Source organism: Phenylobacterium glaciei, from assembly GCF_016772415.1.
Taxonomy (GTDB): domain Bacteria; phylum Pseudomonadota; class Alphaproteobacteria; order Caulobacterales; family Caulobacteraceae; genus Phenylobacterium; species Phenylobacterium glaciei.
The window spans coordinates 3,740,079-3,797,450 of the sequence record NZ_JAGSGD010000001.1 but is presented as its reverse complement, the minus strand read 5'-3'; the positions used below and the strand labels follow the sequence as shown (position 1 = coordinate 3,797,450).

Annotated in this window: 50 protein-coding genes (2 of these 50 running past the window's edge); 34 read left to right on the top strand and 16 right to left on the bottom strand. The window is 68.3% G+C overall.

Features of this window, described 5'->3' with window-relative positions:
* Positions 1-1,402, bottom strand: partial view of a TonB-dependent receptor gene (locus JKL49_RS18680; RefSeq protein ID WP_215342583.1) — the 5' portion only. Its footprint begins 938 nt before the window's first position; 1,402 of the gene's 2,340 nt are visible here — the first part of the coding sequence; its start codon is at positions 1,400-1,402; the stop codon falls past the left edge of the window.
* A gap of 138 nt (positions 1,403-1,540) precedes the next feature.
* Positions 1,541-3,505, bottom strand: coding sequence for a tetratricopeptide repeat-containing sulfotransferase family protein (locus tag JKL49_RS18675; protein ID WP_215342882.1), 1,965 nt, complete (start codon positions 3,503-3,505; stop codon positions 1,541-1,543).
* Between the two features lie 164 nt (positions 3,506-3,669).
* Between JKL49_RS18675 and JKL49_RS18670 the strand changes: the two genes are divergently transcribed.
* From JKL49_RS18670 to JKL49_RS18650, 5 genes are read left to right on the top strand one after another with little or no spacing between them, the layout of a single operon-like run.
* A complete protein-coding gene (locus JKL49_RS18670; protein WP_215342581.1) occupies positions 3,670-4,479 on the top strand; it encodes a class I SAM-dependent methyltransferase in 810 nt (269 codons plus the stop codon).
* Positions 4,479-6,602, top strand: coding sequence for an alpha-galactosidase (locus tag JKL49_RS18665; protein ID WP_215342579.1), 2,124 nt, complete (start codon positions 4,479-4,481; stop codon positions 6,600-6,602). Before JKL49_RS18670 ends, JKL49_RS18665 begins: the two co-directional genes overlap by 1 nt.
* A complete protein-coding gene (gene galK / locus JKL49_RS18660; RefSeq protein ID WP_215342577.1) occupies positions 6,599-7,726 on the top strand; it encodes a galactokinase in 1,128 nt (375 codons plus the stop codon). Before JKL49_RS18665 ends, galK begins: the two co-directional genes overlap by 4 nt.
* The gene (locus JKL49_RS18655) at positions 7,723-8,727 is read left to right on the top strand and encodes a UDP-glucose--hexose-1-phosphate uridylyltransferase (protein ID WP_215342575.1); all 1,005 of its coding nucleotides are present in this window, start codon (positions 7,723-7,725) and stop codon (positions 8,725-8,727) included. Before galK ends, JKL49_RS18655 begins: the two co-directional genes overlap by 4 nt.
* Positions 8,724-9,695: an aldose epimerase family protein gene (locus tag JKL49_RS18650; RefSeq protein ID WP_215342573.1), complete on the top strand. Its 972-nt coding sequence runs from the start codon at positions 8,724-8,726 to the stop codon at positions 9,693-9,695. Before JKL49_RS18655 ends, JKL49_RS18650 begins: the two co-directional genes overlap by 4 nt.
* Here JKL49_RS18650 and JKL49_RS18645 read toward each other — a convergent pair.
* Positions 9,692-10,939 (bottom strand): MFS transporter, encoded by a 1,248-nt coding sequence (locus JKL49_RS18645; protein WP_215342571.1) that lies wholly within the window; start codon positions 10,937-10,939, stop codon positions 9,692-9,694. The two genes, JKL49_RS18650 and JKL49_RS18645, sit on opposite strands and share 4 nt — an antisense overlap.
* Positions 10,940-11,082: 143 nt before the next feature.
* On the opposite strand from JKL49_RS18645, the gene JKL49_RS18640 reads away from it, so the two are divergent.
* The 14 genes from JKL49_RS18640 to JKL49_RS18580 all read left to right on the top strand — a co-directional run bounded on the left by JKL49_RS18640 (position 11,083) and on the right by JKL49_RS18580 (position 26,661).
* On the top strand, positions 11,083-11,976 hold the full coding sequence (locus JKL49_RS18640; RefSeq protein ID WP_215342569.1) for an aldo/keto reductase: 894 nt from the start codon (positions 11,083-11,085) through the stop codon (positions 11,974-11,976).
* Positions 11,973-13,040 (top strand): LLM class flavin-dependent oxidoreductase, encoded by a 1,068-nt coding sequence (locus JKL49_RS18635; RefSeq protein ID WP_215342567.1) that lies wholly within the window; start codon positions 11,973-11,975, stop codon positions 13,038-13,040. The genes JKL49_RS18640 and JKL49_RS18635 overlap by 4 nt, the downstream gene beginning before the upstream one ends.
* Positions 13,037-14,140 (top strand): YeiH family protein, encoded by a 1,104-nt coding sequence (locus tag JKL49_RS18630; protein WP_215342565.1) that lies wholly within the window; start codon positions 13,037-13,039, stop codon positions 14,138-14,140. Before JKL49_RS18635 ends, JKL49_RS18630 begins: the two co-directional genes overlap by 4 nt.
* 206 nt (positions 14,141-14,346) lie before the next feature.
* Positions 14,347-15,024: a LemA family protein gene (locus JKL49_RS18625; RefSeq protein WP_215342562.1), complete on the top strand. Its 678-nt coding sequence runs from the start codon at positions 14,347-14,349 to the stop codon at positions 15,022-15,024.
* Entirely contained in the window at positions 15,021-15,812 is a 792-nt protein-coding gene (locus JKL49_RS21275) for a TPM domain-containing protein (protein ID WP_215342560.1), read from the top strand. Before JKL49_RS18625 ends, JKL49_RS21275 begins: the two co-directional genes overlap by 4 nt.
* Positions 15,812-16,507, top strand: a complete 696-nt coding sequence (locus JKL49_RS18615; RefSeq protein WP_215342559.1) for a TPM domain-containing protein — start codon at positions 15,812-15,814, stop codon at positions 16,505-16,507. Before JKL49_RS21275 ends, JKL49_RS18615 begins: the two co-directional genes overlap by 1 nt.
* 313 nt (positions 16,508-16,820) lie before the next feature.
* Positions 16,821-18,137 carry a CitMHS family transporter gene (locus tag JKL49_RS18610; RefSeq protein ID WP_215342558.1) on the top strand — a complete coding sequence of 439 codons (1,317 nt, stop codon included), beginning with the start codon at positions 16,821-16,823 and terminating at the stop codon, positions 18,135-18,137.
* A 57-nt stretch (positions 18,138-18,194) separates the two neighbouring features.
* Entirely contained in the window at positions 18,195-18,662 is a 468-nt protein-coding gene (locus tag JKL49_RS18605; protein ID WP_215342557.1) for a (2Fe-2S)-binding protein, read from the top strand.
* Position 18,663: 1 nt separating this feature from the next.
* Positions 18,664-20,853: a xanthine dehydrogenase family protein molybdopterin-binding subunit gene (locus JKL49_RS18600; RefSeq protein ID WP_215342556.1), complete on the top strand. Its 2,190-nt coding sequence runs from the start codon at positions 18,664-18,666 to the stop codon at positions 20,851-20,853.
* A 95-nt stretch (positions 20,854-20,948) separates the two neighbouring features.
* Positions 20,949-22,196, top strand: a complete 1,248-nt coding sequence (locus JKL49_RS18595; protein WP_215342555.1) for a TetR/AcrR family transcriptional regulator — start codon at positions 20,949-20,951, stop codon at positions 22,194-22,196.
* Positions 22,197-22,246: 50 nt separating this feature from the next.
* A complete protein-coding gene (locus JKL49_RS21095; protein WP_347340410.1) occupies positions 22,247-23,227 on the top strand; it encodes an ATP-binding protein in 981 nt (326 codons plus the stop codon).
* Between the two features lie 29 nt (positions 23,228-23,256).
* Positions 23,257-25,602, top strand: coding sequence for a carboxyl transferase domain-containing protein (locus JKL49_RS18590; protein WP_347340409.1), 2,346 nt, complete (start codon positions 23,257-23,259; stop codon positions 25,600-25,602).
* Positions 25,603-25,672: 70 nt separating this feature from the next.
* Positions 25,673-26,242, top strand: a complete 570-nt coding sequence (locus tag JKL49_RS18585) for a hypothetical protein (RefSeq protein WP_215342553.1) — start codon at positions 25,673-25,675, stop codon at positions 26,240-26,242.
* An 8-nt stretch (positions 26,243-26,250) separates the two neighbouring features.
* Entirely contained in the window at positions 26,251-26,661 is a 411-nt protein-coding gene (locus JKL49_RS18580; protein ID WP_215342551.1) for a hypothetical protein, read from the top strand.
* 67 nt (positions 26,662-26,728) lie between these two features.
* Here JKL49_RS18580 and JKL49_RS18575 read toward each other — a convergent pair whose 3' ends face one another.
* Positions 26,729-28,075, bottom strand: coding sequence for a vWA domain-containing protein (locus JKL49_RS18575; protein ID WP_215342549.1), 1,347 nt, complete (start codon positions 28,073-28,075; stop codon positions 26,729-26,731).
* 22 nt (positions 28,076-28,097) lie between these two features.
* Positions 28,098-29,063, bottom strand: a complete 966-nt coding sequence (locus tag JKL49_RS18570; RefSeq protein WP_249778114.1) for an AAA family ATPase — start codon at positions 29,061-29,063, stop codon at positions 28,098-28,100.
* Positions 29,064-29,222: 159 nt separating this feature from the next.
* Here JKL49_RS18570 and JKL49_RS18565 point away from each other — a divergent pair, with 159 nt between their 5' ends.
* The 3 genes from JKL49_RS18565 to JKL49_RS18555 are packed head-to-tail and all read left to right on the top strand — an operon-like array spanning position 29,223 to position 33,452.
* On the top strand, positions 29,223-29,852 hold the full coding sequence (locus JKL49_RS18565; protein WP_215342546.1) for a cupredoxin domain-containing protein: 630 nt from the start codon (positions 29,223-29,225) through the stop codon (positions 29,850-29,852).
* A gap of 1 nt (position 29,853) precedes the next feature.
* Positions 29,854-32,205 carry a putative bifunctional diguanylate cyclase/phosphodiesterase gene (locus tag JKL49_RS18560; RefSeq protein ID WP_215342544.1) on the top strand — a complete coding sequence of 784 codons (2,352 nt, stop codon included), beginning with the start codon at positions 29,854-29,856 and terminating at the stop codon, positions 32,203-32,205.
* A gap of 11 nt (positions 32,206-32,216) precedes the next feature.
* A complete protein-coding gene (locus tag JKL49_RS18555; RefSeq protein ID WP_215342543.1) occupies positions 32,217-33,452 on the top strand; it encodes a hypothetical protein in 1,236 nt (411 codons plus the stop codon).
* A gap of 156 nt (positions 33,453-33,608) precedes the next feature.
* Here the strand turns inward: JKL49_RS18555 and JKL49_RS18550 are convergent, their stop codons facing one another.
* Entirely contained in the window at positions 33,609-34,244 is a 636-nt protein-coding gene (locus JKL49_RS18550; RefSeq protein ID WP_215342541.1) for a methylamine utilization protein, read from the bottom strand.
* A 173-nt stretch (positions 34,245-34,417) separates the two neighbouring features.
* On the opposite strand from JKL49_RS18550, the gene JKL49_RS18545 reads away from it, so the two are divergent.
* Both JKL49_RS18545 and JKL49_RS18540 read left to right on the top strand, forming a co-directional pair.
* Positions 34,418-35,296, top strand: coding sequence for a DUF3034 family protein (locus JKL49_RS18545; protein WP_215342539.1), 879 nt, complete (start codon positions 34,418-34,420; stop codon positions 35,294-35,296).
* Positions 35,296-35,781 carry a group I truncated hemoglobin gene (locus JKL49_RS18540; RefSeq protein ID WP_215342537.1) on the top strand — a complete coding sequence of 162 codons (486 nt, stop codon included), beginning with the start codon at positions 35,296-35,298 and terminating at the stop codon, positions 35,779-35,781. The genes JKL49_RS18545 and JKL49_RS18540 overlap by 1 nt, the downstream gene beginning before the upstream one ends.
* Before the next feature lie 70 nt (positions 35,782-35,851).
* On the opposite strand, the gene JKL49_RS18535 is transcribed toward JKL49_RS18540, so the two are convergent.
* Positions 35,852-38,095, bottom strand: a complete 2,244-nt coding sequence (locus JKL49_RS18535; protein WP_215342535.1) for a TonB-dependent receptor — start codon at positions 38,093-38,095, stop codon at positions 35,852-35,854.
* A 153-nt stretch (positions 38,096-38,248) separates the two neighbouring features.
* A complete protein-coding gene (locus tag JKL49_RS18530; protein ID WP_215342533.1) occupies positions 38,249-39,127 on the bottom strand; it encodes an alpha/beta fold hydrolase in 879 nt (292 codons plus the stop codon).
* A 170-nt stretch (positions 39,128-39,297) separates the two neighbouring features.
* On the opposite strand from JKL49_RS18530, the gene JKL49_RS18525 reads away from it, so the two are divergent.
* Positions 39,298-39,975 (top strand): TetR/AcrR family transcriptional regulator, encoded by a 678-nt coding sequence (locus JKL49_RS18525; protein ID WP_215342531.1) that lies wholly within the window; start codon positions 39,298-39,300, stop codon positions 39,973-39,975.
* A 3-nt stretch (positions 39,976-39,978) separates the two neighbouring features.
* On the opposite strand, the gene JKL49_RS18520 is transcribed toward JKL49_RS18525, so the two are convergent.
* The gene (locus tag JKL49_RS18520) at positions 39,979-41,061 is read right to left on the bottom strand and encodes an Rv3169 family protein (RefSeq protein WP_215342528.1); all 1,083 of its coding nucleotides are present in this window, start codon (positions 41,059-41,061) and stop codon (positions 39,979-39,981) included.
* Between the two features lie 152 nt (positions 41,062-41,213).
* On the opposite strand from JKL49_RS18520, the gene JKL49_RS18515 reads away from it, so the two are divergent.
* The 4 genes from JKL49_RS18515 (at position 41,214) to JKL49_RS18500 (ending at position 46,582) form a co-directional block, all read left to right on the top strand.
* A complete protein-coding gene (locus JKL49_RS18515; protein ID WP_215342526.1) occupies positions 41,214-42,497 on the top strand; it encodes a cytochrome P450 in 1,284 nt (427 codons plus the stop codon).
* On the top strand, positions 42,498-43,523 hold the full coding sequence (locus tag JKL49_RS18510; RefSeq protein ID WP_215342524.1) for a phosphotransferase family protein: 1,026 nt from the start codon (positions 42,498-42,500) through the stop codon (positions 43,521-43,523).
* Entirely contained in the window at positions 43,520-43,927 is a 408-nt protein-coding gene (locus JKL49_RS18505; RefSeq protein ID WP_215342523.1) for a hypothetical protein, read from the top strand. The genes JKL49_RS18510 and JKL49_RS18505 overlap by 4 nt, the downstream gene beginning before the upstream one ends.
* Before the next feature lie 303 nt (positions 43,928-44,230).
* Positions 44,231-46,582, top strand: coding sequence for a PAS domain-containing hybrid sensor histidine kinase/response regulator (locus tag JKL49_RS18500; protein WP_215342521.1), 2,352 nt, complete (start codon positions 44,231-44,233; stop codon positions 46,580-46,582).
* Here the strand turns inward: JKL49_RS18500 and JKL49_RS18495 are convergent.
* Positions 46,558-48,096, bottom strand: coding sequence for an acyl-CoA synthetase (locus JKL49_RS18495; RefSeq protein ID WP_215342519.1), 1,539 nt, complete (start codon positions 48,094-48,096; stop codon positions 46,558-46,560). The two genes, JKL49_RS18500 and JKL49_RS18495, sit on opposite strands and share 25 nt — an antisense overlap.
* A gap of 157 nt (positions 48,097-48,253) precedes the next feature.
* Between JKL49_RS18495 and JKL49_RS21270 the strand changes: the two genes are divergently transcribed.
* Positions 48,254-49,378: an alpha/beta fold hydrolase gene (locus JKL49_RS21270; RefSeq protein ID WP_215342517.1), complete on the top strand. Its 1,125-nt coding sequence runs from the start codon at positions 48,254-48,256 to the stop codon at positions 49,376-49,378.
* On the opposite strand, the gene JKL49_RS21265 is transcribed toward JKL49_RS21270, so the two are convergent.
* Both JKL49_RS21265 and JKL49_RS18480 read right to left on the bottom strand, forming a co-directional pair.
* Entirely contained in the window at positions 49,329-49,667 is a 339-nt protein-coding gene (locus tag JKL49_RS21265; protein ID WP_215342515.1) for an antibiotic biosynthesis monooxygenase family protein, read from the bottom strand. The two genes, JKL49_RS21270 and JKL49_RS21265, sit on opposite strands and share 50 nt — an antisense overlap.
* Positions 49,664-49,972, bottom strand: coding sequence for an NIPSNAP family protein (locus JKL49_RS18480; protein WP_215342513.1), 309 nt, complete (start codon positions 49,970-49,972; stop codon positions 49,664-49,666). Before JKL49_RS18480 ends, JKL49_RS21265 begins: the two co-directional genes overlap by 4 nt.
* Positions 49,973-50,095: 123 nt before the next feature.
* On the opposite strand from JKL49_RS18480, the gene JKL49_RS18475 reads away from it, so the two are divergent.
* Complete coding sequence (locus JKL49_RS18475; protein WP_215342511.1) at positions 50,096-50,809, top strand: ArsR/SmtB family transcription factor; 714 nt, start codon at positions 50,096-50,098, stop codon at positions 50,807-50,809.
* Between the two features lie 482 nt (positions 50,810-51,291).
* Here JKL49_RS18475 and JKL49_RS18470 read toward each other — a convergent pair whose 3' ends face one another.
* Positions 51,292-51,753, bottom strand: coding sequence for a chemotaxis protein CheW (locus JKL49_RS18470; protein WP_215342509.1), 462 nt, complete (start codon positions 51,751-51,753; stop codon positions 51,292-51,294).
* 1 nt (position 51,754) lies between these two features.
* Positions 51,755-53,254: a methyl-accepting chemotaxis protein gene (locus JKL49_RS18465; protein WP_215342507.1), complete on the bottom strand. Its 1,500-nt coding sequence runs from the start codon at positions 53,252-53,254 to the stop codon at positions 51,755-51,757.
* 421 nt (positions 53,255-53,675) lie between these two features.
* Here JKL49_RS18465 and JKL49_RS18460 point away from each other — a divergent pair, with 421 nt between their 5' ends.
* The 3 genes from JKL49_RS18460 to JKL49_RS18450 all read left to right on the top strand — a co-directional run bounded on the left by JKL49_RS18460 (position 53,676) and on the right by JKL49_RS18450 (position 56,451).
* Positions 53,676-53,837 carry a hypothetical protein gene (locus tag JKL49_RS18460; RefSeq protein ID WP_215342505.1) on the top strand — a complete coding sequence of 54 codons (162 nt, stop codon included), beginning with the start codon at positions 53,676-53,678 and terminating at the stop codon, positions 53,835-53,837.
* Between the two features lie 21 nt (positions 53,838-53,858).
* Positions 53,859-54,395, top strand: coding sequence for a hypothetical protein (locus tag JKL49_RS18455; protein WP_215342502.1), 537 nt, complete (start codon positions 53,859-53,861; stop codon positions 54,393-54,395).
* 118 nt (positions 54,396-54,513) lie between these two features.
* A complete protein-coding gene (locus JKL49_RS18450; RefSeq protein WP_215342500.1) occupies positions 54,514-56,451 on the top strand; it encodes a sensor histidine kinase in 1,938 nt (645 codons plus the stop codon).
* Positions 56,452-56,701: 250 nt separating this feature from the next.
* Here JKL49_RS18450 and JKL49_RS18445 read toward each other — a convergent pair whose 3' ends face one another.
* Positions 56,702-57,022 (bottom strand): hypothetical protein, encoded by a 321-nt coding sequence (locus JKL49_RS18445; RefSeq protein ID WP_215342498.1) that lies wholly within the window; start codon positions 57,020-57,022, stop codon positions 56,702-56,704.
* 79 nt (positions 57,023-57,101) lie between these two features.
* Positions 57,102-57,372, bottom strand: partial view of a ribosome small subunit-dependent GTPase A gene (gene rsgA / locus JKL49_RS18440; RefSeq protein ID WP_215342496.1) — the final stretch only. Its footprint extends 803 nt past the window's final position; only the last 271 of its 1,074 coding nucleotides appear in the window; its start codon lies off the right edge, out of view; it ends in the stop codon at positions 57,102-57,104.

The window sequence follows — 57,372 nt, the reverse complement described above, 5'->3', positions numbered from 1 at the left end:
CGGATTTGAAGGCCCGCATGCCGCCGGTGACAGTCAGCTTGGGGGTGATGTCGAAGGAGACCTCGGCGAAGGCCGCGTAGTCGCGGTCCACCCGGAACTGTTCGGTCAGCCAGACGGTGCCGGGCCAGCCGGTGGGCGACAGGGCCGGGTCGAAGTTGGTGATCTGGTAGTTCTGCTCAATGAAGTGGCTCTGCCGCTGGGCGAAGGCTCCGAGCACGAACCGGGTCCGCCAGTCCTGCGGCGAGGACAGCCGGATCTCGTGGCTGTAGCGGGTGAACTTGTCGTGGCCGCTGATCCGCTGGGTCGGGTCGATGATCGCGCCGGACGCATCGGTGATGTAGGCGCCCGAGCCGTACAGGGTGTCGTAGAAGTAGGAATAGTCGGTGTAGTCGGTGTGGCTGTCGATCTTCCGCGACATGTAGGCGCCGGTATAGACGAGGTCGAGGTCTGAGACCTTGCCCTCCACCGCCAAAGCCGCCTGATACCAGCGGTCGTGGTTGTCCTCGGGCAGGTAGTGCTGGACCTTCAGCTCGCCGATCAGCGGGTCATAGCCGAACACGCCGGTGGTCTTCTGGTCCTGGCCCATGATGGTGGGCTTGATGGTCCAGTTCTCGTTCAGCCGCAGCAGCAGGGCGACCCGCGCGCCGAAGGTGTCGACCTCGTTGTAGTCCTTCTTGGCGGTGCTGGTGATTGTGACGCCCGACACCGGATAGGTGCGCGAGCCCTTCACGTTGTCGATATAGCCCGCGTCATGCTCGTCCCAGGCCACCAGGCGGATCGCCATCTGGTCGCTCATGGGCACATTGACCATGCCCTCCAGCACGTGGCCCCGGCCGCCGTGCGCCACGGTGTTGGCCTGCAGATCGTACTTGGCGCTGTAGTCGCCGATCTCGGGCTGGTTGGTGATGATCCGCAGGGTGCCGGCCTGGGAGCTGGCGCCATAGAGCGTGCCCTGTGGCCCTGCCAGGGCCTCGACCCGGGCGATGTCATAGATGTGCAGGTCCAGCGCCCCGCCGATGGTGGTGATCGGGGCCTCGTCCAGATAGGTGCCGACGCTGGGCAGGGACCCGGAGTGATTGCCGTCGCCACCCGAGGCCACGCCGCGCATATAGACGTTGGAATATCCGGGCGCCCCGCTCTGGAAGGAGACGCTGGGCAGGTATTTCACGTAGCCGGCGAAGTCGTTGACGTTGAGCTGCTCGAGCTTCTTGGTGGTGAAGGCTGTGACCGCCACCGGCACGTCCTGGAGGTTCTCCTCGCGCTTCTGGGCGGTGACCACCAGCTCCTCGACCATCGCCCCGCCGCCCGCAGACTGAGCGTAGGCGCTCCCGGCCAGCATGGTGCTCGTCATCAGGACGGCGCTGAGCGCCATCCTCCGCGGCAGGCTTGTCTTTGCGCGCATGGTCAGGCCCCTCAATGTCGATATCTCGACTCCTGACGCGCAGTTGCGTCCCGACGCGCTTACACTGTCAAGCTGTCCGGACACGGTGATTGAACGGTGTTGCGCCGGCGCCACCTGGGAAGGGTGTGGAAGGAGCGTTCAGGCCTTGAAGTCGGGAGCCGCCGGATAGGCTCCCAACACCGGGCCCAGGGCGGTCTTCAGCGGCACCAACCAGCGCTCGTAATGGCGCCAGTGGTCGACGCCGTCGGTGAAGATCGGCTGGCGGACCTGCTCGGAACTGGCGGTGCGTACGGCCCGGTCGTTCTCGTGGAAGGCCAGGCAGGCGGGCTCGAAGGGCAGGCCGCAATAGGCCAGCAGGGCGCGGACCTCCCCCTCCGGATCGGCCACCATGCGCTCATAGATCACCCGGTGCACCCGCCCCGGCAGCACGGCGTCGAAGTGGGCCATCAGCTCCACATAGTCGCCATAGTAGCGGCCGAGATCGGTGAGGTCGTAGGTGAAGCCCTGGCCGCGGGCGAAGTGCTGCTTGAAGCCCGAGAAGCAGCAGCCCAGGGGGTGGCGCCGCGCATCGATGATCCTGGCGTTCGGCAGGATCAGATGGATCAGCCCGACGTGGGAGAAGTTGTTGGGCATCTTGTCGATGAAGAACGGGCGCCCGAGTTTCCGCTGGCCCCGCGTACGGTCGAGATACTCCTGCCCCAGCGCCCGGCAGGCGTCGGCGTCCAGGTCGGCCAGCGCCTGCGGATAGGCCGAGCCCTCCTCGGCCCGCGACCGGCCCCCCAGCCGCTTGGCGATGGCCGGGATGTCGGGCAGCTCCATGGTGCCCTCGATGGCCGAGTGGCTGGCCAGGATCTGTTCCACCAGGGTCGAGCCCGCCCGCGGCAGACCGAGGATGAAGATCGGATCGGGCGCCTCGCCGCCATATCCCTCGCGCTCGCTGAAGAAGCCCCGGGTGAACAGCGCCTTGGAGCGCCGCACATGGTCGTGGGTCTCCTGCGCGTCATAGGTCAGGGTCTGGCGGCGCAGGGCGTTGCCCAGGGCGTACTGCTCGAAGGAGGCGGCGTAATCGGCGGCGTCCTCCAGCGCCTTGCCGAGCGCGAAGTGGAGGTGGAAGCGGTCTTCGGCCGCCAGGTCTTCCCGCGCCAACTGGCCGCGCATCGCCGCCACGTCGTCGTCACTGAACGTCACGGTCTTCAGATTGGCCAGGCTCCACCAGGCCTCGCCGAGGGCCGGCGCAAGCGCGAGGCTCCGGCGATAGGCGGCGACGCTGTCGGCCTGCCGGCCCACGGTCTTCAGCGCATGGCCCAGGCTCATCCAGGCCTTGGGCTGGGCCGGGAAGTCGGCCAGCAGCTTCTCGTAGATGTCGATGGTCTGGCCATAGTCGCCGGTCTGGCCCAGCGCGGCGGCCTTCAGGTTCCGATAGCCCGGATTGCGGGGATCCTTGGCCAGCAGCTTCTCGACCTCGGCGGCGGCGGCGGCGGCCTTGGTCTGGCGGTAGAGCACGATGGCCAGGTTCAGCCGCGCCGCGTCGAACTCCGGCGCCAGGGCCAGGGCATGGGTCAGCAGAGTTTCGGCGTCCTCGTAGCGCGCCAGCCGCGTCGCCACCTCGGCCAGCATGCGCAGGGCCGGGACCTCGTCGGGGCGCGTCTTCAGCACCTCACGCAGGGTGTGCTCCGCCACCGCCAGCTTCCCCTCCACCAGGGCTGCCCCCGCCTCCAGCAGTTGCGGATCCTGGGTGGCGCAGGCGATCTGCCGGGCGGTGGCGGCCTGGGCCGCGGAGGTGTTTCCGGCTAGCCGATGTTGCTCGGCGCTCAGCCGCCAGGCCTCGGCCAGATCGGGTTTCAGCGAGAGCGCATGGGCCAGGGACGCCAGCGCGCCGGGACCGTCGCCCAGGGCGCCCCGGACCCGGCCCAGTTCGAGGTGCGCCATCGCCCAGCGCGGCTGGGCGGCGGCGAGCGGCGTCAGCACCTCCAGGGCCTCGCCGAGCCGGTCCTGCCGTTCCAGGGCTTGGCCCAGCAGCAGCAACGCCTCGGGATGGCCGGGCGCCGCCTTGAGGATTTCCAGGGTCTGCTGCTGCGCCAGGTCCGGCCGTGCGGCCAGCATCCGCCGGGTGTGCTCCAACGCGCCGGCCAGGGTGCCGACGGAGGCGGAGGTGTCGCTCACGGTCTGGTCCAGGGTCTGTCCACGGGGCGATCAAGACCGCTCACCGCCCACGGTGTCAATTGAGCGTCTGGCCTGTCCCCGCGGCGCGCGGCTATGGTCGGGGGATGAGCAACCTACATGAGCCGGTCGCCGCCTGGATCAGGGCGCGGGTGACGCGCAACCCGCCCCTGGCCGCGGAACCGGAACTGAACACCGTCCTGCGGGTCCTGGCGATCTGGCGCTCGCGCGCCATCGCCAATCTCCTGCTGCGCAATCACGGGGCGAAGATCCTCCATGGGCCCTTCGCGGGCATGGACTATGTGGGGACGGCCACCGAGGGGGCCCTGGCCCCGCGTCTGCTGGGCTCCTACGAATCCGAACTGCACCCGGCCATCGCCCGGTTCGCGGCCGAGGACTTCGACTGCGTCGTCGATGTGGGTTGCGCGGAGGGCTATTACGCCGTGGGCCTGGCCCGGCTGATGCCGGCCGTCACCGTCTATGCCTATGACATCGTCGAAGCCGCCCGCCTGGCCTGCGCCGAACTGGCCGGCAAGAACGGCGTCGCCGACCGGGTGGTGGTGCGTGAGACCTTTACGCCGACGGGCTTCGAGGAATTCGCCGACCGCCGCTGCCTGGTGATGATGGACGTGGAGGGGGCGGAGGATGACCTGCTGCGGCCCGACCTGTCCCCGGCCCTGGCCAAGATGAGCCTGATCGTCGAGACCCACGACGTCTACCGGCCCGGCGTGCTGGACCGGGTGACCGAACGGTTCTCCGCCACCCACGACATCCAGCGCCTGAACCAGCAGGGCAAGAGCGTGCCGCTGCCCGGCTGGCTGGCGTCCCAGGGGCATCTCGACCACCTGATCGCGGTCTGGGAGTGGCGCGTGCGGCCCACCCCCTGGCTGGTGATGACACCGAAGGCGCCCGCCTGATGGCTCCGGGATTTCGACTGGACGGCGGGGCCGAGAGCCTGGTCTTCCTCACTACCGAGGCCGGCGCGCCCCGGCTCGTCTATTGGGGCCCCGACCTGGGGGCTGGCGATCCGATCCCGGCCCTGGCGCGGCTGGCGATCCGCGCCATCCCGCACGGCATGCTGGATGGCGGCGAGCGGCTGAGCTGGCTGCCGGAGGCGGGGCAGGGGTTCACCGGCCATCCGGGCCTGCTGGCCCATCGCAATGGCGCCGAGCTCGTCAGCCAGATGCGCCTGCGCGACGCCGAGCTGACGCCAGGCGGCGCGACCCTGGTGCTGGGGGACGCCGCCGCCGGGATCGAGCTGACCCTGAACCTCGCCCTGGACGCCGCCACCGGCGTGCTCACCAGCCGCACGGCCCTGCGCAACCTGGGGCCTGATCCCCTGACCGTCGACTGGCTGGCGGCCGGCGCCTTCGACAGTCCGCACGCCGACCTGCTGCTGTTCGACGGCCGCTGGACCCGGGAGTTCGCACCCGTCCGCCAGACCCTCGCCACGGGCCTGATCGCCAAGGAGAACCGCAGCGGCCGCACCTCCCATTACGCCCCGCCCTTCGCGGTGGTGGGAGAGCAGGGCTTCAGCGAAACCCGCGGCGAGGCTTTCGCCCTGCATCTGGCCTGGAGCGGGGATCACCGCATCTTCGCCGAGCGGCTGCGCGACGGCCGTATTCAGCTTCAGGCCGGCGAGCTGCTGCATCCGGGCGAAGTGATCCTGCGGCAAGGGGAAAGCTACCAGACCCCGGCCCTCTACCTGGCCCGTTCCGAGAGTGGCCTGAACGGCGTCTCCGACCGGCTGCACCCCTTCGTCCGCGACGTGATCCTCGGCGGTCGGCTGCGCGGCAAGACCCGTGCGGTGCACTACAACGGCTGGGAAGCTATCTATTTCGACCACGATCTGGAGACCCTGAAGGGGCTCGCCGACCTGGCCGCGCAGGCCGGCGCGGAGCGCTACGTCCTGGACGACGGCTGGTTCCGGGGCCGTCCCGACGACCGCTCGGGCCTGGGGGACTGGACCGTCGATCCAGCCAAGTATCCGGGCGGCCTGACCCCGCTGATCGACCACGTGCGCGGCCTCGGCATGGATTTCGGCCTCTGGGTCGAGCCGGAGATGGCCAATGCCGACTCCGACCTGCTGCGCGCCCATCCCGACTGGGTGCTGGGCGATCCGGGCCGCGACCAGCCGTTGGGGCGGGGCCAGTACGTGCTAGACCTCACCCGTCCCGAGGTGGCGCAGAACATCTTCGGCCAGATCGACGCCCTGCTGGCCGGCAACGCCATCGGCTATCTGAAGTGGGACATGAACCGCGACCTGACCCACGCGCTCAGCGGCGGCCGGGCGGCGGTCCACAACCAGACCCTGGCCGTCTACGCCCTGATGGACCGGCTGCGCGCGGCCCATCCTACGGTGGAGATCGAGAGCTGCTCCTCGGGCGGCGGCCGGGCTGACTACGAGATCCTCAAGCGCGCTGACCGCATCTGGACGTCGGACTGCAACGACCCCATCGAACGCCAGGCCATCCAGCGGGGCTTCTCGATCTTCTTCCCGCCGGAGGTCATGGGATCTCACGTCGGCGCCGCCGCCAGCCACACGACGGCGCGGACCTCCAGCCTCGACCTGCGGGCCATGACCGCGCTCGGCGGCCATATGGGCATCGAGGCCGACCTGCGCGCCTTCACCCCGGATGAACGCGACAGACTCGCCGCCGCCATCGCGGTCCACAAGTCCCTGCGCGCCGACCTGCACGCCGGCCGCACCCTGCGCCTGGAGCATCCCGACCCTGGCTGTCTGGCCTTCGCCAATGTGGGGGAGGGCAGCATCCTGGTCTCCGCCGCCCAGGTGGAGACGTCGAAGGCCGCCGCGCTGGCGCCGCTGCGGGTCTTGGGCCTGGAGCCCGATACGGCCTATGAGGTCGCGATGATCAATCCGCCCGAACGGCCTTTCGCGGTGATGAAGCGGCGCATCCCCCTGGTGAAAGGCGACACCCTGACCGCCACGGGCGCGATGCTGGCCCAGACGGGCATCGCCCTGCCGGTGATGCGAGCCGGCGAGATCGCGGTCTTCCGGCTGACGCGGGCGCCCGCGTGACAGACCTCGCCGCCGCCTTCCGCGCCCGCTTCGGGGCTGAGCCGCGCCTGTTCCGCGCGCCCGGCCGCATCAACATCATCGGCGAGCACACCGACTATTCCGAGGGCTTTGTTCTGCCCGCCGCCATCGACCGCTGGTGTGTGGTGGCCGCCGCGCCCAATGGCCTTGGGCGGCTGCGCGTCGTCTCCCAGACCTTCGGTCAGGAGGTGGAGGCCGACCTGGCCACGCTCACCCCGCGCGGCGACTGGACCGACTATGTGGCGGGTCCCGCCAAGACCCTGCTGGAGGCCGGGCTGCCGATCGTGGGCGCCGACCTGTTGATCGCCTCCGATGTGCCGGTCGGGGCGGGGGTCAGTTCGTCGGCGGCCCTGCAGGTGGCGGTGACCCGCGCCCTGCTGGCGCTCTCAGGCGTCGAGGCCGACGGCGTCCAGGTGGCCCTCTGGACCCGGGCGTCGGAGAACCGGTTCGTGGGCATGCCTTGCGGGATCATGGACAGCTTCGCCTCGGCCAATGGTGTCGAGGGCGGCGCCCTGATGCTGGACTGCCGCAGCCTGGACGCGACCCCCGCGACCCTGCCGGAAGGCGCGAGTTTCCTGCTGATCAACTCCATGGTCAGCCACCGGTTGGTGGGGGGCGAATACCGCCAGCGGCGCGAGGACTGCGAGGCCGCCGCCCGCACCCTGGACGTTCCCACGCTGCGCGATGTGGCGCAGGGCGACCTGCCCGCCGCCCTGCGGAAGCTTAGCGGCGATCCCGCCAAACGCTGTCGCCACGTGGTGACCGAGAACGCCCGGGTGGGCCGGGCTGTGACCGCCATGGCGGCCGGCGACCTCGCGGCCCTGGGCGACCTGATGAACCAGTCCCACGCCTCCCTGCGCGACGACATGGAGGTCAGCCTGCCGGTAGTCGACCAGTTGGCCGCCATCGCCCAGGCCACCCCCGGGGTGCACGGCGCGCGGCTGATGGGCGGCGGGTTCGGCGGCTGCGTCATCGCCCTGGTGGACACCGCGGCGGTCGAGGCTGTCCAGGCCGCCATCGTCGCGGCCTATGGCGCGGTCATCGGCGAAGTCCCCGACGCCTTCGCCTGCCGCGCGGTGGCCGGCGCGTCGGAAGTGTTCGCATGAGCCGGCCCGAACGGCGCCTCAACCTGCTGACCGGCGACTGGGTGCTGGTCTCGCCGCAGCGGGTCAGCCGGCCCTGGCAGGGCGCGGCCAGCGAGGCCAAGCCCCGCGACGGCCTGACCCACGATCCGAGCTGCTACCTCTGCGCCGGGGTGACGCGGGCCGGTGGGGTGCGAAATCCGGACTATGAAGGCGTCTATGTCTTCGACAATGACTATCCGGCCCTGCTGCCGGGGCTGACCGAGGCGCCGGCCGGCGACCCGCTGCTGGTGCGCGAGCCCGAGGCCGGGCTCTGCCGGGTGATCTGCTACAGCCCCGACCACAGCCTCACCATGGCCGGCATGACGCCGGCGCAGATCGAGACCGTCGTGGAAACCTGGACCGCGCAGTTCACAGAGCTGGCGGCGCGGGCCGACATCGGCGCGGTGACGATCTTCGAGAACCGCGGTGAGATGATGGGGGCCAGCAATCCCCATCCCCACGGCCAGGTCTGGGCCCAGCAGCACGTCCCCAACGAACAGGCCCGCGAGGGCGACCGCCAGCGCGAGGGGTTGGCGGCCCACGGCGAGACCCTGCTCTCGGCCTATCTCGCCCGCGAACTGGCGGCTGCAGAGCGGATCGTCTGCGCCAATGAAACCTTCGTGGCCCTGGTCCCCTTCTGGGCGGCCTGGCCCTTCGAGGCCCTGGTGCTGCCGCGCCGGTCGGTCACGGGCCTGGACGAGCTGACCGCGCCCGAACGCGCCGGCCTCGCCGACATCCTCTCGCGCCTGACCAAGGCCTATGACCGGCTGTTCGAGGTCTCCTTCCCCTACACCATGGGCTTCCACCAGCGGCCCACCGACGGGGCGGCCCACCCGCACGTGACCCTGCACGCCCACTTCTATCCGCCGCTGCTGCGCTCGGCCTCGGTGCGCAAGTTCATGGTGGGCTATGAGATGCTGGCCATGCCCCAACGCGACCTGACGCCCGAGGAGGCCGCGGCGCGTCTGCGGGACCTGACATGAACGCCCCCATCACCATGAAGCCGCTGAGCCATCTGCCCGACGGCCGGATGGTGGACGCCTATACCCTGACCAACGTCCACGGCGTCTCGGTGCGCATCCTCACCTATGGGGGCGCCATCCAGTCGATCCGGGCGCCGGATCGCGACGGCGAGCTGGACGACATCGTGCTGGGCTATGACCATCTGGAACGCTACCTGGAAAGCCCGCGCTATTTCGGCTGCCTGGTGGGGCGCTATGCCGGGCGGATCGCCGGGGGCCAGTTCTCCATCGACGGCCGCGACTACGACCTGGATCGCAACGAGGGGGCCAATTGCCTGCACGGCGGCGGCGTCGGCTTCGACAAGACGGTGTGGGCGGCCAAGGCCCAGGAGACCCGGGTCGGCGCCAAGCTGACCCTCAACCACGTCAGCCCTGACGGTGACATGGGCTTTCCCGGCGAGCTGTCGGTGCAGGCTGTCTACGAGCTGACCCGGGGTAATGAGCTGCGGCTGGACATCTCGGCGACGACGACGGCGCCCACGGTGGTGAACCTCACCAACCACACCTACTGGAATCTGGGCGGGCTGAACTCGCGCCACGTCCGTGACCACGAACTGCAGATCCTGGCCGACGGGGTGCTGGTGACGGACGGCTCCCTGCTGCCGACCGGCGAAGTGCTTCCGGTCGCCGGGACCGACCTCGACTACCGCCAGCCCCGTACTCTGACCGCCGATCTCGACCACACCTTCGTGCTCACCGAGAAGAAGCGCGGCGCCCTGGCGCCGGCCGCGCGCCTGACCCATGCCGGCTCGGGCAGGTCCCTGCAGATCGACACCACCGAGCCCTGCCTGACCGCCTATACCGGCTGGGGCGGCTTGGCGCTGGAGACGCAGCATGCGCCCGACGCCCCCAACCATGCCAACTTCCTGCCGGCCCTCCTGCGGCCCGGCGTGGTGCTGAAGACCACCACGGTGTTCAAGCTGGGCTAGTCGGCCGGGACGATCTTCGGCGCCCACAGGTGGATCCACAGCAGGGCCAGCAGGTAGGCGGCCGCGACGATGGCGAACATCGGCAGGTAGCCGCCGCCATTGTCCAGGGTCCAGCCGGTGAAGCTCTGGATGGCCAAGCCACCGAGCGTCCCGGCCGTCGCTCCAATGCCGATCACCGCCCCGATCACCTTGGCCGGGAAGACGTCGGCGGTGAAGGCGAAGATATTGGTGGAGAAGGCCTGGTGGCCGGCGAGCGCGATGCCCAGCACCAGGGCCGCGAGCCAGTAGTTCTGCGCGCCGAGCGCCAGCGGGATCGGCAGCACCAGCAGGGCCCCGCCCAACATCACGCCCTTTCGCGCCAGGTTCACATTGACCCCGGCGGCCAGCAGCCGGCTGGCGACGTAACCCCCCGCGAAGGACCCGCAGGCGGCCAGGCCGTAGACCAGGGCGAGCGGCGGACCCAGCTCCCCCAGGCCCAGGCCAAACTGACGGTGGAAGAAGTCGGGGCCCCAGAACAGCAGGAACCACCAGCCCATGTCGGTGAGGAACTTGGCGCCCGCCACCGCCCAGGTGCGGCGGTCGGCCAGCAGGGAGAGCCAGGGGGTCTTGGCGCCCTCGACGGCGGCCACGTCCACCTCGCCGGCCGCCTCCACCGCGTCGCTGCGCTTGCCCATCACCAGCCAGACGGCCAGCCAGAGGAACCCGATGCCGCCGGTGATCAGGAAGGCCGCGCGCCAGCCCAGCGCCAGCGCCAGGGCCGGCGCCAGCAGCGGCACGAAGATCGCCCCCAGGTTCGGGGCGGCGTTGACGATGCCCATGGCCAGCGACCGCTCCTTGGCCGGGAACCAGGCCGTGGTGGTCTTGATGGCGGCCGGCGTATTGACCGTCTCGGCGACCGCCAGGACGATCCGGGCGCCGGTGAAGTGGCCGATGGTGTAGGCCACGCCGTGGGCCATGGCCGCCAAGCTCCAGACGCCCACGCCCCAGGCATAGCCCCTGCGCACGCCGACCCGGTCGACGAACCAGCCCGCCAGCATCAGCGACAGCGCCGTGGCCAGCTGGAACTTCTCGATGATCCCGGCATAGTCGCTGTTGCTCCAGCCGAGGTCGGCTTCCAGCACCGGCTTCAGCAAGGCGATGATCTGGCGGTCGGCGTAGTTGATGGCGCTGGCGAAGAACACCAGGCCCAGCACCACCCAACGGAGATTGGAGGCGGCGGTCGCCTGAGGCGTGGCGTTTGGCATGGTCGTGATCCCCCGAGGCGGCGCCGCGGAATCATTTGATTTTCGGCGCAGGTGGAACTTGTAGTTCCGCCCATCGCCGATCATTGGTGCTGCTTCGCAGCTATTGATCATGCTTTTCATTTTCGGGCCGGCGTCCACAACCCATGACCAAATCGTCCCTCGGCAAGAGCTCCCTCGCGGTGTCGCCCCTGGCCTGGGGCATGTGGCGCTTCAAGGGCTCTGACGTGAAGGCCGCGCGCGCCCGGGTCGAGGCCGCGATCGCCGCGGGTCTGACCTTCCTCGACACCGCCGACATCTACGGCCCCGACAATGATGAGCCCTTCGGCGCGGCCGAGGCCCTGTTCGGCCTGGTGCTGAAGGAAGCCCCGCAGCTGCGTGACCAGATCGTGCTGGCCAGCAAGGGCGGCATCGTCATGGGCACGCCCTATGACTCAAGCGCCGCCTATCTGGAGAGCGCCGTCGAGGCCTCCCTGTCGCGCATGGGCGTCGAGAAGATCGACCTCTATCAAATCCACCGCCCCGACCACCTGGCCCACCCGGCGGAGGTGGCTCAGGTGCTGACGCGCCTGCGCAGCGCCGGCAAGATCGGCGAGGTGGGGCTCTCCAACCACACGGCCGCTCAGGTTTCCGCCCTGCAGGCCCACCTGGCCTTCCCCATCGCCTGCGTGCAGATCGAGTTCTCGCCCCTGGTGGTTGGCCCGCTCTATGACGGGACCCTGGATCAGGCCCTGGAGACCGGCATGGGCGTCATGGCCTGGTCGCCCTTGGCCCAGGGCCGGCTGGCGGATGGTCCGTCGACGGACGAACGGGTCATCGCGGTCCGCGCCGAGCTGGACAAGGCCGCCGCCGCCCACGGGGTTTCCCGCACCGTGGCGGCCTATGCCTGGCTCCTGGCTCATCCCTCCAAGCCCATCCCCATCATCGGCTCGCAGCAGCCCGACCGCATCGCGGAAGCCACCCAGGCCCTCGACGTCCAGCTGACCCGTCCCGAGTGGTACGCCCTTCTCACCGCCGCCAGAGGAGTTCCCCTGCCGTGACCCAAGCCCCTTGCGAAGTCTCCTGGTTCTCGGCGCTCTGCGATGACGACTACGAGTTCCTCGGCGTGCCGGACCCGGCTCTGGCCTCGAGCTGGGAGCATTGCCGCAACATCGCGCTGACCGCGGAGAAGGGCGGCTTCGACAACATCCTGCTGCCGTCCGGCTATGGCCTGGGCATCGACACCCTGGCCTTCGCCGCCGGCATCGCGCCCCTGCTGCAGCGCATGCGCCTGTTGGCCGCCATCCGCTGCGGCGAGATGTGGCCGCCGCAGCTGGCCCGCCAGCTGGCCACCATCGACCAGATGCTGAACGGCCGCCTGACCATCAACATCATCTCCAGCGACATGCCCGGCGAGACCCTGGCCAGCGCCCCGCGCTACGCCCGCACGGTGGAGACCATGCACATTCTGCGCACCCTGCTGAACGGCGAGGCGCTCGATTTCGACGGTGAGTTCTATAGGCTGAAGGTGGAGCCGCCGCGCATCCGCACGGTTTCGGGCAAGTCGCCGCAGTTCTATTTCGGCGGCCTGTCGGAGGACGCCCGCGAGGCCGCCGCCAAGGGCTGCGACGTCTATCTGATGTGGCCCGACAAGCAGGAGGCGGTGAAGGAGATCCTCGCCGACATGACCGCGCGGGCCACCAGGCACGGCCGCAAGCTGAAGTTCGGCTACCGCGTCCACGTGGTGGTCCGCGAGACCGAAGCCGACGCCCGCGCCGCCGCAGAGCGTCTGCTCTCCCACCTCGACGCCCCGGCCGGCGACGCCATCCGTGCCAAGTCCCTGGACAGCCAGTCGGTGGGGGTCCGTCGCCAGGCCGAGCTGCGCGAGAGCGCCTCCGATGACGGCTATGCCGAGGCCAACCTCTGGACCGGCATCGGCCGGGCCCGCTCGGGCTGCGGGGCGGCCATTGTCGGCGATCCCGACCAGGTGCTGGCCAAGCTGCAGGCCTACCAGGCCATGGGCATCGACGCCTTCATCCTCTCGGGCTATCCGCACGCCGCCGAGGCCGACCTGTTCGCCCGCCACGTCCTGCCCAGGTTGAACCACGGGCCGCTGCTGCCGTGACGCCTCACTCCGGCGAGCCCGAGCAACACGAGTTCGCCTTCGCCTCCTTCGACTCGCTCGAAGGGGTGCCGGTCATGGCGCCCGCGCCGGCCGGTACGCCGGGCTACCTCCGGCTCTACCGCGCCGCCCAGCGGATCATGCCCGGCGGCCTGATCGCCGTCGTCGTGGCGCTCGCCGCCACCTGGCTGGCCGACCACTATGGCGCGCCGGTCATGCTGTTCGCCCTGCTGCTGGGCATGGCGGTGAACTTCGTCGGCCAGGATCCTCGCTGCCGCCCGGGCATCGACTTCATGGGCCGCACCGTCCTGCGCCTCGGCGTCGCCCTGCTGGGCGCGCGGATCACCCTCGACCAGGTCAGTTCGCTGGGCGGCAAGGTGCTGGTGATCGCCGCGGGCGGGGTGATCCTCACCATCCTGGCGGGCTGGGCCCTGTCGCGGGTGCTGAAGCTGAAGCCGGACTTCGGCATCCTCACCGGCGGCGCGGTGGCCATCTGCGGCGCCTCGGCGGCGCTGGCCCTGTCCTCGGTCCTGCCGCCCTCGCCAACCCGCGAGCGGGACACGACCTTGACCGTGGTCGGCGTCACCACGCTCTCCACCGTGGCCATGGTCATCTATCCGGTGATCGCCGGCATGCTGGGCCTGACCCACACCCAGACCGGGGTGTTCCTGGGCGCCACCATCCACGACGTGGCCCAGGTGGTGGGGGCCGGCTACGGGGTCTCCAAGGAGACCGGCGACACCGCCACCATCGTCAAACTGTTCCGCGTCGCCCTGCTGCTGCCCACCATCGTGGTGGTGGCCCTGATGTTCCGCTCCAAGATGACCGCCGGACCTTCGGGTAAACGGCCGCCCCTGGTGCCGATGTTCCTGCTGGGCTTCGTGGCCCTGGTGGCGGTCAACTCCTCGGGGGTCGTGGCCGCCAACCTGATGGAGCAGACCAGCGACGCCTCGCGCTGGTGCCTGGTCACCGCCATCGCCGCCCTGGGCGCCAAGACCTCCCTGGGCGAACTGGTCTATGTCGGCTGGAAGCCGGTCCTGTTGATCGTCGCCGAGACCTTGGTCGTGCTGGGCTGGGTCCTGGCGATGCTGCTGCTGGGCTGAAGGCGAAACTCCAGGCAACCGGTGGCCGCATGCCAGGATCGGGCCCAGGGCTGTGGTGATGTCGTAGAGCGTGGCAGTGAGACCTTTTGCGGCGCAATACTGTTTCGCCTTGACCAGCGGTCCTCGCTTACCAAAGCTTCATCCACCAGCCGTTGCGCCGGATCGAGGACGGGGCCACATAGTTCGCGTAGTCAGGCCTGATCCTGATGCCTGCTCTTAGGGAGCCACATACCTTGTCCACGCTTCGCAATCGCCTCGCGCGCGCCGCCCTGCTGGTGCTCGCGCCTGTCCTGATCGTCGGCTGCGGGATCAACAACATCCCCACCAAGGAAGAGCGCGCCAAGGCCCAGTGGGCCGAGGTCCAGAACCAGTATCAGCGTCGCGCCGATCTGATCCCCAACCTCGTCGAGACCGTGAAGGGCTACGCCGCCCAGGAAAAGAGCGTTCTCGTCGCCGTCACCGAGGCCCGCGCCTCGGCGACCCAGGTCAAGGTGGACGCCTCGACCCTGACCAACCCGGCCCAGTTCCAGCAATACGCCGCCGCCCAGGACAAGCTGTCGGGCGTACTTGGCCGGCTGATGATGATCCAGGAGAGCTATCCGGACCTGAAGTCCAACCAGAACTTCCTGGCCCTGCAAAGCCAGCTGGAAGGCACCGAAAACCGCATCACCGTGTCGCGCCGCGACTACAATGAGGCGGTCCGCGACTACAATCTGGAATTCCGCAAGTTCCCCAACAGCTTCTGGGCTTCCACCGTCCATAGCGGCTCCAAGCCGATGGTGATGTTCCAGGCCAACGCCGCGGCCCAGGCCGCGCCCAGCGTCAGCTTCTCGCCGACCACGGCGCCCGCGGTGTCCACCTTGCCGGCCGCGCCGGCCCAATGACCGCGCGCAAGGGACTGCGGGGGCTGCTGGTCCTCGCGGTCCTCGGCCTCGTCGTGAGCGCGGGGGTGGCGATGGCCGCCCCCAAGTTCCCGCCGCTCACCGGGCGGGTGGTGGACAACGCCAATCTTCTCTCGCCGGAAGCCGAGCAAAAGCTCACCGGTGAGCTGGCCGACCTGGAGACCAAGACCGGCCGGCAGATGGTGGTGGCGACCCTGCCCGACCTCGGCGGCTATGAGATCGAGGACTACGGCTATCAGCTTGGCCGCGCCTGGGGCATCGGCGACAAGACCCGCAATGACGGGGTCCTGCTGCTGGTGGCGCCCAACGACAAGAAGGTGCGGATCGACGTCGGCTACGGCCTGGAAGGCGTGCTGACCGACGCGCTGTCCAGTGTGATCATTCAGACCAAGATCCTGCCCGCCTTCCGGAACGGCAAGATGGAGGAAGGCGTCATGTCGGGCGCCGAGGCGGTGATCGGCCAGCTCTCCCTGCCCGACGATCAGGCCAAGGCGATCGCCGCGGCGCCCCCCAAGGCGCAGAGCCATTCCAGCGGTGGCGGCATTCCGATCATCTTCATCGTGCTGATCATCTTCTGGGTGCTCAGCGGCATCCTGCGCGGCGGTCGTGGCGGCCGCGGGCGCCGTGGCGGCGGTATGTGGTGGCTGCTGCCCCTGCTGTTTTCGGGCGGCGGTCGCGGCGGCGGCAGCTGGGGCGGCGGCGGTGGTGGTGGTGGCTTCAGCGGCGGCGGCGGGTCGTTCGGCGGCGGTGGGTCTTCAGGAGGATGGTGATGCTTTCAGACGCCGACCGTTCGCGGATCGAGGCCGCGGTGACCCAGGGCGAGCTGCGCACCCGGGGCGAGATCTACACCGTGGTGGCCAGGGAATCCTCCGACTACCGCGAGGTGCCGGTGGCCTGGGCGGCGATCGCGGCCCTGGCCGCCCCCGCCCTGCTTCTGGCCGGCGGCATCCATGTGAGCGCCCCTGAAATTCTCACCGGCGAGTGGTCAGCCGCCCAGATCGGGGCGGTGGCCGAGCAGTCGGTGCGCAGCGCCCTGATCGGGGCCCTGCTGATGCAGGGTGCGTTGTTCGTGGTGGTGGCGGTGCTGGTGGGCATGATCCGTCCCCTGCGCCGGCTGCTGACGCCCGCTGGCCTGAAGCGCGAGCGGGTGCGCAGGCGCGCCCAGGAGCAGTTCCTGGCCAAGAACCTGGCGGCCACCCGCGAACGCACCGGGGTGCTGATCTATGTCTCCACCAAGGAGCGCATGGCCGAGCTGATCGCCGACGAGGGCGTGGCGTCCAAGGTCGACCCCAAGGTCTGGGACGCGGCTATGGCGGCGCTGATCGCCGGCATCAAAAAGAAGAAGCCGGCTGAAGGGTTCGAGGCGGCCATCGCGCTCTGCGCCGACATCCTGGCCGAGCACTTCCCGGCGGATACCGCCGACAATCCCAACGAGCTGTCGGACAGCGTGGTGGTGTTGCCCTGAGCCAAATCCTTCTCCCCTTGCGGGAGAAGGTGGCCGGTCGGAGACCGGCCGGATGAGGGGTCATGCTCCCTCATCAGGACAACAACTCGCGTCATCCCTGACGGCCGGCAGGCCGATCGGGGACCCAGGGGTCGAGCGCTCTGCCCCTGGGTCCCGGCCCTCCGCTGCGCTGCGGCCGGGATGACGTGATGATTTGTCAGAGAGGGCTTTCGACCCCTCATCCGACCCTGCTCCGCAGGCCCACCTTCTCCCGCAAGGGGAGAAGGGCGCGTAGTCGCTTCCACCCTCGCAGATTCTCGGCGAGGTTGCCGCGATGCTGACCCTGCTCGCCTTCGCCATGGTGGCGACCTTCATGACCCTGATCATGACGGGTCGTGTCTCGGCCCTGGTGGCCCTGATCCTGACCCCCGTCGTCTTTGGTCTGCTGGCTGGGCACGGGGCGGACCTGGGGCCGATGATGCTCGACGGGGTCAAGGCGCTCGCGCCCACGGGGGTGATGCTGGCCTTCGCCATCCTGTTCTTCGGCCTGATGACCGATGCGGGGCTGTTTGATCCCCTGGTGGCGCTGATCGTCCGCGTCGTCGGCGGGGATCCGGTGAAGATCGTCGTGGGCTCGGCAGTGCTGGGGGTCGTGGTGGCCCTGGACGGGGATGGGTCCACCACCTTCCTGATCTGCTGCACGGCCATGCTGCCGCTGTATCGGCGGCTGGGCCTGAACCCGCTGATCCTGGCCTGTCTGCTGATGCTGGCCTGCGGGGTGACCAACATCACGCCCTGGGGTGGACCGACGGCGCGGGCGGCCAGCGCCCTGCACCTGGACGCCGCCGACATCTTCGTTCCGATGATTCCCAGCATGCTGGCCGGCGTGGTGTTCATCCTGCTGGTGGCCTGGCTCCTGGGGCGCGGCGAGCGCAGGCGGCTGGACGCGCTTTCCTCCACCGGGGAGATGCGCGAGCCCGACGAAGACGACCTGGTCCGCGACCTCGTCGACGACAACGACCGCACCGAGCGGCCCAGGCTGATCCTGCTGAACCTGGCCCTGACCTTGGGCCTGCTGGCCGCCCTGGTGATGGGGGTGCTGCCCCTGCCCGTGCTGTTCATGATCGCCACCGCCATTGCGCTGGTTTTGAACTATCCCTCCCTGGCGGCGCAGAAGGCGCGGATCGCGGCCCATGCGCCGAACATCCTGCCGGTGATCGCCCTGATCTTCGCGGCCGGCATCTTCACCGGCATCCTCAATGGCACCGGGATGACGCAGGCGATGGCGGGTAGCGTCACGGGGCTGATCCCGCCCGTTCTTGGCCCCTACCTGGCGCCGATCACCGCCCTGCTGGCCATGCCCTTCACCTTCTTCATCTCCAACGACGCCTTCTATTTCGGCATCCTGCCGATCTTGACGGAGGCGGCGGGGAGCTACGGGATCACCCCGGTGGAGATGGCGCGGGCCTCGCTGACCGGCCAGGCGGTGCACCTGCTCTCGCCCCTGGTGCCGTCCACCTACCTGCTGGTGGGGCTGGTCCGCGTGGAACTGGCTCAGCACCAGAGGTTCACGCTTGTCTGGGCCGTCGCCCTGTCCCTGGTGCTGCTGGGCGCGGGAATCCTCACCGGGATCATTCCCCTGGCTGGCTAAGGCGTCGCGACGCCGCTAGGATTTCCCCAACAACGAAACCGGGGATGGGCGCGCGTCATGGCCTACAAGATCAACGTCAACGGCAAGGGCCAGAGCGTGGACGTCGAGGCGGGCACGCCTCTTCTCTGGGCGCTGCGCGACGGGCTGGGGATACTGGGGCCGAAGTTCGGCTGCGGCATCGGCCAGTGTGGCGCCTGCACGGTCCATGTCGACGGCCAGCCGGTGCGCTCCTGCTCCTTCCCCATAGAGAGCGTCGGCGCGGCCAAGGTGGTCACCATCGAGGGGATCGGCGCCACCGCCAACGGCAAGAAGATCCAAGCCGCTTGGAGCGAGCTCGACGTCGCCCAGTGCGGCTACTGCCAGCCCGGCCAGATCATGTCGGCCACCGCCCTGCTGAACGCCACCCCCAAGCCCGCCGACGCCGACATCGACGCGGCGATGAGCGGCAACATCTGCCGCTGCGCCACCTACACCCGCATCCGCGCGGCGATCAAACAGGCCTCCGGCCAGAAGGTGGAGGCGTAAGATGGCTGACTGTTTCGCCGAGGGCGCCTCGCGCCGCGACCTGCTCAAGACCGGCGCCCTGGCCGGCGGGCTGTTCCTGTCCTTCAGCGTGGCCCCCAAGGCCGGCGCCGCCGAGCAGGGCGTCTCCAAGCTCAACGCCTATGTCAGCCTGACGCCTGACGGCAAGGTCACCATCGTGTCGAAGAACCCGGAGATCGGTCAGGGGATCAAGACCTCCCTGCCGATGATCATCGCCGAGGAGTTTGACGTCGACTGGGCCCAGGTCACCACCAAGCAGGCCGACGGCGACCCCGCCACCTATGGCCGCCAGTTCGCCGGCGGCAGTATGGCCACGCCCCTGCACTGGGACGAGCTGCGCCGGGTGGGCGCGGCGGGCCGGGCCATGATCGTGGCCGCCGCCGCCCAGACCTGGAACGTGCCGGCCGCCGACTGCACGACCCTGTCGGGCGTCGTCTATCACAAGGCCTCGGGCAAGAAGGCGACCTATGGCTCCCTGGCCGCCAAGGCTGCGACCCTGCCGGCTCCGGATCTCAAGACCGTGCCGCTGAAGGACCCCAAGGACTACCGCATCCTGGGCCGCTTCAAGCCGCAGGTGGACACCGCCGCCATTGTCAGCGGCAAGCCGCTGTTCGGCATCGATGTGGTGGCCCCGGGCATGCTGTACGCCACCTTCGAAAAGGCCCCGGTGTTCGGCGCCAAGGTGGCCAGCGCCGACCTGGCCGCCGCCAAGGGGGTGAAGGGCGTCCGCCAGGCCTTCGTGGTGGACGGCGGGACCGACCTTTCGGGCCTGGTGCCCGGCGTGGCGGTGGTGGCCGACAGCTGGTGGCAGGCGCGCAGGGGCCGCGAGAAGCTCAACGTCCAGTGGGCCGAGCACACCACCTCCAAGCAGTCCACCGCCGGCTACGACGCCCAGGCCCTGGCGCTGTCCAAGGCCGCGCCGCTGCGCACCGAGCGCAATGACGGCGACGTGGATGCGGCCATGAAGGCGGCGGCCAAGACGGTGGAGGCGGCCTACAGCTATCCCTTCATCGCCCACGCCGCCCTGGAGCCGATGAACTGCACGGCCCACTTCAAGGACGGCAAGCTGGAGATCTGGGCCCCGACCCAGAACCCGGAGGCCGGCCGCCAGTTGGTGGCCAAGACCCTTGGCATCGCGCCCGCCGACATCATCCTGCACATGACCCGCTGCGGCGGCGGCTTCGGGCGCAGGCTGGCCAACGACTACATGGTCCAGGCCGCCTGGATCGCCCGCGAGGCCAAGGCGCCGGTGAAGATGCTTTGGACCCGCGAAGACGACCTTCGCTACGACTACTACCGACCGGCGGGCTACCACTTCCTGTCAGGCGGCGTCGATGCGAGCGGAACGGTCACCGCCTGGCATGACCACTTCGTCAGCCTGGGGAGTGACGGCAAGGTCGCCTCCAGCGCTGGCATGTCGCCCACCGAGTTCCCGTCGCGGTTCGTGCCAAACTTCCGCTACGACCTGTCGCTGATCCCCTCCGGCGTGCCCACCGGCCCGCTGCGGGCGCCGGGCAGCAATGCGCTGGCCTTCGTCATGCAGTCCTTCATCGACGAGTTGGCCCATGCGGCAAACGCCGATCCCGTGGCCTTCCGGCTGAAGCTGCTGGGGGACGGGGCGATCATGGGGACCGCCGGTCAGAACGGCTACGCCGCCGACCGCATGCGCGGCGTGGTCAAGCTGGCGGCCGAGAAGTCCGGATGGGGCAAGACCAAGCTGCCCAGGGGAACCGGCATGGGGGTGGCCTTCCACTTCAGCCACATGGGCTATTTCGCCGAGGTGGTGCAGGCCAGCGTCGCCGCCGATGGCGCGGTGAAGGTGGACAAGGTCTGGGTGGCGGCCGATGTGGGCCGTCAGATCGTCAACCCGGCCGGCGCCATCAACCAGGTGCAGGGCTCGGTGCTCGACGGCCTGTCGGCGGCGCTGGGCCAGGTGATCACCATCGAGAGCGGGGCCGCCGTGCAGAGCAACTTCGCCGACTATCCGTTGTTGCGGATGGCCGACGCGCCGCCGGTGGAGGTGCATTTCCTGATCACCGACAACCCGCCCACCGGCCTGGGAGAACCCGCCCTGCCGCCGGCGCCGCCCGCCCTCTGCAACGCCATCTTCGCGGCCACGGGCAAGCGCATCCGCAGCCTGCCGATCAATACCGAGGCGTTGAAGAGCCTTTGATCCCTTATCGGCCCTGGCGTCTTTCGCCGGGGCCGTCGGACAGGTTAGGGTGGACTTGAAGACGCGGTATCAACCCGCGCGACGCGGGTGGAGACATGACGGAGACCCTTGAGCCGGCAGCGAAAGCGACCCGTGGTCCGACGCGCCGGTTCGAACAGCGCAAGACCGCCATCGTCGCCTCGGCTGTCGAGGTGCTGAACCGCAAGGGCGTGCGCGGGATGACGCTGGGCGAGGTGGCGGCCAGCCTGAATCTCGTGCCCACGGGGGTGATCTACTACTTCAAGAACAAGGAGGAGCTGGCGGCCGCCTGCTTCCTGAAGGGCGTGGACGCCTTCACCCAGTTCCTCGCCGCGGGCGAGACCGGCGCCGACGCGCGCGAGCGCCTGACCCGTTTCTTCGACGCCTATCTCGACTATCGCCGCCGGATGGCCTTGGCTGAGGTCGAGCCGCTGACGACCTTCAACGATGTGCGCGCCCTGAACTCCGCAGCCGTGAACGCCGCCTATGTGGACATGTTCCGCCGCGCCCGGGGTCTGTTGGTTGGGCCGGAGACCGCCAGCCTGACCCGGCTGGAGCTGAATGCCCGGACCCACATGCTGCTGTCAGAGATCTTCTGGGCGCCGGTCTGGCTGCACCGGCACGATCCCGAGGACTATGGCCGGGTGACCCAGCGCCTGCTGTCGATCACCGCCGACGGCCTGGCCGCGCCCGGCGCCGCCTGGAACCCCAGACCCTTGCCTGACCTGATCCCCGAGCCGCCGGAGGGTGGGGAGATTTCCAGCGAGCTGTTCCTGCGAGCGGCCACCGAACTGATCAACGAGGAGGGCTATCTCGGCGCCTCGGTGGAGAAGATCTCCGCGCGGCTGAACGTCACCAAGGGCGCCTTCTACCACCACAATGAGACCAAGGATGAACTGGTGGAGGCCTGTTTCGAGCGCACCATCGAGGTGATGCGCCGGGCGATCCGCCAGGCCGAGGCGGTCACCACCGACGGGCTGCAGACCCTGGCCACCGTGGCGACAGCTCTGGTGGAGTACCAAATGTCGGGCAATGCGCCGTTGCTGCGCACCTCGGCCCTGACCTCGGCGCCGGAGTCCATCCAGCCCAAGCTGGTGGCCAAGTTCGACCGTATCTCCGACCGCTTCGCCTCGCTGATCAGCGACGGTATCGCCGACGGCTCGATCCGACCCATCGACACCAATATCGGCGCCCAGGTGATCACCGCGGCCATCAACGCCGCCGCTGAACTGCGGCACTGGGCGGCGGCGGTGACGCCGGGCCAGGCGGTGAACCTCTACGTGCGCCCGCTGTTCGAAGGGCTGCTGTCGCCCCCGGTGCGCTAAATTTCAGAACCAATGAGACGGTCGAGAGCGGCCGCGAGAGGGTAGGGGACGTGAAGAAGCTTCTGATCGCCAACCGCGGCGAGATCGCCGTGCGTATCGCCCGCACCGCCGCCGAGATGGGGATCGCCACCGTGGCGGTCTATGCCGAGGATGACGCCGCCTCACTGCATACCCGCAAGGCCGACGCGGCCGTCGGGTTGAAGGGCTCGGGACCGGCCGCCTATCTCGACGGGGCGCAGATCCTGGCGGTGGCCAAGGCCGCCGGGGCCGACGCCATCCATCCGGGCTACGGCTTCCTCAGCGAGAACGCGGCCTTCGCTCGGGCCTGCGCCGAGGCGCGCGTGACCTTCGTGGGGCCGACCCCCGAAACCCTCGACCTGTTCGGCGACAAAGGGCAGGCGAGGGCGCTCGCCGCCCGTTGCGGCGTGCCGATCCTGCCGGGCACGGACGGGACCACGACGCTTGATCAGGCCAAGGCCTTCCTGGCGGGGCTGGGGACCGGCGGGGCGGTGATGGTCAAGGCGGTCTCCGGCGGCGGCGGACGAGGCATGCGTCCCGCCCGGTCGGTGGAAGAGCTGGAGCAGGCCTTCGAGCGTTGCGCCTCCGAAGCCCTGGCGGCCTTCGGCGACGGCGCGCTCTATGTGGAGCAGTTCCTGCCCAAGGCCCGCCATATCGAGGTGCAGATCCTCGGCGACGGGTCCACCGTCTCGCACCTGTGGGATCGCGAATGCAGCCTGCAGCGCCAGCGCCAGAAGGTCGTGGAGATCGCCCCGGCTTCCACCCTGCCCATGGCGATCCGTGAGCAGCTGTTCGAGGCCGCCGTGGCGCTCGGCCGCGCCGCCCACTATCGCAGCCTGGGGACTGTGGAGTTCCTGGTGGAGGTGGGCGAGAGCCCACGCCTGGTCTTCATTGAGGCCAATCCGCGCCTGCAGGTGGAGCACACCGTCACCGAGGAGGTGCTGGGCCTGGACCTGGTGCGCCTGCAGATCGAGGTGGCGCGGGGGGCAATAGCCTGGCCGACCTCAACCTGACCCAGGCGGAAGTCCCCACGCCGCGCGGGGTGGCCGTGCAGGCCCGGGTGAACCTGGAGACCATGAGCGCCGACGGCTCGGCGCGGCCGGCGGGCGGGGTGCTCTCGGCCTTCGAACCGCCCTCGGGTCCCGGCGTCCGGGTCGACGGCTTCGGCTATGCCGGCTACCGCACCAGCGCCCGCTACGACTCCCTGCTGGCCAAGCTGATCGTCCATGCGACCTCCGGCGGCCTGCCGGTCGCCGTCGCCAAGGCGCACCGCGCCCTGTCGGAATTCAAGATCGCGGGCGCGCCCACCAATATCGGCTTCCTGCAAAGCCTGCTGGCCCATCCGGCCGTGGCCGCCGGCGAGGTCCATACCCGCTTCATCGAGGAGACCATGGGCGAGCTGGCCGCCACGGCCGACGCCCCGAAGCTCTACTTCGAAGCCGCGGCCTCGGGCGGCGTCGCCAAGCGGGCTGGCGTGCAGATCGACACGGTCGATCCCCTCGCGGTCCTCGCGCTCGGCAAGGAAGAGCGTGTCGCCGTGGAGCACGAAGAGGATGAGGCCGAAGGTCCCGAGGGGACCAGGCCCCTGCGCGCGCCGCTGCAAGGCACCGTCATCGCGCTCTCCGTGGCGGTCGGCGAGACGGTCCGCGAGGGCCAGCCGCTGTTCATCATGGAAGCCATGAAGATGGAGCATGTGGTGGCCGCCGCCTTCTCCGGGGTGGTGCGTGAGATCACGGTGGCCCAGGGCGACACCGTCTTCGAGGACCATCCCCTGGCCTTCCTGGAGGAGGTGGAGATGGCGGGCGGGACCGGCGAGGCCGAGGAGGTCATCGACCTGGACTATATCCGCCCCGACCTGGCCGAGGTGCTGGAGCGCCAGCGCCTGACCCGCGACGAGGCCCGGCCCGAGGCTGTGGCCCGGCGGCGGAAGACGAAACAGCGGACCACGCGGGAGAACGTGGACGACCTCTGCGATGCGGGCACCTTCACCGAGTACGGTGCGCTCACCGTCGCCGCGCGCCGCCGCCGCAACACCCTCGACGAACTGATCGCCACCACGCCCGCCGACGGCATGGTCATGGGGCTGGGCCAGGTGAACGGCGACCGCTTTTCCGAGGACAAGGCCCGGGTCGCGGTCATGGCCTACGACTACACGGTGCTGGCCGGCACCCAGGGGGCGCACAACCACGAGAAGCTCGATCGGATGAGCGAGATCGCGCTGCGCTGGCGGGTCCCCACGGTGTTCTTCACCGAGGGCGGCGGCGGGCGGCCCGGCGACACCGAGGGCGGCGGCTTCACCCGGGGCTTCGAGTTCTGGGGTCGGCTGTCGGGCGCCGTGCCCCTGGTGGGGATCAATTCCGGCCGCTGTTTCGCGGGCAACGCCGCCATCCTCGGCTGCTGCGACGTGATCATCGCCACCAAGGATTCGGCGCTCGGCATGGGCGGTCCGGCCATGGTGGAGGGCGGCGGCCTGGGCGTGTTCCGGCCCGAGGAGATTGGCCCGCTGAAGGTCATGCAGGCCAACGGCACCATCGACGTGCTGGCCGAGAACGAGGCCGACGCCGTTCGCCTGGCCAAGCAGTACATCTCCTATTTCCAGGGCCCGGTCGCCGACTGGACCTGCGCCGATCAGCGGCTGCTGCGCCGCTCGATCCCGGAGAACCGGCTGCGGGTCTATGACGTGCGCAAGGTGATCGAACTGATCGCCGACGAGGGCTCGGTGCTGGAGCTGCGCCCCAAGTTCGGCCTGGCCATGGTCACCGCCTTCATCCGCATCGAGGGGCGGCCGGTCGGGGTGTTCGCCAACAACCCGCACCACATCGGCGGGGCCATCGACGCCGACGCCTCCGACAAGGCCGCCCGCTTCCTGCAGCTGTGCGAGGCCTTCGACATCCCGCTGCTGTCGCTGTCGGACACGCCGGGCAACATGGTGGGACCGGAGGCGGAGAAGACCGGCCTGATCCGTCACTGCTCGCGGCTGTTCGTGATCGGGGCCAACCTCACCGTGCCGATCTTCTCGGTGATCCTGCGAAAGAGCTATGGCCTGGGCGCCATCGCCATGACCGGGGGCAGCTATCAGGCCGCCATGTTCTGCGTCGCCTGGCCCACCGGCGAGTTCGGCGGCATGGGGCTGGAGGGCTCGGTGAAGCTGGGCTACCGCAACGAGCTGGCGGCGATCGCCGATCCAGTGGAGCGCAAGGCGAGCTTCGACGAGCGGGTGGCCCGCGCCTACGCCGCTGGCAAGGCCCTGGCCCGGGGCGCCGGGACCGACCTCGACGACGTCATCGACCCGGCAGACACGCGCCGCTGGGTGCTGGCGGGCCTTAAGTCCCTGCCGCCGGTTCCGCCCCGCACGGAAAAGAAGCTGCGCTGGATCGATTCCTGGTGAGGTCCCGCCCAGCTTGACCGCACGGGCCGCGCGAAGGACTGTGCGGCTTGGTTAACAGGAGGGCTGACACATGTTTCGATCCATCGCCGCGCTCCTGAGCGCCGCCCTGCTGCTGGCGGCTCCGGCGGCCGTTGCGCAATCGAGCCAGCCCACGCCCGTCGTGGCCGCCGGCCCCGCGCCGGCTGTCCCCTGGTGCCCGCCTGGCCAGACGAAGACCGCCGCCGGTACGTGCGTGGCTGCGGCGCCTGCGCCGGCCGCCAAGCCGGCCCCCACGGTTTATCAGACGGTGGGCGGTGTTCGCACGGCCGTCGCAGGTCCGGGCGCGGCGCTGGCGAAGTCGCAGACGCCGGTTCTCTCCGCCAAGCCGCCAACGCCAGTCCTCTCCGCCAAGCCCGTCGCGGCGCCGCCGACGACCTACGCCAAACCGCCCGCTGCAGCCCCGGCGATCGCCGCCTCGCCGATCCCGGCCGCCAAGCCGCTCACCATCGCGGTCGGAGAGCCGAACGGCGACTGCACGACCCGAGCGCCCAACCTGATCCATGACAGCCGCTCGCCCAGCGGCTGCGCCCCGTGCCCGGGCGGCCGCGTGCCCAACGCCGACCGCCAGGCCTGCGTCATTCCCATTCCCCGCCGGTATTGAGACCCGCCATGCGCACCCTGCTGATCTCCGCGACCCTGCTGGCCCTGGCCGGCGCCACGCCGGTCCTGGCCCAGTCCTACGCCCACGCGACGTCGCAGTATGACGACCGGCAGGACAGCCGCTACGAAGACCGTCAGGCGCCGCAGTCCTTTGATCGAGGCGGCCAGGCCTATGACGGACGCGGCGCCGCGCCCGGCGGCGATTATGGCTATCAAGACGCGGGCCAAGGCGGTGGCTACAGAGACCAAGGCGCCTATCGCCAGGACCGCTACCGCCCCGCCCCGCGCCACCACCACCGCCGGGCCAGCGCGGCTGTCAGCCGCTACACGGCCTCGGGCCGCCCGGTCTATTACAACGACGGCATGATCCGCACGGGCCGCGACTTCCCGGCCGGGACCGTGGGACTCAACGGGTACTGAGGGCTCGTCTTTCCTTCTCCCGCAAGGGGAGAAGGAAGCCGGGTGGCGAAACTGATCGGGTACCGTCCTAGTTCGGGATGTAGGTCCGCAGCACGTCCTCGATGATCCGTTCCAGTTGGCCGAGCGTGTTGCAGGGCTTGGCCACGTGGCAGAAGGGCAGGTAGCGCTGCATGACGCTGTCGCCCTGGCCCCAGTAGCTCTCGGGTTCGGGGTTCAGCCAGATCATGGCGCGGCAGCGCTTCTGGATCGTCGCGAACAGATCGACGCGGGGGTCGGCGTAGTTTGACCTGGCGTCGCCCAGGAAGATCACGGTGGTGTGGCGGTCGATCTGGTCGAGGTGCAGGTCGCAGAAGTCTTCCAGGCTCTTGCCGTAGTCGGTCTGCTGGAAGCCGATCTTCTTCAGGACCTCGACGATGGCGGTCTCGACCTTATGCTCGTCCATCACGTCGTTGACGCTGATCATCCGGCCGGAGAAGGCGAAGGCCTCCATGCGGTCGACCACCTCGTTCAAGCTATAAAGGAAGGTCAGCAGGAACTGGGCGGCGGCGGCGACGGATTTCGAGACGTCGCAGATGGCCACGATGTTCGGCTTCTCGACCTTCTTGGTCTTCCAGACGATCTCGAAGGGCATGCCGCCATAGGCCATGGACTTGCGCAGGGTGCGCCGCACGTCGAGATGGCCCAGCTGGGCCTTGCTGCGGCGGCGCGAATAGCGGTCTGCCAGCCGCTTGGCCATCTTCTTCACCAGGGCCTGCATCATCACCAGGTCAACCGGATCGATGCCGCCCTCGGCGTTCAGCGCCTTGCGAGCCAAGAGCTCCTCGCGGAGGTTCTTGCCGCTCTCCGAGGCATAGAGTTCATGCTGGCGGTCGACGAAACGCTGGGCCTCTTCGGTCAGCGCCTTCTTGCCGGACTCCAGGCGCGCGACCAGGGCCTGGCTGCGGGCGTCCTCCAGCTTCTTGGCCGCGGCGATGATCTGCTCGATCTCCGACAGTCCCATCTCCTCCAGCATCCGCCGGGTGAGGCGGCTGCGCTGGGTGGAGAGCCGGATGGAGGAGACCTGGGCCCGCTCGGCGGCGGCCTCCATGGCCTGGGCGAGCGCCGAGACGTCGCCGTTCAGCAGCATCTGGGCCAGTTCGGAGTTCTGGACTTCCGGCGGCAGACCCTCGGGCTCGCCGTCCTCGCCGGGCGGCGGTCCCTCCATCTGGAAGGTCTCGCGGGCGAAGAAAGTCTCGAAGGTCTCGTCGAAGCGGGTGACCTCGTCGGCGGTCTTGGCCAGGGTCGCACAGAGCGCGTCCTTGAACAGCTCGCGGTCGGAAAAGCCCACAGCGGCCACCGTCAGGTGCGCGTCGATCGCCTCGACGGGCGAGACCTTGACGTCCGCGGCCCTCAGGGCCCGGAGGAAGTCTTCCATCGCGCCTTGCATGGCGGGGCCCTCAGGCCAGGGGCCGGCGGATCAGCTCGACGATCTGCGGCTCCACGGAGGCGATGTCCTGCTCGAACTTGAGCAGCACGTTGAGACTGTCGCGCACGACCTCGCCGTCCAGGCTCTCGGCGTTGAGCAGGATGAGCGCGCGGGCCCAGTCCACGGTCTCGGAGATCGAGGGCGACTTGCGCAGGTCCAGCGTGCGCAGGGACTGCACGAAGCTCACCAGCTCGTGGGTCAGCTTGGCCTCGATGCCGGGGACGCGGCTGGCGACGATCTTCCGCTCCAGGGCGGCGTCGGGCAGGGGGATGTGCAGGTGCAGGCAGCGGCGCTTCAGGGCGTCGCCCAGATCGCGCACGTTGTTGGAGGTCAGGAAGACGATCGGCGGGGTCTTGGCCTTCAGCACGCCAAGCTCGGGGATCGAGACCTGATAGGCCGAGAGCACCTCCAGCAGGAAGGCTTCGAAGGCCTCATCGGACTTGTCGATTTCGTCGATCAACAGGACGCAGCCGTCGTCTTCCCGCAGCGCCTTCATCAGGGGGCGGGGCTCCAGGAACTGTTCGGAGAAGAACAGGTCGCCGATGCCGTGCAGGCGATCCATGGCCTCGTCCATGGTGCCGCCGGCCTCGGCCAGCTGAGCGCCCATGCGGTCCTTGAGGATCTGGGTGTAGAGCAGCTGCTTGCCGTACTTCCACTCGTACAGGGCCTTGGACTCGTCCAGGCCCTCGTAGCACTGCATGCGGATCAGCGGCAGGCCGAGCAGGGCGGCCGTCGACAGCGCCAGTTCGGTCTTGCCGACCCCGGCCGAGCCTTCCACCAGGATGGGCTTCTGCAGGTGCACGGCCATATAGAGGGCCGTGGCGATGCGGCGCGAGGCGATATAGCCGACGCCGGCCAGCCCTTCGATCAGGGCGTCCACCGAGGCCATGGGGCTGCTGGCAGCGGCCGAATATGCCGCCGTAGCTGAAAGGGTCAAAGTCGTAGCTTTCAAAAATTGGCGCAAAGCACGCCGGAGAGAACGTCAATGCCGCCAGTGTGCCAAGCCGCCCGCCCCTTGTGCAAGCCTTCGCGTGGTCGCGGGCGAGTCCGGGGGCGCTTTACCTGGGCTTCACACCCCTGAGTTATGGCTAACGTCATGCGCCTACTCCCGGCCCTCCTGCTTGGGCTGCTGGTGGCAGGCCCGGCCTGGGCCGGCGACCTGGCGGTCAGCCTGAAGACTCCGTCCGGCAAGCCGGTGGCGGAGGCCGTTGTCACGGTCGCTCTGGCGCCGGGCGTCCCACGCATGCCGATCAAGTTCCCCTGGGCCTACCGCATGGCCCAGAAGGACATGAGCTTTTCGCCTTTCGTCCTGGTGGTCCCGGTGGGGGCGGAGGTGGCCTTCCCCAACTTCGATCCGGTGCTGCACCACGTCTATTCCTTCTCGCCGGCCAAGCCCTTCGAGCTGAAGCTCTACGGCCGCGACGAGACCCGGAGGGTGAAGTTCGACCGCCTGGGCATCGTGGCGGTGGGCTGCAACATCCACGACGACATGACCGGCTACATCCGCGTCGTCGACACCCCCTTCGCGGCCAAGACCAATGCAGCCGGCGAGGCGGTGATCACCGGCCTGCCCGCCGGGCCGATCACCTTCACCGTCTGGCATCCCTATCTGAAGGCGCCCCGCAACGAGGTGGCCCACACCGCGGTGATTCCCGGCGCCGGCGCCGCGCGCCAGGGCCTGATGATCGACCTGCGCGCGCCGCCCATGAAGCACGGGGGCTACTGAGGTGGAGTTCGTGCTGCGCCGCCTGGCGATGTTCAAGTTCCTGCGCACCAAGCTGACCCTGCTGTACGCGGCGCTGTTCGGCGTGACCCTGATCCTGATCTCGGTGGCTGTATTCTCTGCCATTTCCAGCGCGGCCCAGCACCAGGTGCGCGGCGAACTGACCGCCTCGGGCACGGTATTCGACCGTGTCTGGTCGCTGCGATCGGAGCAATTGCGCCAGGGCGCCTCCCTGCTTAGCCGCGACTTCGGCTTCCGCGAAGCGGTGGCCACGCGCGACCATGCCACCATCGTCTCGGCCATGGAGAACCTGCGGGCCCGGCTGCGCATCGACCTGGCCTTCATTGTCGGCGTTGACGGCCAGGTGACCGCCGCAGACACCAGCCGCCTGAGCCTGCGCGCCGACGACCTGGTGGCGGCCATGTACGAGTCCGACTCGCCCTCAGGCATCTTCGTGCTGGACGGTACGCCCTACCAGATGATCGCCGTCCCGGTGATGTCGCCCGATCTGATCGGCTGGGTGGTTTTCGCCGCCCGCTTGGACCAGACCGAGATGACGGCCCTGGAGCGCCTGGCCGCCATTCCGCTGGACGCCAGCGTGGCGCACCACACCAAGGACGGCTGGGTCACTAGCGAGGCGATCAGCAAGGCCGATCTCGCCGATCTGGGCGCCTTCATCGACAAGGCCACTGCGGCCAAGAGCACCGCGCCGCGCACCCTGCAGACCTCGGCCGGCAAGGCCATCGCCCTGGTCAAACCCCTGCCGGTCCTGACCGGCGGCGAGACCGCCGACCTGGTGCTGAGCTATCCCCTGGCCCGCGCCTTTGGCCCCTATCGCCCACTGCTGGCGATCATCGCCGGGTCAAGCCTGCTGGGCCTGCTGCTGGTGATCTACGGCAGCTGGACCCTGGCCAAGAGCGTCACCCGCCCGATCTCGGCCCTAGACGAGGGCGCGCGGCGGCTGCAGCGGGGCGAGGACGCCCATGTGGCGGTCGACAGCCACGACGAGATCGGCCGCTTGGCCGAGAGCTTCAACATCATGGCTACCGAGATCCGCGAGCGCGAACGGCGGATCACCCACCTTGCCCACCACGACGCCGAGACCGGCCTGCCCAACCGCCTGTCCCTGGAAAAGGGCCTGGATATCCTTCGGCAGCCCGGGGACGACGGCCTGTTCATCGCCGTGCTGGGGGTTGATCGCTTCGCCCATGTACGCGGGGCCATCGGCTATGCGCCGGCCGCCCAGGTGATCCGCGAGGTCGGCGAACGGCTGGCCAGTCTGCAGCCGCGCGGCCTGGTGGCCAGGCTCTCCACCGACGTCCTGGCCCTGGCCTTCGAGGCGGCCGGCGAGAGCGCGGCCGAGGCCCTAATGCTGCACCTGCTGGGGGACCTGGAGCAGCCCCTGCACATCGGCGGCGACGCCATCGACGTGGCGCTCACTGTCGGCCTGGCGCCGGTGCGCCCGGGGGACCCGCCGGGCGCGGCCATCGAGCGGGCCAATATCGGCTTCGACCAGGCCCGGGGCAGCCGGCGCAAGATCGCCTTCTTCGACGCCGAGGCCTATGGCGACCCGTCCTCCAACCTGGCCCTGATGAGCGGCATGCTGTGGGCGATCCGCTCGGGCCATATAGAGCTCTACCACCAGCCCAAGTTCGACCTGCGTTCCCGCACCGTCAACGCTGTGGAAGGCCTGGTGCGCTGGCGCCATCCCACCCGTGGTCTGCTGCGACCCGACCTGTTCATCCCCATGGCCGAGGAGACCGGCCACATCCGCACCCTCACCGACTGGGTGCTGCGCCAGGCGATCGAGGATCAGGCCAAGCTCGCCAAGCAGGGCCACATGGTCGAGATGTCGGTGAACATCTCCGGCCGCCTGCTGGGCGACCGTGACTTCGCCGACCTGGTGGACCGCCTGGCGCCCACGGCGGTGGGGAAGCTGTGCTTCGAGATCACCGAGACCGCCGTCATCGAGAACCCGGACATCGCGTTTGAGGTCCTGGACCGCTTCCGCGAGGCCGGGGTCTCGATCTCAATCGACGACTTCGGCACCGGCCTGTCGTCGCTGGCCTATCTCAAGCAGATCCGCGGCCAGGAGCTGAAGATCGACCGCTCGCTGATCAAGGACGTCACCGAGAGCCAGCGCGACGCCCTGATTGTGCGCTCCACCATCGACCTGGCCCACAGCCTGGGCCTGAAGGTCACGGCCGAGGGGGTGGAGAAGGCCGATGCTTTCCAACTGCTGGCGGCCATGGGCTGTGACGCCATCCAGGGCTACCTGATCGCCAAGCCCCAGCCCCTCAATGAACTTTTGATCTTTCTGCGCGACGATCACGAGACGAAACGCAGCTTCGGCTGACGGGGGACGCCGTGAGGCAGGCAGTGGCAGGGGTCGGCGTGGTCCTGCTGGCGTTCGGCGCCGGGACCGCCCACGCGCAATCCAACATCTTCGGGCCAGAGACCCTGCACGGGATCGCCGACCTGCGGCTGTCGGCGGCCAATGGCGAGACCAGCTGGCTGGACGGCGGGACCGGCAAGACCAGCGCCTCGGGCGATGATGACGGCCTCTCGCTGGCGGGCGCCGCCCTGGAATGGAAGCCGCGCTTCAACTTCGCCTTCAGCGGCGTGGTCACCGCCGAGCTGCAGCCCAGGCTCGACCCGCAGGTCGATATCGGCGAGGCCTATCTGAAGTTCCGCGGACCGCCCGCGTCCTGGGGCCGGGTCTCGGGCCGCGCGGGCCTGTTCTATCCGCCGGTCTCCATGGAGCACGACGGGATCGCCTGGACCAACCCTGACATGCTGACCGCCTCGGCGATCAACAGCTGGATCGGCGAAGAGGTGAAGGTGGGTGGCGCGGAGGCCACCCTGGACCACCGGTTCGGCGACCATGAAGTCTCGGCGACGGTGGGAGTCTTCGGCTGGAACGACACCGCCGGCACGCTGCTGACCTTCCGAGGCTGGGCCCTGCACGAGGTGAAGACCGGCGCCGGTACCGAGTTCGAGCTGCCGCCGCTGTCGGCCTACATGGCGCCCAAGCAGGCGCCCGACACCTATCCGGTTCTGGAGCTGGACAACCGCGCGGGCTTCTACGGCCGTCTGGAGTGGCGCCCGCCCGCGCCGGTGGTGCTGAACGCCACCTATTACGACAACGCTGGCGACCGCATCGCCGTGCAGGACAAGCAGTGGGCCTGGGAGACGCGGTTCCTGAATGTCGGGGCCAAGATCCAGGTGGATGAGCGGACCAGAATCCTGGCCCAGGCCCTGTCCGGCGAGACCCTGATGGGCTATCGCGCGGCCGGCGGCCACTGGGTGGATATGGGCTTCCACGCCGCCTACCTGATGGCCAGCCGCAGCTATGGCGACAACCAGCTCTCGGCCCGGGCCGACTGGTTCGAGACCAACGACCGCACCTACAAGGTCGCCGACAACAATGACGAGACCGGCTGGGCCCTGGCCGCGGCCTGGCGCCAGCACCTCAACGACCACGCGTCCCTGGTGTTCGAGGCCCTGCATGTGCAGAGCGACCGGCCCGCCCGCGTGCTTGCGGGTGTCGCGCCCAAGCAAGACCAGACGGTGCTGCAGTCGGCGTTGCGGCTGAGTTTCTAGGCGGACGCGGCCCGCCCCTTTCCGCTCGTCCCGGCGAAGGCCGGGATCCAGGTGAAGCCCACTCCGATCTCAGGAGAAACCGAAGGTCCGCGTGGGACGATCTCTTGCGGCTCTGAATGAATCTGGGTCCCGGCCTTCGCCGGGATGAGCGGGAATTTAGTGGATCATGCTCATCGCGCCAGGCGCGGGGCGCAGGTCGACGCTGACGTCCTGGCGGCCGCCGGCGGCGGGGATGGCGATGGTCTTCACGACTTGGTTCTTGGCGGTCTTCACATAGGGCTGCCAGACGGTCATGACGGCGTTTCCGGCCGGCGCGTTGCGGATCAGGGCGAAGCCGTCGGCGCCGGTCTTGGCGGCGTAGGCGGTGTCCACCACCACCACATAGGCGATCATCTGGTCGTGGATGTTGCAGCCCAGGGCCACGACGCCGGCCTTGTCGAACAGCACGCTGCGGCTCTCGTCGCGGCCGTAGAGCTTCAGCTCGAACTTCTTGGTGGGCGAGAACGAATAGACGTGGTGACGGACATTGTCCTTGTTCGGGAAGTTCACATTGCTGCCCACCGGCACGATCAGCACGAAGGGGTTGAAGCTGATATTCTGCTGGGCCACCGAATAGGGCCAGGTGAACTTGATCGGAGCGCCCGGCGCCCCTCCCGCCGCGGGCTTCAGGGTGACCACCGCGTCCTTCACCGGCTGGCCCTGCGCGTTGCGCACCACCACGGAGAGGTCCCCGGCCAGGGCCTTGGAGGAGAGGGACAGGGCGGCCAGGGCCGACAGGATCAGTGCGCGCATGAGGCCAGCATCGCCCACGCCCGTCGCCGTGGGGTTAACGCCGCGCCGGTCTAACTTGTCGCAGGGGGGAGATGTGGCGGGCTCAGGGGTGAACCTTCCATCAACAGGTCTGCTGCATGCATTCCATAGGCGCACCGCCGAGTGTCGGGATGCTGAGGCACGGGGAAGGGTTGATGACAAACAAAGCGCGGGTGGCTGCACTCGCCCTGGGTCTGGTCATGGTGGCAAGTCTCGCCCAGGCCGCAGACATGGAAACCAGCGGCAAGCTCTTGCTGACCGGCGGGGTCACCAATGTCGAGGGCGCGGGCGGCGGCGGCCTGGCCACCTGGGCCACCATCACCGGCTATGAGACCGTGGACGAGTGGGGTGCCAACGCCCACGCCACCCTGGTCCAGCTGCCCGACTACCAGTTCCGCGCCGGCGGCGTGTCGGTGGGCTTCTACGATCGCGTCGAGGTCTCCTACACCCGCCAGTCCTTCGACACCGGCGACACCGGCGCCAAGCTCGGCCTTGGCCAGGGCTTGACCTTCAACCAGGATATCGTCGGCGCGAAGGTCCGCGTCCTGGGCGACGCCGTCTACGCCCAGGACAGCTGGGTCCCGCAGGTCGCGGTCGGTGTGCAGTGGAAGAAGAACGACAAGGACGCCATCATCAAGGCCATCGGCGGCAAGGATGACTCAGGCGTCGACTACTACGTCGCCGCCACCAAGGTGCTGCTGAACCAGAGTCTGGTGCTGAGCGGCGCCCTGCGCGCCACCAAGGCCAACCAGACCGGCCTGCTGGGCTTCGGTGGCGCCAAGAACGACGACTACAAGGTCCAGTTCGAGGGCTCCGCCGGCTACCTGGTCTCCAAGCGCCTGCTGATCGGGGCGGAGTATCGAACCAAGCCTGACAACCTGGCTGGCCTGAAGGAGGACGACTGGGTCGACCTGTTCGCCGCCTACGCCTTCAACAAGAACCTCTCGGTCACCGCGGCCTATGCCGACCTCGGGACCATCGCCACCTTCAAGGACCAGCGCGGTCTCTACCTCTCCATCCAGGCAGGCTTCTGATGTCGAACCTCCGTACCCTGATTATCGCCGCAGGCCTGACCGCCGCCACCCTCCCGGCCTTCGCCGAGGAAAGGCCGGTCGATCCCTACTCCCAGTCCAACGCCAACGCCGGGGCGACCCCGTTCACGGGCGAGCAGATGCTGGCGGCCTTCCACGGCCGCGAGGGCGTGGCCCGCATCGTCGACGGCGCCCTGGATCGCAGCGTCGCCGATCCGAAGCTGGAGGAGATCTTCCACGCCACCGACATGGAGCGCCTGCGCCGCACCCTGAAGGAGCAGATCGCCTACCTGCTGGGGGCGCCGGTGGACTATACGGGCCGCGACATGAAGACCACCCACAAGGACCAGGGGGTCAACACCGCCGAGTTCAACATCCTCGTCGAGCACCTGCAGCAGGCCATGGACAAGGAAGGCGTCGCCTATCGCTACCAGAACCAGCTGCTGGCCAAGCTGGCCCCCATGAAGCGCGACGTCGTCACGCGCTGAGAGGGTGGCGCAGATACAAGAAAGGCCCGGGCGAGCGCCCGGGCCTTTTTCGTTTGGATGTAAGGCGTCCCTAGTACTTCAGGGTCACCGTGGCCATCACGGTGCGCGGGGCGCCGAAATAGGCCGTGCGAATGCCGCCCACCGAGGAGAACTCCTGGGCGTCGGTCTTGTAGACCTCGTCAGCGAGATTCTTACCGTAGATCCCGGCCGACAGGTTCCGCTCCGAGTTCTCCCAGACGATCTGCGCGTCGTAGAGCCAGTAGCTCGGCTGGAAGATGCCGGGGAAACGAACCCGGGTGGTCAGGTTGGCATTGTCGATGGCCAGCGCCATCTCCGAGCGGTAGCGGGCCTGGGCGCCGACGCTGACGAAGCCGGTGTCGCCGAGATCCCACTCGTAGCGGCCGGCCAGGCGGGCCGTCCATTCCGGCGAGAAGGCCGGGGTCTGCCACGAACGGTCCAGGGTGGTGAAGCCAGTGGCCGGGGCCACGGCGGCGCGCTGTTCGGAGAATTCTCCGTACTCGGCGTGCAGATAGCCCACCTCGGCGTTCAGGCTGAGGCCGGCGATCGGGTTGGCCGCCAGTTCCAGTTCGGCCCCGTAGATCTTCAGCTGGCCGGCATTGAGCACCGTGAAGTCTATGGCCGGGATCGGCTGGGTCGGCGAGGTGACCGAGTGGCCGACGCGGGCCTGGAAGTCCTGGTAGTCGTTGTAGAAGACCGTGAAGTTGGCCCGGGCGCGCTTGTCGAACAATTCGGTCTTCACGCCGGCCTCGTAGGAGATGGCGGTCTCGGGCGCGTAGGGCTGTTCCTCGCCCGGCGTGTTGGCGCGGCCGTTGAAGCCGCCCGACTTGAAGCCCTTGGAGACGCGGCCGTAGAAGAACACATCGTCCGTAGCCTGGTAGTCTAGGCTGACCATCGGCGAGACGTCGTCCCAGGTCTCCTGGGCCTTGAAGGCGAAGGTCCCGTTCAGCGCGCCCAGGGTCGAGAAGGTCGAGGTGGTGCGGGCGTACTTCTTCTCTTCGTTGGTGTAGCGGACGCCGGCCGACAGCCGCAGCTGTTCGGTGAGCGCGTAGCTGGCGTTGGCGTAGGCCGCCCAGCTGGTGGTCTTCAGGTCGTCGTCCACCGTGCGCAGGAAGCTGAAGGGCGCGGTAAAGGCGCTGGCGTAGGCTTCCTGATGGGACTTCACGTTTTCCCGCAGGTAGTAGACGCCGCCGACGACCTGCCAGGGGCCTTCGTTGTAGGCCAGCTGCAGTTCCTCGCTCGCCTGGTCCTGGTCGACCGAGACCCGGGCGTCGGTGAGCTGCAGGGCGGTGGCGTCGAAGTCGATATAGTCGTCGCTGTCGAGGTTGCGGTAGGCGGTGATCGATTTCAGCGACAGGCTGTCGGTGAGGTCGTAGCCGACCGTGACGGCGGCGCCCCAATGCTCGAAACGGGTCTCGTTGGGCAGGCCCGGCGTCGTCGTGGTTCGGAAGTTGTATTCCGGAATGGCCAGCGGGACCGGATACAGCACCGGGCCGAAGGCCGAGGTCAGGCTGTTCTGGGCCTGGCCGACGGTGAGGCCGGACTTATCCTTGGTGTAGTCGGCCGAGGCGTTGACGCGGAACCGGTCGTTGGGCGTCCAGGCCAGGGCCACCCGGCTCGCGAAGGTGTGCTTGTCGTTGTATTCCTGGCCGTTGACCGGGTCTGTGACGTAGCCGCCGCGGGCCGAGCCCATGGCCGCGAAGCCCAGCGCCAGGGTGTCGCTGACCGGGCCGGAAAGGGCGAGCTTGGCTTCGAACAGGTCGTAGTTGCCCACGCTGACCGAGCTCTGCGAACGGACGGTCTGGTCGGGCTGGCGGCTCACCAGCTTCAGGGCGCCGCCGATGGTGTTCTTGCCGTAGAGCGTGCCCTGCGGGCCGCGCAGCACCTCGACGCGGGCCAGGTCCAGCAGGTCGAACTGGGTGCCGCGGATACGGCTGTAATAGACGTCGTCCACATAGACCCCGACCGCGGGGTCGAAGGTCTGCAGGGCGTCGGGCTGGCCGATGCCGCGGATATATATGTTGGTGGAGTTGGACGATGCGCGGCCCTGGACCAGGTTCAGGTTCGGCACGGCGCCCTGTAGGTCGGTGATGGCCGTGGCGCCCTGGCGCTGCAGGGTCTCGGCGGAGAAGGCCGAGATGGCGACCGGGGTGGACTGCAGGTTTTCCTCGACGCGACGGGCGGTGACCACCAGCTCTTCGACCGTGCCGGGGGTAGCGGTTTGTGCGTAGCCCTGGCCGGCGAGAACGCTCCAGGCCGCGCCCGCGGCGAGCGCGAGCTTCCAATTGGATTGCATGTGTCCCTCCCATGGCGCCCGGACGGACGCCTCATTGAGCGTGACCGTGACCCGGCGTCAGGGGCGGCGTCAATTATTCATTCACCGTAGAGTGAATTTCGGACCAGACGCTTTTCGACCGATGCAAGCGGGCCACAGGGCCTTCCGCATGCGTCAGCTTGCGGCGGCGAAATAGGCGTCCAGCGCGGCCATGGACTGGGGCTCTTCCAGGGTCGGGGCGTGGCCGACGCCGGGGATGTCGACCCGGACCGTGTGCGGGATAAGGGCGCTCATCCGATCCGCCACAGCAGGTTCCAGAATGTCGGAGTCGGCGCCGCGCACCAGCAACAGCGGCTTGGCCGTGGCCATGCTGATAAACAGCGGCCAGAGGTCAGGCGCGGGCATGGCGGGCGCCGAGGTGGGAGCGACCTTGAAGACGTCGGAGATGGCTGGGTCATAGTCCAGAGCGAATCCCTTATCCGTCTCTCGGAACACCCGCCGGGCGAAGCGGTCCCAGTCGGCGTCGGTCAGGCTGGGCAGGGCCTCGCCGTTGACGGACCTGGCGTAGGCCGCAGCGTCCGCCCAACTCGCAACCTGCGGCGCGCCGCCCACATAGCCTGCGATCCTGGCCAGGCCCGCCGCGCCGACCTCCGGCCCGACGTCGTTCAGCACCACGCCTGCGATAAGGTCCGGGCGTAGGGCCGACAGGGTCAGGGTGATCAGCCCGCCCATGGAGGTGCCGATGAAGTGGGCGCGGCTGATCCCACTCTGCTCCAGCAGGGCGATGACGTCGCCCGCATAGACCAGCGGATTGTAGTTGAGCGGATTGGGATCCCAGGCCGAACGCCCGCGGCCCCGAACGTCCAGGGCCAGGACCCGGCGACCGGCGGCCGCGATACGCGGGGCGACGACCTCGAAGTCCCGGGAATTGCGGGTCAGGCCGTGCAGGCAAACCACCGCGGTCCGGGCCGCTCCGTCGGCGGGGGGGTAGTCCCGTGCAAACAGGGGGAGGCCGTCGGCGCTGTTCCATGTTCTCATCGCGGCTTCGGTCATGGCGGGCTCCTGCTGTAGGAGGACAGCACGCCGAGCCGGGGTTCAAGTCAATCACTCAGCGTTGAATGAACATTGACATGCCAACCGCGCGCGTCACGCTCCGGGATCGCCTTTGAGACTTAGGCGCGTCGCGCCATACTCAAAGCGCGAACCGTTGGGGAAGACGCCACATGGCGACCGCGCTGCAGTCCAAGGCGCCGGGCAAGACCCGGGCCCAGAAGAGCTTCGAGACCAGTGAGCGCATCCTCGACGTGGCCGAGGCCGCGTTCTCCCGTCACGGCTTCGACGGGGTCACCCTGCGGGCGGTGGCCAAGAAGGCCAAGGTCGATACCGCCCTGTTGCACTACTATTTCGACTCCAAGAAGGGCCTGTTCGACGCCGTCTTCCTGCGCCGCGCCGAGGTGCTGAACAAGGACCGCATGGAGGCGATGGACCGCTATGAGGCCGAGGCCGGCGACAACATCACGGTGGAGGGCGCGGTGGCGGCCTTCCTCAACCCGGTGCTGGAGCGCTGCGCCAACGCCGGTCCCGAATGGCGCGCCTATTTCGCCCTGGTCGGGGTGGTCAACAACACGCCGGTCTGGGGCGGCGAGACCATGACCCGCTACTTCGATCCGGTCATCCACCGCCTGATCCGGGTGGTGCGCCGGGCCCTGCCCTATGCGCGGGAGGAGGACCTGTTCTGGTCCTACCACATGCTGTCGGGCAGCCTGACCCTGACGCTCGCCGAGACCGGCCGCATCGACACCCTGTCCAAGGGCCTCTGCCGCTCGGAAGACATCGCCGCCGTCACCCCGCGGATGATCGCCTATGCGGCCGCGGGGTTCCGGGCGGTGTGTAAGAGCTAAGCCCTAAAGTCCATAGGGCCGGTAGGGCCCGGCGATCAGCTGCTCGAACACGCCCATGCCCTTCATCGGCTCTTCGCCCGGCGTGGTGAAGGTCACGCGGCTGAGCGCCTGTATGTGCCAGTTCTCGGGGCTGGCCATGTTCGTGGCGGCCAGGTCGATGTCTTCGCGGGCGACGGCCAGGTCGCCCTTGTAGCCGCCGTGCCGCCATTCCGGATGACCATAGCCGATGCCGCGCATCAGGAAGGTCAGGAAGGGCTCGAACGTCACGCTGGCTGAACCCTGGGCCAGCGGGATGTTCAAGGTCCCACCCTGGGCGTGGCGGGTGCCGGGGATCATGGTCACATCGTCGATCTTCGCATGCTCGCTGTGATAGCCGCCGCCCTCGCCCGCGCCGTCGGGCAGGATCACCGCCCGGGTGTTCCAGGGGGCGCCGTCGGAGTCGGCGTTGACGTGGAAGAAGACGCTGCGGTCGGCGAAGTTCAGCGGGGTCCACTGCCAGAAGAAGCCGGTGATGGTCTGCGGCACGGCCGGCTGCGGATCGGGCGCGCCGATCGGCCGGATGCCCCAGGAGCGGTCACGGGTGCCGACGCTGCCGGCCGCCAGGGTGACGCGCTTGCCGTCCACCTCGATCCAGCCGGTGCAGCGGACGTTCTGGGTCAGGCGGGTATAGTCCATGAAGGCGCGGGGCCCGTTGCGGCGGGTGAAACGCGGCTCCTCGATGGGGAAGGTGCGGCCCTCGAAGACGAGCTCCGCGGCGACGCCCTCCGACAAGGCGACGGTCACTTTCAGCTTCTGCAGGGGCTCCAGCACCTCAATGGTGATCGGCCCGCAGGCAAGCTCCATCCGCTCGCTGTTCAGAACGCGGCTGACATGGAGGCAGTGCTCCACTCCGTCGCGCACCACGGCGAAGTGGGCGTCGGCGATGTTGAGGTTGGGATAGACCCCGAAGGCGACGGCGAAGAACTCGGTCCCGTCCGGCTGGTAGCCGTTGAAGAAATAGCGGTCGTAGAAGTTCCGGTCGGTGCCCGAATAGGCGATCGGATCCGGAGTCTGGTGGATCGGGAAATCGTCGGCCTTGGTGAGCATGGGCGTATCCTCCGGGCGCGTGTTTTCGTTGTCGGTATTGCCGCCGCGCGTGTCAGGGCAGTATCAAGTGAACAAAGATAACAAGACAAGGGAGAGCGTCGATTGCTGCCCTCGCGTAAGCTTACGTAGGGGCGACAAGCGGCCAGGCGAAGATGAGCGCAGCCGACGTCCTGATTCCGCAATCCCGAGCCGACACGCTGGTCGATCCGACCGCCTATGCGGACGGCCGCATCCACGAAACCTACGCCTGGCTGCGCGCCAACAACCCCTTCGGCAAGGCGCAGATCGAGGGCGTCGAGCCCTTCTGGGTGACGACCAGGCACGCCGACATCCTGGAGATCAGCCGCCAGAACGCCCTGTTCTCCAACGGTGAGAAGTCGCCCACCATGGTCAGCCAGGAGGCCGACGCCCGCATCCGGGAAATGACCGGCGGCAGCCCGCACCTGCTGCGCACCCTGATCCACATGGATCAGCCCGATCACATGAAATACCGCGTCCTGACCCAGGCCTGGTTCCTGCCGCAGAACCTGCGCAGCATGGAGGACCGCATCCGCAAGATCGCGCGGGCCGCCGTCGACAAGATGGCCGCCAAGGGCGGGGCATGCGACTTCGTCAGTGAGGTGGCCCTGCACTACCCCCTGCATGTGATCATGGAGATCATGGGCGTGCCGGAGGAAGACGAGGGCCGCATGCTGATGCTGACCCAGGAGCTGTTCGGCGCCACCGATCCCGAGTTGAGCCGCAAGGACGGGGAAGCGGAGGCCGCCGACCCCACAAAGATCGACATGGGGGTGCTCACCGACTTCATCACCTATTTCAGCCAGTTCTCGGAGTCCAAGCGGGCCAACCCCAGCGATGACCTGGGCAGCCTGATCGCCAACTCCAAGATCGACGGCGAGCCGATCAGCCACTTCGAGGCGATGAGCTACTACATCATCGTCGCCACCGCGGGCCACGACACCACCTCGTCCTCCACCGCCGGCGCCATCTGGGGCCTGGCCGAGAACCCCGGCGAGCTGGCCAAGCTGCAGGCCAACCCGGCCCTGATCCCGGGCCTGGTGGACGAGAGCATCCGCTGGATCACCCCGGTGAAAACCTTCATGCGCACCGCCATGCAGGACACCGAGATCGGCGGCCGCAAGCTCAGCAAGGGCGACTGGCTGATGCTCTGCTACGCCTCGGGCAACCGCGACGAGGCGGTGTTCACCGACCCCAACGCCTTCCGGGTCGACCGCAGCCCCAACAAGCACCTGGCCTTCGGCTATGGCGCTCACCTGTGCCTGGGCCAGCACCTGGCCAAGATGGAGATGCGCATCCTCTGGGAGGAGATGATCCCGCGCCTGAAGTCGCTGGAACTGGCGGGCGTTCCGGCCCAGTCCCAGGCGGTGTTCGTTAACGGTCCCAAGCGCCTGCCGATCCGCTTCGAGATGGCATGAATGAGCCACCCCCTCGAACCCCGTATCGCGGCCTATATCGCGGGCCGGATGCCCGACGCGACCGACGTCGCCGTCCGCGATCTCGCCCGCATTTCCGGCGGCGCCTCGCGGGAGACCTACCGCTTCGTGGGGTCCTGGGTGGAGGGTGGCCAGGCCCGCGAGCGCAAGCTGATCCTGCGCCGTGATCCGCCCGCCAGCCTGATCGACACCGAGCGCCGCATCGAATTCGAGGCCTATCGCGCCTTCCACGGGACCAGCGTTCCGGCGCCGGAGATGCTGTGGCTGGAGGAGGGCGACGGGCCGCTCGACCACCCCTTCTTCATCGCCGAGGAGATCGCGGGCTTCCAGGCCGGGCCTGGCCTGCTGTGGGCCGCGCCCTATCTCGACAGCCACGCCCGGCTGGCCGAGCGCAAGTGGACCATCCTGGGCGAGATCGCCAAGGCCGATCCGGTGGCCAACGGCCTGGCGCAGGTCATGCCGGCGGTCGCGGCCGCGGACTGCTGGAACCGCGAACTCACCTATTGGGAAGAGGTCCTCAACGACGACGAGGCCGAGCCCCTGCCGATCATCCGGGCTGCCATCCGATGGCTGCGCGCCAACCCGCCGCCGCCGGCCCAGAAGGTCGGCGTGGTGCACGGCGACTACCGCACCGGCAACTTCCTCTATGACACGGAAGGGCAGATCCACGGCATCCTCGACTGGGAGATGGCCCACCTGGGCGATCCCTTGGAGGACCTGGGCTGGAGCCTGAATCCGATCTGGACCTTCGGCCGCGGCCTGGCCGGGGGCCTGGTTCCAGACAACGAGGCGGTCGCCATCTGGGAACGGGCCAGCGGCCTGAAAGCCGACCCCGCCGCCCTGCACTGGTGGACCCTGTTCAACTGCGTGAAGGGCCAGGCGATCTGGGTCTCCAGCGCCCGGGCCTGGCTGGACGGCGGCAACCGCGAACCCATCATGGTCTATCCCGCCTGGGCCATGACCAACGCCCAGGACCGGGCCACGCTGCACGTCATGGGGCGCCTATGATCCCTTCCGTTCCCGCCGTCCTCGTCGACCTGGCCGGCAAGGTGATGGCCAGCGCCGCGCCTGACATGAACCCCACCGACCGGGCCAGCACCCTGGGTCTCTCGGCCCTGCTGATGGGCCTGGCAGCCGAGGGCCTGGACAGCGCCGCCCATCACTTGGTGATGGAGAACCGCGCCTTCCGGACCTTGCTGGCCAAGGGTGCGGCCTATGCCCCGCCGCCGGTGGAGCATGCCGAGGACGACTTCCGGCTCTCGGCCCTGGCCGCCGAGAACGGCCGGCTGCGGGCGGCCCTCATCGTCCTGCAGACCACCGTCGAGGGCCGCGACGAGCCCATGAACGACGCCATCTGGGCCGAGCTCCTGGCTTCCACCGAACGGCGTAAGACCCAGGGGTCAGCGGTCTAGGGGTTGAGAGCCCGGGGTTGCGAAGCTCCAACCTCGGGCCGGTTTCGGGTCATGGGCGACCGGTCCGGCGCGGCCGAGGTGGTCACGCGGCCGGCCGCGAGAAGTCCGGCCCCTCGAGGAAGCGGCTTCCCCGCCCCGAGGAAATGGCATGGACAATTTACATGCGCGAATTCGCCGCAGTCCGCGCACGACCCGCAAGTGCAGGCTCAGCCTGGGACTCGGATAGCGTGGTGGCGCTTCAGACAGGCTGCGGCCAAGCTTGGCCTTAGCGCGCCCTTCCGGCTGCGAGGCAGGGAGATCAGGTTGAGCAAGGCGCAGACTCTTGAGCGGCTCAAGGCCCGTCGCCTGACGATGCTGGCCCAGGCCGAGGAGATGGCACAGCTGGGCACCTGGGCCTGGGACGTCGCCAGCGACCAGACCACCTGGTCGAAGGCCACCTATGACATCCACGGTTTCGACCGCGACCAGGCGCCCCCCGACCTGGCCGGCGTCCTGGCGATCTATCACCCGGAGGACGCCGCGCTGCTCGCGCGGATGGTCGACGAGGCGGTTCGCGAAGGGACCAATTACGCCCTGCAGGCGCGGATCTACCGGCCGGACGGGAGCCTGCGCCACGTGGTGGCCCGCGGCGCCGCCGAACGGGGGCCGGGGGGAGAGGTCATTGGCCTCTTCGGAACCTTTATCGATGTCACCTCCCTGAAGCTGGCCGACGATGAGGTGCGCCGCAGTGAAGCCCTCCACCGGCACCTGATGGAGAACGCCCGCGACATCTTCGTCCGCGAGAGCCCGGAAGGGGTGATCCTGGAGGCGTCGGCCGGATGCCGTGCGCTCGGCTACGAGCCGGAGGAGCTGGTGGGGGTCAACGTCGTGAGCTTGATTCACCGCGGGGATCTGGAAACCCTTCGGGCGGCCCATGAAGCCAATCGCGCCGAAGACCCGACCGACCGCGATCGCGAGTACCGCGTGCGAGCCAAGGACGGCCACTACGTCTGGCTTCAGGGCAGTGCGATCCCGGTTCGGGACGCTGACGGCGGGGTCCGGGAAGTCGTCAGCATTGTCCGAAATATCAATGACTACCGGTTGAGCCGGGACGCCCTGGCGGTCAGCGAAACGCGCTACCGGCTGATCACCGAACAGATCACCGATGTCGTCGCCTGCTGCAACCCCGAAGGACTGGTGACCTTCGTCTCCCCCTCGATCGAGGCGCTCGTTGGTCACCGGCCCGAGGAGCTGGTCGGCGGTGATTCCATGCGGTTCATTCATCCCGATGACAAGAAGGCTGTCCGCCGGGCCGTCGCCGCCTATGTGGCCAAGGGGCCCGGTGCGCCATCCCCCAGCATCGAGTACCGTGCGGTGCGCAAGGACGGTCAGGTGATCTGGCTCGAGGGCCATCCCGTGGCGATCTACGATGCAGTCACCGGCGCCCTCCTTGAGCTGCAGGATTGCACACGAGACATCTCCGCTCGCAAGGCGCTGGAGGCTGACCTCGGCGCGGCGCGGGACGCCGCCGAGGCCGCCGCCGCGGTAAAGTCGGCCTTCCTGGCCAATATGAGCCATGAGATCCGCACTCCGCTGACCGCGATCCTGGGCTATTCTGACCTCTTGACCGCCCAGTCCGGCCTGGACGGCGTCGGCCGTCGGCACCTGGAGCGCATCCGGGCCGGCAGCCAGGCCCTGCTGTCGATCGTCAATGACGTGCTCGACTTCTCCAAGCTGGAGGCCCAGCAGGCCGAGATCGCGCCAGAGCCCGTCGCGATCGCCAAGATGACCGAGGAGGCGCTCGCCCTGTTCTCACCCCAGGCCCAGGACAAGGGGCTGGACCTTACCTTCGAGGTGGACGGCCCGTTGCCAGCCCACCTGATGGTCGATCCCCACCGGCTGCGGCAGATCCTGTTCAACCTGATCGGCAATGCGGTGAAGTTCACGGTGGCAGGCGAGGTGCGCCTGAAGGTGGCCTATGCCGCCGACCTCGAGCGGCTTCACCTTTTCGTCGCCGACACCGGGCCGGGAATGGACGCTATCCAGACCGCGCGGCTGTTCCAGCGCTTCTCCCAGGTGGACGCAGCCTCCACCCGCAAGCATGGCGGCACCGGGCTGGGCTTGGCGATCTGCAAGGGCCTGGCCGAGGCCATGGGCGGCGGGGTCAGCGTCGAGAGCACGCCGGGCCAGGGTTCGGTCTTCCATGTCCACCTTTGGGCGCCGGTCACGGACCTGTCGGGACCGTCCGAGCCTGAGCTGGAGGCGGCGCCGGCCGATGATCTGAAGGTGCTGGTGGTGGACGACAACGACGTCAATCGTGAGCTGGCTCGTCTGCTACTGGAGTCCTTCGGGGCGCAGGTGTTGGAAGCCCCCGACGGGGAGTCGGCCCTAGCCCTGGTCCAGGCCGGGCCGGTGGACCTGATCCTGATGGACATCCGCATGCCTGGGCTGGACGGCCCCTCGACCCTGCGGCGCTTGCGGGGCCAGCCCGGTCCCAACCAGGCGGTCCCGGTCCTGGCCTTCAGCGCCGACGCCGATCTCGAGGGCGCGCCCTGGGCCCACGAGTTTGACGGGCTGGTCCGTAAGCCCATCGTCGCAGCCGAACTGCTGGCGGCAATCGGGCGCTGCCTAGAGCCACCGACCGCTGACGCTCAGATCTTGCGGTCAGTCCAGTAGGCGTCGCGCAGGACGCGCTTGTAGAGTTTGCCGGTGGGCAGGCGCGGCATCTCGGCGATGAAGTCGATGGAGCGCGGGGCCATGTAGTGGGCCAGGCGTTCCTTGGCGTAGGCCAACAGCTCCTGCGCCAGTTCGTCGGTGGGGGCATGGCCGGGGGCTGGCTCGATCACCGCCTTCACCGCCTCGCCCATCTCCGGGTGCGGGATGCCGAACACCGCCACGTCGGCCACCTTGGGGTGGGTCACCAGCAGGTCCTCGATAGCCTGGGGATAGATGTTCACCCCGCCGGAGATGATCATGAAGGCCTTGCGGTCGGTCAGGTACAGATAGCCGTCCTTGTCGAGGTAGCCGACGTCGCCCAGGGCGTTCCAGTTGGGGTGCTGCGGGTGGCGGGCGTCGGCGGTCTTGCCGGGGTCGTTGTGGTATTCGAAGGTCGCGGTCTCGCGCTCGAAATAGACCAGGCCGGTCTCGCCCACCGGCAGCTCGGCGCCGTTCTCGTCGCAGATGTGCAAGACGCCCAGGGCCGCGCGGCCCACCGAGCCGGGGTGCTCCAGCCAGTCCTCCGAGGTGATGAAGGTCGAGCCCGAGCCCTCGGTGCCGGCATAGTATTCGTAGAGGATCGGGCCCCACCACTCGATCATCTGGCGCTTTACCTCCACCGGGCAGGGGGCGGCGGCGTGGATGGCGACCTGGTGGCTGGAGAGGTCGAAGCGGTCGCGGACCTCCTGGGGCAGCTTCATCATGCGCACGAACATGGTGGGCACCCACTGGCTGTGGGTGACGTGGAATTTCTCAATGAGCGCAAGCGCTTGCTCGGCGTCGAACCGCTCCATCATCACCACCGTGCCGCCGAAGGACTGCACGCTGAGCACATAGGCCAGCGGGGCGGCATGGTAGAGCGGGGCGGGCGAGAGATAGACGCTGTCGGGCGTCAGGCCGTAACGGTTGACCGCCTGGCGGGTGGCGAAACCCTCGGCCGGCGTGGTCTCCGGCAAGGGCCGCAGGATGCCCTTGGGCCGCCCGGTGGTGCCCGACGAATAGAGCATGGAGTCGCCCATCCACTCCTGCGCCAACGGCTCGGGCGAAGCGCCGGCCAGGGCGTCCTCATAGGACTCCCAGCCCGGAATGGTCCCGCCCACCATCAGGCGGATCGGGCAGTTGGGGATCAGCTCGGCCAGGGCCGCGGCGGTCTCGCGCTTCTCGTAGGAGGTGATGAGCGCCTTGGCCCCGCAGTCGCCGACGATGTAGGCGGCCTCGTCCGGCGGCAGGTAGCGGTTGATGGTGGTGACGTAGAGCCCCGAGCGGAAGCCCGCCCAGACCGGGTCCATGAAGGCCAGGTTGTTCTCCATCAGGACGGCGATGTGGTCGCCCCGGCGCAGGCCGCGCGCGTGGAGGAACTGGGCCACGCGGTTGGAGCGCTGGTCGAGCTGGCCATAGGTGACCACGGCGCCGGAGTCGGCGGAGATCATGGCGGGCTTGTCGGGCGTCAGGCGCGCGTGGTCGGGCAGGTACATGGTCGTTGGCTCCCCTTGCGGCCCGTCTTGCGCGGGCTGTTCAGGGCCTGACGATGGGGCCGGGGCGGGGCGCAGGCAAGCCCGACGCAACGTCAGCCGCAGAGGCTTGACTTGCGATTTACAGATGTAAGCGTAGGGCCGGGCAGGAGGACGATCCATGGCGCGGCGGCTCTTCAAGGTGGTGGTCGCCCTGGCGATCTTTCTGACGCTGCTGGTCGCAGGGGCGTTCGGGACGCTGGCCATCGCCCGCCACCGCCACGCCGAGGCCCTCGCCATCCGCACGCCGAACGGGATCGACGAGGCCGGCTTCGTGCGCCTGGGCGGCGTTGAGCAGTGGGTGACGATCCGCGGCGACGACCGCGCCAATCCGGTGATCCTGGTGGTGGGTGGGGTCGGCGCCGACGGGCCGGGCACGGTGCTCAGCCCCTTTGTGGACGCCTTCACGCCCTGGGAGCGCGACTTCACCGTGGTGCAGTGGGACCAGCGCGGGGCGGGCAAGACCTTCGCCCGCGCCGGGCGGCAAGTGGGGCCGGACTTCACCGTGGAAGGGCTGACCCGTGACGGGCTGGACCTCACCGCCCATCTGCGCGACCGCTTCGCCAAGCCGAGGATCGTGCTGCTGGGGACCGGGTTCGGTTCGACGGTGGCGGCGCGCATGGCGCTGGCGCGGCCGCAGGCCTACCTGGCCTATGTCGGCGCGGGGCAGATCGTGGCGCCGCGGCGGGACCGGGAGCAGGCAGGCTATGAACGGTTGCTGCGCAAGGCCACGGCGGCCGGCGACCAGGAGAGCCTGGCCGACCTGAGGACCAGCGGGCCCTGGGCCTTCCGCCATCCCCGCGATCCGGAGAAGGTCGCCGCCTTCGTCCGGGTGGCGGGCCGATACCACGCCGCCAACCCGCCTCACCAGACCTGGGACGTGCTGACCGCGCCGCACTGGAGCCTTGCCGACGCCCTGGCCATCCAGCCCGGCATGGCGGCGAGCGAGGCGGCCCTGGGCCGGGCCTGGGGCGAGAGCTTCGACTACGGCGGCCTGGGCCCCGATTTCCAGGTCCCGGTCTTCGTCATCCAGGGGGACGACAACACCGACGCCCCGATCGCCCAGGCCCGGGCCTGGCTGGCGGGGGTGAGGGCGCCGGCCAAGGGGTTGGTGACGATCCCCGGGGCGGGCAATCACGGGCTCCAGACCCATTCCCAGGCCTTCGCCACGGCGCTGAAGGCAACCCTGGCCCCCTTCACCCATGAACCGCCTGCGAGTCCGCCGGCGCCTGGTCCCGGTCGTTGAGGCCGTAGTCGCGCAGCACGCCCGCCACCCGCAGGCGGTAGTCGATGAAGACCCCCGCCCGGCCCGCCGCCTGGGCGGATCGGTGCGCCTCCAGGGCCCGCCACTGCGCCACCGCGGCCTCGTCGCGCCAGAAGGAGAGGGAGAGCAGCTTCCCGGGTTCTGTAAGGCTTTCAAAGCGTTCGATGGAGACAAAGCCGTCGATGCCGTCCAGCAGAGGGCGTAGGTCGGCGGCCAGGCCAAGATAGGTTTCGCGGGTCCGCGGGAGGACTTCGAAGATGACGGCGATCACGCGGTCACCGGGGTCAGGAAGGTGCGCTGCTCGCGCAGGATGAACCGCTGGGCCTGGGCCAGGGCGAAGTTGGCGGCCCCGGCGGGGTCGGCGCGCAGGCGGGCGCGGTAGGCCTCGTAGGCGGCCAGGCTGTCGAAGGAGATCAGGGCGTGGGCGACGTCGTTGGTCCCCTCGTGCGGCAGCCAGTAGCCCAGCAGGTCGCCGCCGCAGGCCGGGATGATGCTCAGCCAAGCCTGCGCATAGGCCTCGAAGGCGTCGCGCTGGAAGGGGTCGATGACGTAGCGGATGTGGCAGGTGATCGTCACGTGTTGGTCTCCACGGAGGGTAGATAAGGCCCCTCTCATAGGCCGGTGGAGGTCGCCCATGGTTCGATGCGCATCGAAGTGTTGGGGCTCGCGCGCGGGGGGCGGCAAGGCTAGGCTCAGCCTATGAAACATGGTCCCGACATCGCCCGGATCGCGGCCCTGCTGGGGGATCCCGCGCGGGCCAACATGATGACCGCGCTGGTGGGCGGTCAGGCGCTGAGCGCCGGCGAACTGGCCCGCGAGGCCGGTATCACGGCCTCCACGGCGAGCTCGCATCTCGCCAAGCTGACCGACGATGGCCTGTTGGTGAGGGTCAAGGTGTCACGCAGTGTCTACTACGCGCTCGCCAGCGAGGACGTGGCGGCCCTGCTGGAGACCCTGATGGGCCTGGCCACCCGGACCGGCCACCTGCGCACCCGCCCGGGGCCCAAGGATCCGGCCCTGCGCCGGGCGCGGGTCTGCTACGACCACCTGGCCGGCGAGCTGGCGGTGACGATGCTGGACCGTCTGCTGACCCGCGGGGTCATCGAGGACCGCGACGGGGCGCTGAGCCTGGGCCCCGACACCGGTTTCCTGCGCGCCTTCGGGGTCGATCCCGACGCCCTGCCGCGCGGCCGCCGCCCGGTCTGCAGGGCCTGCCTGGACTGGAGCGAGCGGCGCAACCACCTGGCCGGATCGCTGGGCGCGGCGGTGCTGACCCGGATCTACGAGCGGGGCTGGGCGCGGCGGAGCCCGGGGACGCGGCTGGTGACCTTCAGCGCCCCGGGGCTGGCGGCGTTCGAGGCCTGGCTGGCGAGGCCGATCGGCTCAGGACCGCCCGCGGCGGACCTTCTGTAGGGTTTCCACCAGGCCGACCGTCCAGCAGACGGGACAGCCGCGCAGGATCAGAAGGGGGAGGTAATTGATAACGTGTCGCCGAATTAGGCGCCGGCGACAAGCTTAGCCGCGGCGCCGCCAGGGGCAGCGCCCTCAAGATTGGAGCCAGACCGCTGTCACGGAGCAGGCTGCGAAACTCGCTGGTGAACGCCCAGGCCTCCTGGTTCTGCAGACGCACCCGTCGGAACACGACGTGACGGTCGAACGCAGGTTGCGGGAAGCAATGGGTGTCCAGCAGCTCCCAGACCTCGTTGAGACATACCGGCCGCGAGCACAACACGAGCATGTCAGCGATCTCTTTGGCGCTTACGGGTTCGCCCAGGACATGGACGACGGCGACGATCCGGATCAATTCCCGAGAAACCGGATCATGCGGACCGGACCAGGTCGCCGGGCTTGGAAACAGAACGACGTTCACGGCTCAGCCTCCTGAGCACAGAGGGTTAAGCTGCAATGCGGGTCTCGGCAGGCAGCAGGGCCGCGACCACCAGGCGACTCAGCAAGCGGCCTTCCATCGGGATAATTGCGTCGACGAAGTTCGTTTCGGATCCACTGTCGACATCGGGTGGAGCCTGCAGCAGACCGGCGTCGACGACGAACGTCTCCTGCACCGCGTCGACCATCAGGCCTGCCACCCGCGCGCCGTCCTGGACCACGACGAACACATGGCGTGACGAGGTTTCCGTTACACCAAGACCCAAGCGGTTACGCAGGTCGAGCACTGGCATGACCGCGCCGCGCAGGTTGATGACCCCCAGCACATAGGGCGGCGTGTGCGGCAGGCGAGTGGCTGGGGTCCAGCCCCTGATCTCTCGCACTGAGCGGATATCGATGCAGAACTCCTGCTCGGCGATCTCGAATGAGATCAGTTCGATTTTGTCGTCGCCGGTGTCGAGGGCGCCCATCTCAAAACTCTTCCCAGCCGCCGACTGAGCCACCGCCAACCGCCTTCTTGAGCCTGGCGCGATCCTGGGCAAGCTGGTTGCGCGCCGGTGCGTGGCGACCCGAGACGGCGGATTCGGGCTTGGCGGCTTGTCGCACATCACCGCCGAGCTGGAACTTGCCGACGTGGCGCGCCAGCTCTTGAGCCTCGGACTGCAGGCTGCTCGCTGCAGCAGTAGCTTCTTCGACCATCGCGGCGTTCTGTTGCGTCACCTGGTCCATCTGGTTGACGGCGCTGTTCACCTGGGAAAGACCGGTGGCCTGTTCCTGAGCGGAAAGGGCGATCTCACTGATCAGGCTGTCGATCTCGGTAACCTTGGCGACGATGCCTAACAGAGACTCGCCGGTCTCGCCGACCAACTTGACGCCTTTGCTGACCTGCTCGGTGGAGGCCGAGATCAGGCCCTTGATCTCCTTGGCGGCCTCGGCGGAGCGTTGCGCCAGGGCCCGTACTTCGGACGCGACCACGGCGAAGCCCCTGCCGGCGTCGCCGGCGCGGGCGGCCTCAACGCCGGCGTTCAGGGCCAAGAGGTTGGTCTGGAACGCAATCTCGTCGATCACCCCGATGATCTGTGTGATCTGCTTGGAACTACCCTCAATTTCGCCCATGGCGGCGACGGCATCGCGGACCACGGCGCCGGAGCTGGTGGCGTCGGCCTTGGCGGTGGTAGCAGCGGATGACGCCAGCTTGGCCCCCTCGGCGCTGCGCTTGACCGTCGCCGTGATCTCGTCGAGAGCCGCAGCCGTCTCCTCTAGGCTAGCCGCCTGCTGCTCCGTGCGTCGTGACAGGTCGTCGGAAGCCGAGGCGATCTCCTCTGAACCGCCGCGGATGGAATCGGTCGACCTGTTGATTGATTCCAACGCCTCGCGCAGCGAGGTGACCGCCTTGTTGAAGTCGCTCTTGATCGCCAGGTAGGCGCCCTTGAAGTCGGCGTCGATCTGACAGGTCAAATCACCTTCGGAGAGCCTTTGCAGACTGGACGCGAGCGTGGCGACCACTTCGTTCTGCACCTCCTCGCCCTTGACGCGCTCAAGCTCGGCCTGATGGAACGCCAGTTCGGCCTGCGTAATGTCAACCGCGAGCTTGATCACCTTGTAGGCCTTGCCCGTCTCGTTGAGCACGGGATTATAGGACGCCTGCAGCCAGACTTCGCGCCCCCCCTTTGCCACACGCTTGAACTTGCGAGCGACAAAGGCTCCGCTATTCAGCTCGCGCCAGAAGTCGCGGTATTCGGGAAGGTTCGCCTCCGCTGCGTCCATGAAAGTGCTGTGATGTCGGCCCTGAATCTCCGCCAGGCCGTATCCCATGGTGGTCAGGAAATTGGCGTTCGCCGTGATGATCGTGCCGTCGAGATTGAATTCGATGACCGCTTGAGACCGGTCTATTGCGGATAGCTTGTTTTCAAGCTCGGCCAGTTTGTCGGCCGAATCCTTGCGGAGCTTTGAACCCTCGAAAATTCGCATCCCTGTATCCTCCATAAGCAACTCTGCAGGAGGAGAGCGACCGGGGTCCTTACCGAGGCCTTAAGTGGTTAATTCAACTACGAAAAGTTATGTTCGATATTATACATATTATGTACTATTTCGACACATAAAAATTCATTGAAATACTGTGAATAACGAAATTTCGACTCGGGCGAATCTGTAAAAATGGCCGCATTTAGAGGTTTTGAACCCAGTAAATTTGTTGCCAATTCCTTAATTTGGACGGCGCCCGGGGAAGGTGTCTTCAGCAAGCTCTCAAGATGATATCTTGGCGGCCAAAATGTGTGACGGGATGCCGCAGAAATCTATCGTCGTTACTGATGCGGACTTGGGGATTACGGTGACGCTGTACGAAATACCGCCCATCTTCGCCGGCCAATGCCAATAGGAGTCCGCCGTCATGGCCCGCCTCGCCAGAGTGGTCGTTCCCGGTCTTCCGCATCACGTCACCCAACGGGGCAACCACCGTGACAAGGTGTTCTTCGGGGGCGACGACTACCGCGCCTATCTCGATCTTATCTCGCGGGCGGCCCAGGCGTCGGGGACGGAGATCTGGGCCTAGCCCAACCACGTCCATTTCATCATGACGCCGAGCCACGTTGACGGCCTGCGAGCCACCTTCGCCGAGGCGCACCGGCGCTACAGCGCCCGCATCCACAGCCGACTGAAGCTGACCGGACACCTGTGGCAGGGACGGTTCAGCTCGACGGCGATGGATGAGCGTCACCTGATTGCGGCGGCCCGCTATGTGGCGATGAACCCGGTGGCGGCCGGGATGACCCGGCGCGCGCAGGACTGGCCCTGGTCAAGCGCTGGGGCGCATCTGGAGGGCGCCGACGATGGCGTGGTGGTGACCGCGCCGTTGCTGGCGCGCATGCCGGACTTCGCCGGGATGCTGGCCGGCGCGGAGGACGAGGCCGCAATCCGGGCCCTGCTGGCCTCGCGCACCACCGGACGGCCCGTGGGCGCCGACGACTGGATCAAGGCCCTGGAGGGACAGACCGGCCGCAGGCGGGGATTCGGGGGATTCGGTGACGGGATATCAATTGGTTGGATTGTCGCTGACTTGAATAGGCAATTGATAACATGTCGCCGAATTATGCGAATTATGCCGAGCTAGGCATGCCCAATGAGGCAATTCTTTCGTTCGGTCCGCGTGTGTCGGAAAGGCTCCTGACAGGCCATGTCCACAAACTATACTGTGCCGATGCGGGGGGCCGCCAGCTGAGGGCGGGGCGATGACGGACGATGCGAAGCCAAACGCCGAGGCGACGTCGGCGCCTGGCGCCAGCGCCGATTTTCTTGCCGGCGGCGGCGAGATGGGTGAGCGCATCCGGCTGTTTGACTGGCGCAAAACGGCGCTGGGCGCGCCCGAGCGGTGGCCGCAAAGCCTCAAAACCACGGTCAGGCTCCTGCTGTCGTCCGGGCATCCTATGCTCATCTGGTGGGGAGAGGACCTCATCCAGTTCTACAATGACGCCTACCTCCAATCCCTGGGACCCGAGCGGCACCCGAGTGCGCTGGGGGATCGCGGACGCGACTGCTGGGTGAAGATTTGGGACATCATCGGTCCCCAGATCGACCAGGTCATGTCGGGCCGGGGCGCGACATGGCACGAGAACCAGCTTGTTCCCATAACGCGACATGGCCAGCGGGAAGATGTCTGGTGGACCTATAGCTACAGCCCGATTGACGAGCCGACAGCCCCGGCGGGGGTGGGTGGGGTGCTCGTGGTTTGCACCGAGACAACCCAACAGGTGCTTGGCCGCCGTCGAGCCGTTCAGGAGCGAGAAGACTTCGCCCGGCTCTTCGATCAGTCACCGACCTTCATGGCCACCCTCATCGGCCCGGAGCATCGGTTCGACCTGGTGAACCCAAGCTACAGGCAGCTGATCGGCAATCGGGAGGTCCTGGGAAAAACGCTCGCCGACGCGCTCCCGGACGCGGTCGCCCAGGGCTATCTCGATCTGCTCGATGAGGTCTACCGCAGTGGCGTCGCCCATCGCGCCATCGGGTCGAAATATGTGTTTCAGGCAGACCCGACTGCGCCCCCGACCGAGCGCTTCATCGATTTCGTGTACCAGCCCATCACCGACGAAGAGGGTGCGGTGACCGGGATATTCGTCGAGGGCGCGGATGTCACCGAGCGCACCAAGATCGAGGCCGAGCTGCGTGAAGAGGAAGCACGGTTCCGCACGCTGGCAGACAACATACCGACCCTGTGCTGGATGGCTGAGCCGGACGGCGACATCTTCTGGTACAACTCGCAATGGTACGAATACACCGGCATGAGCGCCGAGGACCAGCTGGGCTGGGGCTGGGCGTCGGTGCATGATCCCGAGGTTCTCCCGGCGGTCGCCGCGCGGTGGCAGGACAGTCTGGACCGAGGCGAGCCGTTCGAGATGACCTTCCCCCTCCGAAGGGCGGACGGCGTCTTCAGACCCTTCCTGACGCGGGTCGTGCCGCTTCGCGGCGCGGATGGCGGGATCGTACGGTGGTTCGGGACGAACACCGACGTGTCTGAGCAACAGCGACACGAACAACGCCTGCGCATGATGGTCAACGAGCTGAACCACCGCGTGAAGAACACGCTGGCGACTGTTCAGTCGGTCGTTGAACTCACGCTTCGCCAGGGGAAGGCCGACGCCGCGCTCCAGCGGGATCTGACCTCCCGGCTATTTGCGCTCAGCCGCGCCCATGACGTGCTGACGCAGGAGCACTGGCAGGGCGCCGACCTTCGGCAGATCGTAGCGCAAGCCATCAAGCCGTATGAGACCAGCGACCATCCGCGCCGCTTCTTGGTCGAAGGGCCGGAGCTGCTCCTGCCATCACGAACCGCGATCGCCGTGGCGCTTGCCCTCCACGAACTCATGACCAATGCGCTCAAGTACGGCGCGCTCTCAGCCCTTGAGGGGCAGGTCTCGGTGACGTGGTCCGTCGGAGGCCCTGCCGCGAAGCGGGATTTGATCCTGGTCTGGCGGGAGAGCGGCGGACCGCCCGTCACCCCGCCGACACGCACTGGCTTTGGTCGGCGTTTGCTGGAACGAGGCCTTGCGTCAGAACTGGACGGACAGGTCGTGAATGCGTTTCTGCCCGAGGGCCTTGTCTGCACGATCACCGCGAAAATCGAAGTGGCCGGCGGCGAGCAACCGGCCGACGAGATATGGCGCGGTTGAACCCTCAAGGGCTTTGGTGAAGGGAAATACGGGGACAGGAGCCTCATTCACCAGCTGAGCGTCCCGGCGGGGCAGATGCTCCTGTCCCCGTATTCGAAATTCCTCCCCCGTCGGGGGAGGGGGACCGCGTCGCGGTGGAGGGGGTTAGGGCTGTGCAGGTCCACGGGCCGAGCCCCCTCCGTCTCGCGGTCTTCGCCCGCGATCCACCTCCCCCTGATCGCGCTGCGCGCTGGGGGAGGAATTAGACGGTTCAGGCGGTTTCCGTCACCACGTCGCGGAATTCGTCGGCGGGGACGAAGGCTGCGCCGTCTTCGTCCAGGACCCAGACGCCGATCAGGGCGGGGTGGTCAGGGTCGAGGTCTTCGTCCAGCAGGTCGCCGTCATAGAGGGCGACATTGCTGTAGTCGAAGTCGAGGGACAGTTGGGCCGCGAGGCCCAGCATCTCGTCAGCCATGCGGCGGGAATAGCCCACCGCTTCGGCCTCGGATCCGAAGTCGTCGGTCAGGGTGTTCATCTCGGCGGCGTCGCTGCCTTGGGCCGCGCTGGTGGTGACGATGGTGTAGGCGGGCATGGCGTGTCTTTCGTAAGGGCGGCCTCTCCCTAACCGGTTCGCGGCGGGGGCGGTCGAATATTCTGAAAAAACAGCGCAATCAGTCGGCGCCGCCCCGGTGGTCGCGCCGGGTGGCGCGGTAGGTCTTCGAAAGCGCGGCGGACTGGCGGCGCTCGGCCGCCTTGGCGACCCGCTGGGCCTTCTGCTCCACGGCGGCCAGCTCAACGCCAAGCTTCTGGAAGTTGGCCCAGCGTCCGGGGTCCAGCGCGCCGCTTTGCAGGGCGGCCTGGATGGCGCAGCCGGGCTCGTGGCTGTGGCCGCAGTCGTTGAACCTGCAGTCGCCGGTCATGCGCTCGATGTCGTCGAAGACC

Coding starts and splice junctions, on each gene's coding strand:
- JKL49_RS18675 (WP_215342882.1), bottom strand. CDS start 3,505: ATGCTGGCCGCACGGCCGGACCTGGCGCAGCAGCAGACCCTGGAAATC.
- JKL49_RS18670 (WP_215342581.1), top strand. CDS start 3,670: ATGAGCAACCTACATGAGCCGGTCGCCGCCTGGATCAGGGCGCGGGTG.
- JKL49_RS18665 (WP_215342579.1), top strand. CDS start 4,479: ATGGCTCCGGGATTTCGACTGGACGGCGGGGCCGAGAGCCTGGTCTTC.
- JKL49_RS18655 (WP_215342575.1), top strand. CDS start 7,723: ATGAGCCGGCCCGAACGGCGCCTCAACCTGCTGACCGGCGACTGGGTG.
- JKL49_RS18650 (WP_215342573.1), top strand. CDS start 8,724: ATGAACGCCCCCATCACCATGAAGCCGCTGAGCCATCTGCCCGACGGC.
- JKL49_RS18645 (WP_215342571.1), bottom strand. CDS start 10,939: ATGCCAAACGCCACGCCTCAGGCGACCGCCGCCTCCAATCTCCGTTGG.
- JKL49_RS18640 (WP_215342569.1), top strand. CDS start 11,083: ATGACCAAATCGTCCCTCGGCAAGAGCTCCCTCGCGGTGTCGCCCCTG.
- JKL49_RS18625 (WP_215342562.1), top strand. CDS start 14,347: ATGCCTGCTCTTAGGGAGCCACATACCTTGTCCACGCTTCGCAATCGC.
- JKL49_RS21275 (WP_215342560.1), top strand. CDS start 15,021: ATGACCGCGCGCAAGGGACTGCGGGGGCTGCTGGTCCTCGCGGTCCTC.
- JKL49_RS18615 (WP_215342559.1), top strand. CDS start 15,812: ATGCTTTCAGACGCCGACCGTTCGCGGATCGAGGCCGCGGTGACCCAG.
- JKL49_RS18610 (WP_215342558.1), top strand. CDS start 16,821: ATGCTGACCCTGCTCGCCTTCGCCATGGTGGCGACCTTCATGACCCTG.
- JKL49_RS18605 (WP_215342557.1), top strand. CDS start 18,195: ATGGCCTACAAGATCAACGTCAACGGCAAGGGCCAGAGCGTGGACGTC.
- JKL49_RS18600 (WP_215342556.1), top strand. CDS start 18,664: ATGGCTGACTGTTTCGCCGAGGGCGCCTCGCGCCGCGACCTGCTCAAG.
- JKL49_RS18595 (WP_215342555.1), top strand. CDS start 20,949: ATGACGGAGACCCTTGAGCCGGCAGCGAAAGCGACCCGTGGTCCGACG.
- JKL49_RS18585 (WP_215342553.1), top strand. CDS start 25,673: ATGTTTCGATCCATCGCCGCGCTCCTGAGCGCCGCCCTGCTGCTGGCG.
- JKL49_RS18580 (WP_215342551.1), top strand. CDS start 26,251: ATGCGCACCCTGCTGATCTCCGCGACCCTGCTGGCCCTGGCCGGCGCC.
- JKL49_RS18575 (WP_215342549.1), bottom strand. CDS start 28,075: ATGGAAGACTTCCTCCGGGCCCTGAGGGCCGCGGACGTCAAGGTCTCG.
- JKL49_RS18565 (WP_215342546.1), top strand. CDS start 29,223: ATGCGCCTACTCCCGGCCCTCCTGCTTGGGCTGCTGGTGGCAGGCCCG.
- JKL49_RS18550 (WP_215342541.1), bottom strand. CDS start 34,244: ATGCGCGCACTGATCCTGTCGGCCCTGGCCGCCCTGTCCCTCTCCTCC.
- JKL49_RS18545 (WP_215342539.1), top strand. CDS start 34,418: ATGACAAACAAAGCGCGGGTGGCTGCACTCGCCCTGGGTCTGGTCATG.
- JKL49_RS18540 (WP_215342537.1), top strand. CDS start 35,296: ATGTCGAACCTCCGTACCCTGATTATCGCCGCAGGCCTGACCGCCGCC.
- JKL49_RS18535 (WP_215342535.1), bottom strand. CDS start 38,095: ATGCAATCCAATTGGAAGCTCGCGCTCGCCGCGGGCGCGGCCTGGAGC.
- JKL49_RS18530 (WP_215342533.1), bottom strand. CDS start 39,127: ATGACCGAAGCCGCGATGAGAACATGGAACAGCGCCGACGGCCTCCCC.
- JKL49_RS18525 (WP_215342531.1), top strand. CDS start 39,298: ATGGCGACCGCGCTGCAGTCCAAGGCGCCGGGCAAGACCCGGGCCCAG.
- JKL49_RS18520 (WP_215342528.1), bottom strand. CDS start 41,061: ATGCTCACCAAGGCCGACGATTTCCCGATCCACCAGACTCCGGATCCG.
- JKL49_RS18515 (WP_215342526.1), top strand. CDS start 41,214: ATGAGCGCAGCCGACGTCCTGATTCCGCAATCCCGAGCCGACACGCTG.
- JKL49_RS18510 (WP_215342524.1), top strand. CDS start 42,498: ATGAGCCACCCCCTCGAACCCCGTATCGCGGCCTATATCGCGGGCCGG.
- JKL49_RS18505 (WP_215342523.1), top strand. CDS start 43,520: ATGATCCCTTCCGTTCCCGCCGTCCTCGTCGACCTGGCCGGCAAGGTG.
- JKL49_RS18495 (WP_215342519.1), bottom strand. CDS start 48,096: ATGTACCTGCCCGACCACGCGCGCCTGACGCCCGACAAGCCCGCCATG.
- JKL49_RS21270 (WP_215342517.1), top strand. CDS start 48,254: ATGGCGCGGCGGCTCTTCAAGGTGGTGGTCGCCCTGGCGATCTTTCTG.
- JKL49_RS18475 (WP_215342511.1), top strand. CDS start 50,096: ATGAAACATGGTCCCGACATCGCCCGGATCGCGGCCCTGCTGGGGGAT.
- JKL49_RS18470 (WP_215342509.1), bottom strand. CDS start 51,753: ATGGGCGCCCTCGACACCGGCGACGACAAAATCGAACTGATCTCATTC.
- JKL49_RS18465 (WP_215342507.1), bottom strand. CDS start 53,254: ATGCGAATTTTCGAGGGTTCAAAGCTCCGCAAGGATTCGGCCGACAAA.
- JKL49_RS18460 (WP_215342505.1), top strand. CDS start 53,676: ATGGCCCGCCTCGCCAGAGTGGTCGTTCCCGGTCTTCCGCATCACGTC.
- JKL49_RS18455 (WP_215342502.1), top strand. CDS start 53,859: ATGACGCCGAGCCACGTTGACGGCCTGCGAGCCACCTTCGCCGAGGCG.
- JKL49_RS18450 (WP_215342500.1), top strand. CDS start 54,514: ATGACGGACGATGCGAAGCCAAACGCCGAGGCGACGTCGGCGCCTGGC.
- JKL49_RS18445 (WP_215342498.1), bottom strand. CDS start 57,022: ATGCCCGCCTACACCATCGTCACCACCAGCGCGGCCCAAGGCAGCGAC.